This is a genomic window from Streptomyces sp. NPDC001904, from assembly GCF_040297005.1.
In the GTDB taxonomy this organism is placed as follows: Bacteria; Actinomycetota; Actinomycetes; order Streptomycetales; family Streptomycetaceae; genus Streptomyces.
The window spans coordinates 1-57,216 of sequence record NZ_JBEOYI010000011.1; the positions used below are offsets into that span (position 1 = coordinate 1).

A 57,216-nucleotide genomic window follows, 5' to 3' on the forward strand; every position below is an offset into this window, starting at 1 on the left:
GGCGCGGCGGCGCTCCGTGGTGGCCTCCCGCGTGGGGGGGGGGGGCGCCCCCCCCCCGGGGGGGGGGCCGCCGCCCCCCACGGCCACATCCCGGGCGATGGCCAGTCCGAGACCCGCCCCGCCGCCGTCCCGGGAGCGCGCGTCGTCGAGCCGTACGAACCGCTCGAAGATCCGTTCACGCTCCTCCGCCGGCACCCCGGCCCCGTCGTCGGCGACGGTGAGGACCGCCTCGCCCCCTTCGACGCCCACGGCGACCACCACTCCGGTGCGCGCGTGCCGCTGCGCGTTGTCCACGAGATTGCCCAGCACCCGGGCCAACTGCCCGCGCGAGCCGGTGACCCGGGCGGACTCCGCCGACTCCACCGTGACGGGCAGCCGGTCGCCCGTGCGCTGCGACAGCTCTTCGCGCGCCAGGGCCGCCAGATCCACCGCGCCGTCGCCGGGCCGCTCCCCCGCGTCGAGCCGGGCGAGCAGCAGCAGGTCCGCGGCCAGTTCCTGGAGCCGCACCGTGTCCTCGACGGCGCCCGGCACGTCGAGCAGCTCCGGATGAGCGGCCCCGACCTCCAGCTGGGTGCGCAGCGAGGCGATGGGACTGCGCAGTTCGTGCGAGGCGTCGGCGACGAACCGCCGCTGCCGCTCGACCGATTCCTGGAGCGCGGCCAGCGTCTCGTTGGTGGTCGTGGCCAGCCGGGCGACCTCGTCGTGGGTGTCCGGCTGCGGCACCCGGCGGCCGAGGTCCTGCGAGGCGGTGATGGCGGCCATCTCGGCGCGGATGCCCTCGACGGGCCGCAGCGCGCGCCGGGTCACCAGGTACGTGACGGAGCCGACGACCACGAGCAGCAGCGGGAAGCCGATCAGCATGGCGGTCTTCGTCGTCGTCACGGCGCTCCGCTCGGCGGTCAGCGAGGCGCCCGCGTACACGGTCAGATCGCCGTACGCGGTGTCGTCGACCTGCACCTCGGCGAACCGGTAGTCGGCGCTGTCGCCGTCCACGGTGGCACTGCCGTCGGAGTAGTCGGTGGAGCCGGACACCGTGCCGCCGCCGCTGTCGTCGTCACCGCCGCCACCCCTGCCCCCGTGCCGGTCGTCGTCGCCGTCGCCGTCGTCGTCCCGCTGTGCGGCGACAGGCTTGACGGCGTCGGTCCCGGCGCCGGAGATCCGCTCCAGGTCCTCGGTGGCGGCGATCAGCCTGCCGTCGTCGTCGACGACCTGCACCGGATGGTCCTCGTCGTCGAGGTCGAGACCGGCCGGCGCGACCCCGCCGGCGAGAGACGTGGCGACGCGGCGCGCGGCGGAGTCGGCGCCCGCCGCGGCCTGTTCGCCGAGGTTGTCGCGCAGGGCGAGCAGCACGGCGACACCGGCCGCGACCAGGGCGACGGCGACGACGAGGGTGGCGGCGAGGGCGGCCCGCGACCGTACGGAGCCGAGGAGGCGCCGCCTCACCGGGGGATCTCCAGCCGGTAGCCGGCGCCGCGCACGGTCCGGATGAGGGGCGCGCCGAGCTTGCGGCGCAGGGCGCTGACGTAGACCTCGACGATGTTCGGGTCGCCCTCGTAGGCGAAGTCCCACACGTGCTCCAGGATGTCGCCCTTGGACACCACCTCACCGGCCCGCGCGACGAGCTGTTCGAGCACCGCGAACTCCTTCGCGGTGAGCGCCACTTCACCGTTCTCGGTGTGCGTGACGCGGCGCGCGGCGGTGTCGACGGCGTACGGGCCGACGGTGTGCACGGGGTTGGCCCGGCCCGCGGCGCCGCGCCGCCGCAGCAGCGCCTTCACCCGCGCGACGAGCACGACGTACGAGAACGGCTTGGTGAGGTAGTCGTCGGCGCCCGTGTCCAGCCCCTCGGCCTCGTCGTACTCGCCGTCCTTGGCGGTGAGCATCAGGATCGGCACGTCGTTCCCGGCGGCGCGCAGGGCGGCGCAGACCCGGTAGCCGTTCATGCCGGGCAGCATGATGTCCAGGACGATCAGGTCGTACGGCGACTCGCTCGCGCGGTGCAGTCCTTCGAGGCCGTCGTGGACCACGTCGACGGCGTACCCCTCGGCGGTCAGCCCTTTGGCGAGCGACACGGCGAGCCGCTTCTCGTCCTCCACGATCAACAGGCGCATGGGTTCAGGGTCGCAGGTGGTTCCTGAAGTCTTCTTCAGGTTCCTTCAGCGGGTCTTCAGGGTCGTTCGGGCAGCTTGGTGCTCGTCGAACTCCACGAAGGGACGGACTCCATGAAGCGCCGTACGACCGTCATCTCCGCCATCGCCGCCGTCGCGCTGATCGGCGGGGGAACCGCCACGGCGGTCGCCCTCTCCGACGACAGCGGGTCGGGCGCCGCAGCGAAGTCGAGTGTGCAGATCAAGGACGACAACGTCAGTGACGCCCGGGAGAACGCCGACGAGGCCAAGGGCGCCCGGATCACGGCCGAGGAAGCGATCGCCGCCGCCCTGAAGCACACCCCGGGCGTCGCGGCCGAGGCGGACCTCGACTCCGACGACGGCCGGCTCGTGTGGGACGTCGACGTGATCGGCTCCGCCCGGCACCACGTCGAGGTCGACCCCGGCACGGGGAAGGTGCTCGGCTCGCACGTCGAGAAGGATGACGACGACGATCCCGCGCGGGTCGCCGCCGCCCTGAAGAACGCGCCGACCTCGGCCTCGGACGCGGCCCGGGCCGCCGCCGCGAAGGGGACGGTGACCTCGGTGGACGCCGATGACGACGCCCGCTCGGTCACGGCGTGGGAGGTCGAGACGACGTCGGCCGACGGGGTGCAGCACGACTGGCACGTGGACCTCCGGTCGGGGGCCGTGACCGTGGATCACCGGGGTGGCGATGACGACCACGGCGACGACGACTGACCCTTGACGGTCGGCCGACGGCCGGTGGGGGCTGGTCGCGCAGTTCCCCGCGCCCCTGGGTTGACCGCCGGCTGACGGCCGGTGGCCTCTTCTCGCGCAGTTCCCCGCGCCCCTGAAAGGCCTGCGGCCTTCAGGGGAGGCTGCGCACGGCGTGTCAGCCCCGGGTGAGGCCCTCGACGAGTTCGTCGGCGGCCCGGTAGGGATCCAGATCGCCGGAGACGATGCGATCGGCCAGCGCGTCGAGACGCCGGTCGCCGCGAAGGTCACCGATCCGCTCACGAAGGGCGGTCACCGCGATCGTCTCGACCTCCCGGGACGCCCGCGCCACCCGCCGCTCGGAGAGCACCCCGTGCTCCTCCATCCACGCCCGGTGCTTCTCCAGCGCCTCGACGACCTCGTCGATCCCCTCACCCCGCGCGGCGACGGTCTTCACGATGGGCGGCCGCCAGTCACCGGGCGCCCGGGACTCCCCGAGCCCCAGCATGTGGTTCAGCTCGCGGGCGGTGGCGTCGGCGCCGTCCCGGTCGGCCTTGTTGACGACGTACACGTCACCGATCTCCAGGATCCCGGCCTTGGCGGCCTGGATCCCGTCGCCCATCCCGGGCGCGAGCAGCACCACGCTCGTATCGGCCTGCGAGGCGATCTCGACCTCGGACTGGCCCACGCCCACGGTCTCGACGAGCACCACGTCGCACCCGGCGGCGTCGAGCACCCGGATCGCCTGCGGCGCGGCCCAGGCGAGCCCGCCCAGGTGCCCGCGCGTGGCCATCGAGCGGATGTAGACCCCGGGGTCGGAGGCGTGCTCCGACATCCGCACCCGGTCGCCGAGCAGCGCGCCCCCGCTGAACGGCGACGACGGGTCGACGGCCAGCACCCCGACCCGCTTCCCGGCCCTGCGGTAGGCGCTCACCAGCGCCGACGTCGACGTCGACTTGCCGACACCCGGCGATCCGGTGAGCCCGACCACGTACGCGTTCCCCGTCAGCGGGGCGAGGGCGGCCATGACCTCGCGCAGCTGCGGGGACGCCCCCTCCACCAGCGAGATCAGCCGGGCCACGGCCCGTGGCCGGCCCTCTCTCGCCTGGGCGACCAGCGTGGGGACGTCCTGCATCACAGCTCCGTTCCGTCAGACCCGTACCAAGAAACCGGTGAACCGGAGAACCGGTTACGCCTTGGGTACCCGCAGCACGAGCGCGTCACCCTGACCGCCGCCGCCGCACAGTGCGGCCGCGCCGACTCCGCCGCCGCGCCGCTTCAGCTCCAGGGCGAGGTGCAGCACGATGCGCGCACCGGACATCCCGATCGGGTGACCCAGGGCGATGGCACCGCCGTTGACGTTCACCTTTTCCGAGGACACCCCGAGGTCCTTCATTGACTGCACCGCGACCGCCGCGAAGGCCTCGTTGATCTCGATGAGATCGAGGTCCGCCACCCCGAGGCCCTCCTTCTTCAGGGCGTGCTCGATCGCGTTCGAGGGCTGCGACTGGAGCGAGTTGTCCGGCCCCGCCACGTTGCCGTGCGCGCCGATCTCCGCGATCCAGTCCAGGCCCAGCTCCTCGGCCTTGGCGCGGCTCATGACGACCACGGCGGCGGCGCCGTCGGAGATCTGCGAGGACGTGCCGGCCGTGATCGTCCCGTCCTTGGCGAAGGCGGGGCGCAGCTTGCCGAGGGACTCCGCCGTGGTCTCGGCGCGGATGCCCTCGTCCTTGCTGAACAGGACCGGGTCGCCCTTGCGCTGCGGGATCTCGACGGGCGTGATCTCGGCCTCGAACAGGCCGTTCTTCTGCGCGGCGGCGGCCCGCTGGTGCGAGAGGGCGGCCACCTCGTCCTGCTCGGGGCGGGCGATGCCGAGGCGGGTGTTGTGCTTCTCGGTCGAGGCGCCCATGGGGATGTTCTCGAAGGAGTCCGTCAGGCCGTCGTACGCCATCGCGTCGAGCATCTCGACGGCGCCGTACTTGTAGCCCTCGCGGGACTTCGGGAGGAGGTGCGGGGCGTTCGTCATCGACTCCTGGCCGCCCGCGACCACGATGTCGAACTCACCCGCGCGGATCAGCTGGTCCGCGAGAGCGATGGCGTCGAGGCCCGACAGGCAGACCTTGTTGATCGTGAGCGCCGGGACGTTCATCGGGATGCCCGCCTTGACCGCGGCCTGGCGCGCCGGGATCTGCCCCGCCCCGGCCTGGAGCACCTGGCCCATGATCACGTACTGCACCTGGTCGCCACCGATGCCCGCACGGTCGATGGCGGCCTTGATCGCGAAGCCGCCGAGGTCGGCTCCGGAGAAGGACTTCAGGGAACCCAGCAGTCGTCCCATGGGCGTGCGCGCGCCCGCGACGATCACTGAGGTGGTACCGGTCGTTCCAGACATGAGGCACAGCCCCTTGGGAGATGAGGAGTGAACGAGGGTTTACTCGAATGTACTGAGCGGTACGCCGCCCGTCACCGGCCAGTGAATGTGATCGCGCGCACGTTGCGTAACCACGACGACCCGCGCTGCACTTGACCCATGCTGACGCGAATCGACCACATCGGGATCGCCTGCCACGACCTCGACGCGACCGTCGAGTTCTACCGGGCCACGTACGGATTCGAGGTGTTCCACACCGAGGTCAACGAGGAACAGGGCGTGCGCGAGGCCATGCTCAAGATCAACGAGACGGACGACGGCGGAGCGTCCTATCTCCAGCTCCTGGAACCGACCCGTGAGGACTCCGCGGTGGGCAAGTGGCTGGCCAAGAACGGTGAGGGCGTGCACCACATCGCCTTCGGTACGGCCGATGTCGACCAGGACGCCGACGCCATCAGGGGCAAGGGCGTACGCGTCCTGTACGACGAGCCCCGGCGGGGTTCGATGGGGTCGCGCATCACGTTCCTGCACCCCAAGGACTGCCACGGCGTACTGACCGAACTCGTCACCTCGGCCCCCCAGGAGTCGGCCGACCACTGACCTCCGCATACTCGGGCCGGTAGGGTTGGGGAGCGACTGCCGCAACCAGCGGACGGTCGTGGGCCGGGGTCCGGGTATCGGGGGACGAGGGTCGGGGCGAAAGGGCCGGAACACATGGGTCCCGAGCGCCGACTGCACTCTCCTTGTCGATCTGACACCATTCCCCGGGGGCCCCGTTCGGCGTATGGACGGAGCTCGTAAGGAAGAACTTGCGACCAGGGGACGGATGGGACCGCGCAGTGCGGGGCTACGAGAGCCAGGACGGCCGGCGGCCGGCTGAGACCGACCATCTCTCGCGGTTCGAAGCCGAGATGGAGCGGCTGAAGACCGAGCGGGAGAAGGCCGTCCAGCACGCCGAGGACCTGGGCTACCAGGTGGAGGTGTTGCGCGCCAAGCTGCACGAGGCGCGCCGCAGCCTCGCGTCCCGGCCTGCCTACGACGGAGCTGACATCGGCTATCAGGCCGAGCAGCTGCTCCGCAATGCCCAGATCCAGGCCGAGCAGCTGCGCGCCGACGCCGAGCGCGAGCTGCGCGACGCCCGGGCGCAGACCCAGCGGATCCTCCAGGAGCACGCCGAGCAGCAGGCCCGGCTCCAGTCCGAGCTGCACACCGAGGCGGTCAACCGCAGGCAGCAGCTCGACCAGGAGCTGGCCGAGCGCCGGCGCACGGTCGAGACCCACGTCAACGAGAACGTGCAGTGGGCCGAGCAGCTGCGCGCCCGCACCGAGCAGCAGGCCCGCCGGCTGCTCGACGAGTCCCGCGCCGAGGCCGACCAGTCGCTGTCCACCGCCCGCGCCGAGGCCGAGCGGGTCGCCGCCGAGGCCAGCCGCCGGCTGACCGGCGAGGCGGAGAGCGCCCGCGCCGAGGCCCAGGCGATCCTGGCCCGCGCCCGCCAGGACGCCGAGCGCCTGCTCAATGCCGCGTCGACGCAGGCCCAGGAGGCCACCGACCACGCCGAGCAGCTGCGCTCCAGCACGACCGCCGAGTCGGACGCCGCGCGCCGCCAGGCCGGTGAGCTGAGCCGCGCCGCCGAGCAGAAGATCGCCGAGGCGGACACCGCGCTGCGCGAGGCCCGCGCCGAGGCCGACAAGGTCCTCACGGAGGCCAAGGACGCCGCCACCAAGCAGCTCGCGAGCGCCGAGTCGGCCAACGAGCAGCGCACGCGGACCGCGAAGGAGCAGGTCGCCCGCCTCGTCCAGGAGGCCACCAAGGAGGCCGAGACCACCAAGTCGGAGGCCGAGCAGGTCGTCGCCGACGCCAAGGCCGAGGCCGAGCAGCTGATCGCGCAGGCCAAGGAGAAGGCCCGTACGGTCACCGCGGAGGAGACCGCGGGCGAGCTGGCGAAGGCGGCGCGCACCGCCGAGGACGTGCTCAACAAGGCCTCCGACGAGGCCAAGTCGACGACGAGGGCCGCCGCCGAGGAGGCCGAGCGGATCCGCACCGAGGCCGAGGCCGAGGCGGACCGGCTGCGCGCCGAGGCGCACGACATCTCCGAGCAGCTCAAGGGCGCGGCCAAGGACGACACCAAGGAGTACCGGGCCAAGACGGTCGAGCTCCAGGAGGAGGCGCGCCGGCTGCGCGGCGAGGCCGAGCAGCTGCGGGCCGAGGCCGTCGAGGAGGGCGAGCGGATCCGGGCCGAGGCCCGCCGCGAGGCCGTCCAGCAGATCGAGGAGGCGGCCAGGACCGCCGAGCAGCTGCTCGCCAAGGCGAAGGCCGACGCGGACGAGCTGCGCAGCGGTGCCACCACCGAGGCCGAGCGGGTCCGCACCGAGGCCATCGAGCGCGCCACCGGTCTGCGCAAGCAGGCCGAGGAGACGCTGGAGCGCACCCGCGCCGAGGCCGACCGGCACCGGGCGGAGGCCGACGAGCAGGCCGAGGCGACCCGCGCCGAGGCGGAGCGCGCCGCGCAGGCCCTCAAGGACGAGACCGAAGAGGCCATAAGGAACCGGCAGGACGAGGCGGCCCGCGAGCTGACCCGGCTGCACACCGAGGCCGAGGAGCGCCTGACGGCGTCGGAGACGACGCTGACGGACGCCCGGGCGGAGGCCGAGCGGCTGCGCCGGGAGGCGGCCGACGAGGGCGACCGGCTGCGCGGCGAGGCCGCCGAGCGCGTACGGACGTTGCAGGCGCAGGCCGAGACGGAGGCCGAGCGGCTGCGCACCGAGGCCGCCGCCGACGCCTCGACGACCCGCTCCGAGGCCGAGAACATCGCGGTGCGGCTGCGGTCCGAGGCCGCCACCGAGGCCGAGCGGCTCAAGACCGAGGCGCAGGAGTCCGCCGACCGGCTGCGCGCCGAGGCCCAGACCGCCGCCGAGCGGATCGCCGCCGAGGCCGCCGAGACGCTCACCGCCGCGACCGACGAGGCCGCCCGCAGGCGCCGCGAGGCCGAGGAGACGCTCGGCAGCGCCCGCCAGGAGGCCGACCAGGAGCGCGAGCGGGCCCGCGAGCGGAGCGAGGAGCTGCTGGCGGTCGCCCGCGCCCGGGTCGAGGAGGCGCAGACCGAGGCCACCCGGCTGGTCGAGGAGGCGGACCAGCGGGCCACCGAGCTGGTCTCCGCCGCCGAGCAGACCGCGCAGCAGGTGCGCGACTCCGTGTCCGGGCTGCAGGAGCAGGCCCAGGAGGAGATCGCGGGGCTGCGGTCGGCCGCCGAGCACGCGGCGGACCGCATCAAGCACGAGGCGCAGGAGGAGGCCGACCGGGTCCGCTCCGACGCGTACGCGGAGCGCGAGCGCGCCGCCGAGGACGCGAACCGGCTGCGGTCCGAGGCCACCACCGAGGCGGAGGCCGCGAAGTCGCTGGCGGAGCACACCGTCTCGGAGGCGATCGCCGAGTCCGAGCGGCTGCGGAGCGAGGCCGCCGAGCACGCCCAGCGGGTCCGCACCGAGGTCTCGGACCTGCGGTCGGGCGCCGACCAGGACGCCTCGCGCACCCGCGCCGAGGCCCGCGAGGACGCCAACCGCATCCGGTCGGACGCCGCCACCCAGGCCGACACCCTGATCGGCGAGGCGCGCACCGAGGCCGAGCGGCTGACGGACGAGACGAACACCGAGGCGGAGCGGGTCCGCGCGGAGTCCACCGCGGCGGCCGAGAAGCGCGTCGCCGACGCCACGGCCGAGGCCGAGCGGCTGACGGCCGAGACGAACACCGAGGCCGAGCGCGTGCGCACCGAGTCGGTCGCCAAGGCGGAGAAGCTGATCGCGGACGCGTCGGGCGACGCCGAGCGGCTGCGGGCCGAGGCCGCCGAGACGGTCGGCTCGGCGCAGCAGCACGCGGAGCGGATCCGCAGCGAGTCCGAGCGCGTGAAGGCCGAGGCCGCCCAGGAGGCGGAGCGGGTCACGGCCGCCGCGCGGGACGAGGCGGAGCGCACCCTGGACGAGGCCCGCAAGGACGCGAACAAGCGCCGTACGGAGGCCGCCGAGCAGGTCGACACGCTCATCACGGAGTCCGCCGCCGAGGCCGACAAGCTGACGCGCGAGGCGCAGGAGACGGCGCAGAAGACGACCGCCGACGCCGAGGCGCAGGCCGACACGATGGTCGGCGCGGCCCGCACGGAGGCCGACCGGCTGATCTCCGAGGCGACGGTCGAGGGCAATACGACGGTGGAGAAGGCCCGCACCGACGCGGACGAACTCCTCGTCGGGGCCCGCCGGGACGCGACGCAGATAAGGGAGCGGGCCGAGGAGCTGCGCGACCGCATCACGGGCGAGATCGAGGAGCTGCACGAGCGGGCGCGCCGCGAGTCGTCGGAAGCGATGAAGAACGCGGGCGAGCGCTGCGACGCCCTGGTCAAGGCCGCCGAGGAGCAGCTGGCCGAGGCCACCGCCAAGTCCAAGGACATCCTCAACGACGCCAACTCCGAGGCCGGCAAGGTCCGGATCGCCGCCGTGAAGAAGGCCGAGGGGCTGCTCAAGGAGGCCGAGCAGAAGAAGGCCGAGCTGACGCGCGAGGCGGAGAAGATCAGGGCCGACGCCGAGGAGGAGTCCACCGCCATGATCGAGAAGGGTCAGCGCGATCTGGACGTGCTGGTCAGACGCCGCGAGGACATCAACGCCGAAATCTCCCGTGTCCAGGACGTGTTGGAAGCGTTGGAATCTTTTGAGGCTCCCGGCTCGGGCAAGGACGGTGGCGTCAAGGCCGGCGCCGCCGCAGGGGCTACTCGATCGGGTGGCAAGGGGTCAGAGGGCTAGCCAGGAGACCAAGTAACGTGCTTGAAGAGGTCGTTCGGCCCTACTCCTGGCAAGTGCTCAGCCGCTACGCCACTCAAAAGGGGTGTCATTCTCCAGATCAAACCGGCATCTGCTCGATGACACGCCGCTTTGGCCCCTAGGATTCCCCTTATCACCTCACCGGTCTCATTCGACAGGAACCCCATGAGCGACACTTCCCCCTACGGCTTCGAGCTTGTGCGGCGTGGGTACGACCGCGCTCAGGTGGACGAACGAATCTCCAAGCTCGTCTCCGACCGTGACAGCGCTCTCGCTCGCATCACTGCTCTGGAAAAGCGCATCGAGGAACTCCACCTCGAGACGCAGAACGCCCAGGCCCAGGTGAACGACGCGGAGCCGTCGTACGCCGGCCTCGGCGCGCGCGTCGAGAAGATCCTCCGCCTCGCCGAGGAGGAGGCCAAGGACCTGCGCGAGGAGGCCCGCCGGGCCGCCGAGCAGCACCGCGAGCTCGCCGAGTCGGCGGCCCAGCAGGTGCGCAACGACGCGGAGTCGTTCGCCGCCGAGCGCAAGTCCAAGGCCGAGGACGAGGGCGTCCGGATCGTCGAGAAGGCCAAGGGCGAGGCGTCCACGCTGCGCTCCGAGGCGCAGAAGGACGCGCAGTCCAAGCGCGAGGAGGCGGACGCCCTCTTCGAGGAGACCCGCGCCAAGGCCGCCCAGGCCGCCGCGGACTTCGAGACGAACCTGGCCAAGCGGCGCGAGCAGTCCGAGCGCGACCTGGCCTCGCGTCAGGCCAAGGCCGAGAAGCGCCTCGCGGAGATCGAGCACCGCGCGGAGCAGCTCCGCCTGGAGGCCGAGAAGCTGCGCACGGACGCCGAGCGCCGCGCCCGTCAGACGGTGGAGACGGCCCAGCGCCAGGCCGAGGACATCGTGGCCGACGCGAACGCCAAGGCCGACCGCATCCGCTCGGAATCCGAGCGCGAGCTGGCGGCGCTCACCAACCGCCGCGACTCGATCAACGCCCAGCTGACGAACGTGCGCGAGATGCTGGCCACCCTCACCGGTGCGGCCGTCGCCGCCGCCGGTGCGCCGGTCGAGGACGAGCCCATCTCCCGTGGGGTTCCGGCGCAGCAGTCCCGCTGATCGCCTCAGGTGTCACGCTGTAAGCCCCCTGCCCCGAACAAGTGGCAGGGGGCTTACACGCGCTCTAGCGTGGCCCCATGATTGAGCTCGAGGGGCTGACGAAGCGCTACGGCGACAAGACTGCCGTCGACAACCTCACCTTCCGCGTGCGGCCGGGCATCGTCACGGGCTTCCTCGGTCCGAACGGCGCGGGCAAGTCGACGACCATGCGCATGATGCTCGGCCTGGACAACCCCACCGCGGGCACCGTCCGGATCGACGGCAGCCAGTACGCGCGGCTCAAGGACCCCCTCAAGTTCATCGGCGCGCTCCTCGACGCGAAGGCGATGCACGGCGGCCGCAGCGCGTACAACCACCTGCTCTGCCTCGCCCAGTCCAACGGGATCCCCAGGAGCCGGGTGGACGAGGTCCTGGACACGGTCGGTCTGACCGGGGTGGCCAAGAAGAAGTCGAAGGGCTTCTCGCTCGGCATGGGCCAGCGACTCGGCATCGCGGGCGCGCTCCTCGGCGACCCGCAGATCCTGATGTTCGACGAGCCGGTGAACGGTCTCGACCCCGAGGGCATCCACTGGATCCGCAATCTGATGAAGTCCCTCGCGGCCGCGGGCCGTACGGTCTTCGTCTCCTCGCACCTCATGAGCGAGATGGCGCTCACCGCGGACCACCTGGTGGTCATCGGGCAGGGCCGGCTCCTCGCCGACACCTCCATGGCGGACTTCATCCGGGAGAACTCGCGGTCGTTCGTGCGGCTGCGCTCACCGCAGCGCGAGCGCCTGCTCGACGTCCTGCACGAGAACGGCATCACGGTCGTGGAGTCCGGCAACGGCACCCTCGAGGTCGACGGCGGCTCCCCCGAGCAGCTGGGCGAGCTGGCCGCGAGCCACCAGCTGGTGCTGCACGAGCTGAGCCCGCAGCAGGCGTCCCTCGAAGAGGCCTTCATGCAGCTGACCGCCGGGTCGGTCGAGTACCACGCGCACTCGGACACGACGGCGCCGCCGCCACCGCAGCAAGAGGGCTGGGGCGCGTCCTGGAACCGTGACACGAACCAAGGGAAGGGAGCCTGAGATGGCCGCGGCCCAGGTCCTCCGGTCCGAGTGGACCAAGATCAAGTCGGTCAATTCGACGGCCCTCACCCTCAGCCTCGCCGTCGTCGTCTCGGCCGGGCTCGGCATGCTCGTCAGCGCCCTGTCCAACAACGACTTCGACAACATGTCCCGCGAGAGCAAGCTGACGTTCGACCCGACCTTCATCTCCTTCTCCGGCCTCTCCCTCGGGCAGCTGGCGATGGTGGTCTTCGGGGTCCTCGTCGTGGCCAGCGAGTACAGCACGGGCATGATCCGCACCTCGCTCGCGGCGGTCCCGCAGCGCGGCACGTTCCTGTTCGGCAAGATCACGGTGGCCTCGCTGCTCGTCCTGGCCGTCGCGCTGGTCACCAGCTTCGCGTCGTTCTTCCTCGGCCAGCTCATGCTCGGCGACCACAGCACGGACCTCGGTGCCCCGAACGTGCTGCGCGCGGTGATCGGCGCCGCCGTCTACATGACGCTGGTGGCGATGTTCTCGATGGGCATCGCCTCGATGCTCCGCTCCCCGATGCTCTCGCTCGGCATCCTCATGCCGTTCTTCTTCCTGATCTCCCCGATCCTCGGCAGCGTCTCGGCGACGAAGAAGGTCGCCCAGTACTTCCCGGACCAGGCGGGCCAGCGCATCATGCAGGTCGTCACGCCTCCCGACGACGATGTGGCGTACGGCCCGTGGGGCGGCCTGGCGATCCTGCTGGTGTGGGTGGCGGCGGCTCTGCTGATCGGCTACGCCCTGCTGAAGAAGCGGGACGCGTAGCGGCGCGCTTCCGGGTCGTCCTTCGTCCGCGGCCCACCAGGGGCGCGAGGAACTGCGCGAGAAGCCCCACCGGAGCCGCGCGGACCCTCTAACCTGCGCCCCTATGGCGCCAAAAGACCCAGCCCGCACCCTCGATGCCCTCGGCTACGGCACAGCCCCGGCCCTCGCCCCGCTCACCTACCCGGGCCGCCCGGTCACGACCCCGGCACTCCTCCTCGGCGACGAACTCCACGCCCTCCCGGCGGACGGCCCCCTGGACGACGTACTGAAGGACCGCACCCCGGTCCTCGCCGTAGGCTCCAACGCCTCCCCCGCCCAGATCGCCCACAAGCTGACCAGCCTGAGCCTCCCGGTGCGGGTCCCCATGATCCCGGTGCGGACGCGCGGCATCGGCATCGGCTGCTCCGCCCACATCGGCCGCAACGGCTACGTGGCGGCGGCCCCCTACCCCGACCCCGGCGCCGCGCTCACCCTCGTCGTCACCTGGCTCGACGACGTCCAGCTCAAGGCCGTGGACGCGACCGAGCTGCCGAACTACCGCAGGGTGGCGGTGCCGGACGCCCCGGTCCCGGGGCTCCAGCTCTACGTCAGCGAGTACGGAGTGCTGACCGACCCGGAGAACGGCGGCGCCCCGCGCCCCGGCGGCGGGGACCAGGCGACCCTGCTCACCGCCCTGCTGCGCCACTCCCCCGCGCTGCTGTCCCTCCTCGGTCCGACGCCCGGCGACTGGGTGCGCCGGGCCGCCGCGTCCCCCGCCGCGCGCGAGGAGGGCACCCGGCTGCTCCGGGAGACCGGATACCAGACGTCCCCCTGGCCCCTCTGATGCCTTTGCTCACTCTTGGCAGGAACCGTCAGCGCTCGGATACGCTCCTAACCCTTACGGGGGCGTCCGCCCCGACGTCCTGAACCGTTCATAACCGTTCAGACCATCCGATGGGTGCGGAGAATGATCGAGGCAGTCGGCCTGACGAAGCGCTACGGCGCCAAGACGGCCGTGTACAACCTTTCCTTCCGGGTCCGGCCGGGAACCGTGACCGGATTCCTGGGGCCGAACGGCTCGGGCAAGTCGACGACGATGCGGATGATCCTCGGTCTCGACAAGCCGTCCCAGGGCCGGGTGACGATCGGCGGTCACCCGTACAACGAGCTGCCGAACGCCCCGCGCCAGGTCGGCGCGCTCCTCGACGCGAAGGCGGTGCACGGCGGCCGGACCGCCCGCAGCCATCTGCTGAGCCTGGCCCAGCTCTCCGGCATCCCGGCCCGCCGGGTCGACGAGGTGCTCGGCGTCGTCGGCCTCCAGGAGGTCGCGAAGCGGCGTTCGAACGGGTTCTCGCTCGGCATGGGCCAGCGGCTCGGCATCGCGGCGGCACTGCTCGGCGACCCCCAGGTGCTGCTCTTCGACGAGCCCGTCAACGGCCTGGACCCGGAGGGCATCCTCTGGGTCAGGAACCTGATGAAGTCGCTGGCCGCCGAGGGGCGCACGGTCTTCGTCTCCTCGCACCTGATGAGCGAGATGGCGCTGACCGCCGAGCACCTGATCGTGATCGGGCGCGGGCAGCTGCTCGCCGACATGAGCGTCCGCGACTTCATCGCCCACAACTCGGCCGGTTTCGCGCGCGTACGCACCCCGGACACCGAGCCCGCCCAGCGCGAGAAGCTGAGCACGGCGCTCACCGAGGCGGGCGGCCAGGTCCTGCCCGAGCCGGACGGCGGGCTGCGTGTGACGGGCCTGCCGCTTCCCCGGATCAGCGACCTCGCGCACGAGGCGGACGTCCGGCTGTGGGAGCTGTCCCCGCACCAGGCCTCGCTGGAGGAGGCGTACATGCGGATGACGCAGGGCGCCGTCGACTACCGCTCCACGGTCGACCAGCGGGCGGGCCTCCAGCAGCCGCTCGCGCCCGGCATGATGCCGCCGCAGGCGCCGATGCCGGTGCCGGGCCAGGACCAGCCGGGCTGGTACGCCCCGCCGCCGCCCCAGGGCCGGCCGCAGCCGCCCCAGGTCCCGGCCGAGAACCCGTACGCCGCCCCGCAGCCCCCGGCACCCGCAGCGCCGCCGGCTCCCCCGGTCGCACCCGCCCCGGCGAACACCCCGGCCACGACGGCCACGACGGCCACGACGGACGAGACGCAGAAGGACGACGCCCGATGAGCACGCCGCCCCCGCCCTACGCCCCGCCCGGCGCCTCGTACCACTCCCCCATCCCCGTGCGCCGCGCCCACCTCGGCGACGCGCTCGCCTCGGAGTGGACCAAGATCAGATCGGTGCGCTCCACGATGTGGACGCTCGGCGTGATGATCGTGCTCATGGTCGGCATCGGACTCGCGTCGGCCACCGTCGTCGCCTCCGCGGACACCTCTTCGATGGACGGCAACGAGACGCTGGGCCTCGGCTTCTTCGGCGTGCTGCTCGGCATCATCTGCGTGATCACGCTGGGCGTCCTCACCATCGCGTCCGAGTACGGCACCGGCATGATCCGTACGACGATGACGGCCTGCTCCAGCCGCAGCCGGGTGCTGGCCGCCAAGGCGATCGTCTTCTTCACGCTGGTCTTCACGCTGACCACGGTCGTCGCCGCGCTGGTCGGCGTGGTCCAGGTCGCCATCGTGGGCGCCGATGACTCACCGACCGGCACCATGTGGTTCAAGTCGACCGTCGGCGTCGGCCTGTTCGTGGCGCTGCTCGGCCTGCTCGGCCTCGCGCTCGGCACGCTCGTCCGGCACTCGGCGGGCGCGATCACCATCATGATCGGCCTGGTGCTGCTGCCGCTGGTCCTCGCGCTGTTCATGTTCGCGGAGTCGCTCAAGGACCTCCAGCAGGCCCTGCTCGAGTACTCGATCCCGAGCCAGCTCGCCGTGCTCTACGACAATTCGGTGGCCGGCGGCTCCGGCCCGTCCGGCTGGGACCCGCTCTGGATCATGATCGCCCTCAGCGGCGTCGCCCTGGCCGCCGCGTTCGCGAGCCTCAACAGCCGCGACGTCTAGGGCCTGTCCGGCGCACCGGCGCCGGGGCAAGCCCTCAGTAGCGCGGCGCGTTCCGGGACCGCTGCACCTTCGTGGTGCGGCGGTCCTTCGCGTTCCAGCACGCCTTGTGCCAGTGGCGCCGGTCGTCCACACCCCCGTACTGCGGCCAGGCCACGACATGAGCGACCCCGGAGGCGATCTCCTGGTCGCATCCGGGGCAGCGGTAGGTCTTGCCGACCGCGCTCGCGCCCGCGACATGGCGCACGCTCCACTCCTCGCCCTGCCAGTGCTCGGTGGACTGGAACCCGCCGTAGCGCCGCCCCTCGTCCTCGCTGCTGCCGGACGATCCGCCGGTGTTCGGGCGGTTGCGACGCGGGGACACGGATCACCTCACGGGGTGCTGGTACGGAAAGGGGGGCCTGGAACCAGCGTACGCCGACGGAGCCCACGCCCCCGGCCCTCACCACGGCCTCAGCGGCCCGCCACAGCCCCACGGACACCGGCGCTCCGCAGAAAATCTGTCAATCTTCATGCCAGGCCGTGTCTTTGGCACTTGCCAGCCGTTAATGCCTGCATGGGGAGTGCCCGCGTCGGCGCCAAGGAGGCAAAAACGCGATGCGCGTAGGAACGTTTGTACTGGCGGCTCAGTTTCCGGGCCAGGGGCAGGGGGAGGCTCTGCACCGTGCGGTGCGGTCGGCCGAGGTCGCCGAAGAGGCGGGCCTCGACACGGCCTGGCTCGCCGAGCATCATTTCGTGCCATACGGGACCTGCCCGTCGGCCGTCACACTGGCCGCGCTGCTGCTCGGCCGCACCCGCACCCTGCGGGTCGGCACGGCCGTGAGCGTGCTGCCGACGGCGCACCCGGTGGCCCTGGGCGAGCAGGCGGCGCTGCTGCACCTGACCTCGGGCGGTCGCTTCTCGCTGGGCGTGGGGCGCGGTGGGCCGTGGGTGGACCTGGAGGTCTTCGGCGCGGGTCTGGAGGCGTACGAGTCGGGGTTCCCGGACGCGCTCGACCTGCTGCTGCGCTGGCTGCGCGAGTCCCATGTGGCAGGCGGGAGCGAGCGGTTCGACTTCCGCGAGGTGGCCGTGGTGCCCCGCCCCGCCGAGGCGATAGGCGGCACGGATCCGGCCGGGCCCGAGGTCGTCGTGGCCTGTACGTCACCGAAGAGCGTGCGCACCGCCGCCGAGCGCGGCCTGCCGATGCTGCTCGGGATGCACTGCGGCGACGAGGACAAGGCGGAGATGGTCGCACTGTGGCGGCGCTGCGCGCGCGAGGCCGGGCGCGCGCCCGACGAGATCCTCTCCGCGCCCCATGTCTCCGCCGGGGTCGCCCAGATCGGCGACAGCGGCGCGGACGCGTCGGAGGCCCTTCTGAAGGCGATGCCAGGCTGGCTGAAACAGGGGCTGGACGCGCATGTGACAGTGGACGGACGCGTACGCAAGATGCGGGATCCGCGCGCCTACACGGAGCTGCTGTGCCGTCTGCACCCGGTCGGCACCCCGCAGTTGTGCGCGGACCGGCTCGCCGCCACATCGGAGCGCACCGGCATCACACGCTTCGCGCTGCTCGTCGAGGGCTCGGGGGATCTTGCGGCGACGGAGGAGAACATCCGCCGGCTGGGAGCCGAGGTCCTTCCGCAGATCGGCTGATCCCGCCCGTCGGTCACTCATGAGGACCGGTGCCTGCCGCCCGTACAGAAGCACCTCCCGCGCACGGGACGGCAGGCAAACCGATCCAAGGCGTAAGCCGTCAGCAGTCACGCAGCTCCGGTGACTGGTTGAGCAGCTGGTTGCGGACCGAGGTGAAGCGGGCCAGCGTCTCGTCCACCTCCGGGGTCAGCGGGAACACCGCGACCCGGTGGCAGTTCTGGAACGCCAGCCGGACACCGAAGTGCCGCTGCAGTGCGCCACGTATCGCGTCACTCGCGAGCGCACGCAGCAGCTGCCCGCGCTCCTGCTCACTCGGCGGCGGCGTCTCGTTGTCGGCGAACTCTCCGCCGTCCACCTTCAGCTGGGCCACCAGTGAGCTGATCATCTCCCACGCGTAAGGCAGGGAGGTCCGGACGCAGTCGACGAAGTCCGCTTCGTCAACCTCGCCTCGCTCGGCCTGTTCCAACAGTGCCGGTGAGACGTCGAGCGACATGGGTTCTCCTCTCGCACCCCCAGCGGGCGGGGGTTGACGGACAGGCCAGGGAGTCCCCGGGGCGCGCCCCCTCGAACACGCAGCGTGCGCGCACCGCGACCTCCTGCTTCTACGGTATGCAACGCTTCCGGAGCGCAACAGGGCGTACCGGCCTCCAGTCGCACACAACCAGCCAATAACGAACGGGGTGCTTCTCAATAAAAGGGGCACTCGAAAGGGCTCGGACAGGGCGGCGCGGGGTGACCGGCGGGCGAAGTGCGGGGAGCGGCGGCAGTCGAGTAGCGTTGCCCACCATGCGTCTCGTCATCGCCCGCTGCTCCGTGGATTACGCGGGTCGGCTCACCGCCCATCTTCCGTCGGCCCCCCGTCTCATCCTCGTGAAGGCGGACGGCAGCGTCTCCATCCACGCGGACGACCGGGCCTACAAGCCCCTCAACTGGATGTCGCCGCCCTGCACCTTGAAGGAGGGCACGGGTGACGACGAAGGCACCTGGACCGTCATCAACAAGGCGGGCGAGAAACTGATCATCACGATGGAGGAGATCCTCCACGACTCCTCGCACGAACTGGGTGTCGACCCGGGTCTCATCAAGGACGGCGTGGAAGCGCACCTCCAGGAGCTCCTCGCGGACCGCATCGACACCCTCGGCGAGGGCTACACGCTGATCCGCCGCGAGTACATGACCGCGATCGGCCCGGTCGACATCCTGTGCCGGGACGCCGAGGGGCAGACCGTCGCCGTCGAGATCAAGCGGCGCGGTGAGATCGACGGCGTGGAGCAGCTGACGCGTTATCTGGAGCTGCTGAACCGCGATCCGCATCTCGCGCCGGTCCGGGGTGTTTTCGCGGCGCAGGAGATCAAGCCGCAGGCCCGGGTGCTCGCGACCGACCGGGGCATCGGGTGCGCGGTGCTCGACTACGACGCGATGCGCGGTATCGAGGACGACAAGTTGCGGCTGTTCTGACCCGGCTCGGCACGAAGCCGCGGTCGCGTCCGCTCGGTTGGTGAGCGGATGCGGCCGCGGCTTCGTCGTGGGTGCTCGCGCAGTTCCCCGCGCCCCTGGCGGGGCGCTTCTACATGACCGTGTCGGAGACGCTCGGGACGACAGGGCTGCTCGCCGTTTCGGTCGTCTCCGTGTCCGTCGGAGTCGGGCTCGACGGGTCCTCGCTCGGCGAGGGGGACGTCGGGTCCTCGCTCGGCGAAGGGGACTTCGTCGGAGGCTTCGTGGGCGACTTCGTCGGGGACTTGGTCGGCTTCTTGGTCGGGGACTTCGTCGGCTTGTCCGGGGACTTGGAGCCGCTCGGGTCGTCCGAGGGCGAGCCGCTGGCGCTCTGGGAGGGCGACGGGTCGTCCGCCGTGCCCGGGACCCCGTCCGCGCCGGGGTCGGCCGACGCCGACGCGGTGCCGGAGCCGTCACCGCTCTTGCCGCTGCCTTCGGCCTTGTCGGCGCCCAGCTCCCCGCCGGTCTCCCCCGCCGTCGCGGACGGGTTGGTGTTGACCTTGTCGGACGGCGGCTCGTCGTTGTCCGAGATGGTGCCGAGGGTGACGATCGTGCCGAGCACCGCCACGAGCAGCGCGCCCGCGCCGGCCGCGACCAGGTTGCGCCGGGTGCCCCGGGCGACGGCCTTGCGCGAGAACGACCCGCCGCCGACCACCGTCGGGGCGGGCCCAGGCGGCCGGCTCACCAACGTCTCGGCCTCGCGCGCCGGTTCGAGCTGCGGGAAGGCGGACGGCACGCCGCCGGACGGCGACTGCGACTCCTCGTACATCGCGTCGGGGACTTCCTCGCCGGCCGCCGTGCGGCCACCGGGCAGCGCACCGCCGGAACGGTCCGCCACGAGCGCGAGGGCGCGCCGGCCGGCGATCGTGCCGCGCTTGTCGGCGAGGGCGCCGCGCAGGGCGATGGAGGCCTCCAGCTCGGCGCGGGCCCGGTCGAGCTGCCCTTCGAGCAGCGCGAGGATCCCCAGCTCGTGGTGGAAGTAGGCCTCTTCGGGAACCAGCCCGGCGATCCGTGCCGCCTCCTGACCGGAGCGCAGCGCACGCTCCCAGGCGCTCCAGGCGAGCCCGGCGGCGAACGCGGGCGCGGCCGCGCGGGCCAGCTCCACGGACGCGGGCGTCGCCTCGTCGTCGGCCGATGCGGACACCGGTACGAGGACGGCGAGCGCGGCGAGCAGGGCGTCGCTCTCGGCGGCGACCCGCTCGGGCCCGACCGACGGGTGCCCGGCCCACCAGGCGTAGTGCAGGGCCGCGGTGCGGGCCCGCTCGACGGTCTCGTCCCCGAACCCGGCGGCCTCCAACTGCACCTGGACACCGGCCGCGAGCCGGTAGCGCGCGCCGACCGCGGTGACGAGCGAGCTGGAGACCAGCTCGGCCAGGGCCGCGTCGGCGTGCTGGTCGCCCACGAGCGCCGGCAGATGCGCCTGGTGCGGGACCTCGCCGCCGAGCGCGACGGCGAACCGCAGGGTGGCGCGGGCCGAGCGGCTCAGCCGGGAGGCGAGCAGCGCGGCGGGCGCGGCCCCCTCGGCGAGCGAGGGCAGCGGCACGTCGTCCGCGTCGCCGTCGGCGGCGTCGAACGGCGCGTCCGCCGGGGCGTCGGAGAGGGAGCCGAACGCGTCGAAGACGCTCGGGTCCGCGCGCTGCTGGTCGCGCTGCCGCAGCAGGGCACCGGCCTGTGCGAAGCGCAGCGGCAGCCCCTCCGACTCGAACCACAGGTCGCCCGCCCACTGGGCCTCGTCGTCGGTCAGCACCCGGCCGACGACGCGCTCCAGGAGTTCCAGGCTGGCGCCGCGGCCCAGGCCGCCGAGGAAGACCTCCTCCACGTGGGAGTCGGCCGACGGCGCGGCGACGTCGGGCGTCGCGGCGAGCAGGTAGGCGCACTCCGGTGTGGCTTCGAGGAGTTCGTCGAGCTGGGCGCCGCCGAACTCCAGGTCGTCCAGGACGACGACGGCGCCGACCTCGTGCACGAGCTCGCGCATCAGGGTGCGGTCGGGGCGGTGCAGCGGCGCGTCGAAGACCGTGCGGAACAGTTCGTGCAGCAGGTCGTCGACCGAGCGGCGGTGCCCGGAGAGCCGGACGACGCCGTCGGGGGCGATGTCGAGGCAGTCCTCGGCGACCTGGTCGAGGAGCGCGGTGCGCCCGGATCCCGAGGGTCCGGTGAGCCGTACGGAGCGCCCGCGCGCGAGGAGCCGTACCAGGCGCTCGCGGTCCTCCTGGCGCTCCAGGAGCGGCTGCCGGGGCAGCGCGGGCCCGGCCGGCAGCGGCGGGCGTGCGGCCCGTGCCCGGTCGGCGCGCGCGGCGGCGTCGAACTTGGCGGGCCTGCCCGGCCGTTCGCCCGGCGGACAGGGTTCGATCTCGCTGCCGTCGACAGGGTTGACGGTGAGGAGATGGTCGCCCGACACGAGCTGCACGGTGCGCGCGAGGGCGGGCACCGGCTGGCCGAAGTCGGGCGGGACCGGCGGCCGCGGGCGGCCGCCGTGCGCCGGCGTGCTGTCGTCGCGCCGGTCCTGGCTGAAGTCTTCAGGTCCCCGGTTCATCGGGTCCATGGTCAAAGCCCCCCAAAAGCGTGGTGTGCCGCTTGCCCCTCCCGGCCTGTGCACACTGCGCTGTCGCTTCTGGTCCGGTGGCCCGCGAGGCGGGTACGTCATACCGCGGGCGACCGAACCCTAGACGTTGGCTCAGTATCTCCGAACAGCCGGGGTGTCGCGCCGCCCGAGACGTCACAGTCTCGCGAGGATTGTGGGCGCTTCCCCCGTGAACGGATGATTCACACCTTCGAGGGGCGAACGTGCCTCACACGCGGGGCAGCGACTCGACTCCGATGCCGCCCTCGATGGCCAGGATCCGGTGCAGCCGGGTCGCGACCAGCAGGCGCTGCATGCGGTCCGGGACCCCGCGCAGCACGAGCCGTCGTCCACAGCGGCCGGCCCGCCGGTGGGCGCCCATGATGACACCGAGTCCGGTCGCGTCCCACGAGTCCAGTTCGGACAGGTCGAGGACCAGGTCTCCGATGCCGTCGTCGACGGCGCTGTGCAGGACCGTACGGGCGTCCGCCGCGCTCCGGACGTCGAGGCGGCCCCCGACGACCAGCTCGGCGTGGTCGCCCCTGATGTGCATATGCGCTCCCCATGCGATCAGTCGTGACGAGAGGTTTCCATGTGATCTGGGTATGTCACTGCAACTGACTGGCTCAAGGCGCCAGAAGTTGCCGTCTGTAAGCGAACCGATACCGAATTCACCCTGAGGGGTGATGTCGCGTCAGGCGGGCCTGGTTCAGTCCCGCCCGCCGGTTCAGCCGTGCTTGTAGAAGCCCTGCCCGCTCTTGCGTCCGATGTCACCGGCGTCCACCATCCGGCGCATCAGCTCCGGCGGCGCGAACTTCTCGTCCTGCGACTCGGTGTAGATGTTGCTGGTGGCGTGCAGCAGGATGTCGACGCCGGTGAGGTCCGCCGTGGCCAGCGGGCCCATCGCGTGGCCGAAGCCCAGCTTGCAGGCGATGTCGATGTCCTCGGCGGTGGCGACGCCCGACTCGTACAGCTTCGCCGCCTCGACGACGAGGGCCGAGATGAGCCGGGTGGTGACGAAGCCCGCCACGTCGCGGTTGACGACGATGCAGGTCTTGCCGACGGACTCGGCGAACTCCCGCGCGGTGGCGAGGGTTTCGTCGCTCGTCTTGTAGCCGCGGACCAGCTCGCACAGCTGCATCATCGGCACCGGCGAGAAGAAGTGCGCACCGACGACGCGCTCCGGACGGTCCGTCACCGCCGCGATCTTGGTGATCGGAATGGCGGACGTGTTCGACGCGAGCACCGTGTCGTCGCGCACGATCTTGTCGAGCGCGCGGAAGATCTCGTGCTTGATCTCCAGCTTCTCGAAGACGGCCTCGACGACGAGGTCGGCGTCGGCGGCCGCGTCCAGATCGGTGGTCGGGGTGATGCGGGCGAGCGCCGCCTCGGCGTCCTCGGCCGTCAGTTTGCCCTTGCTCACGAACTTGTCGTACGACGCCTTGATGCCGTCGGTGCCACGCGTGAGGGCTTCGTCGGTGACGTCGCGCAGGACGACGTCCCAGCCCGCCTGGGCAGAGACCTGGGCGATGCCGGACCCCATGAGACCGGCCCCGATGACGGCGAGCTTCCGTGCCACGTGCGACTCCCCTTTTACCGCGTACCCGCGTACCCGCGTACCGCTTAACCACTGTTTACGTTGCTCTGTGGCGGACGATAGCGCCCGTGAGGGGGCATGTGGCGGTTAAGAGATGCGCGTCACGTCTCGAATGACGGACATCACACTGCCAGCGGCCATCAGGCCTGGCGCACGGCGTAGTTGAGCACCCTGGGACTCAGGAGCTCCTCGGTCTCGCCGCCGTGACGGTCTGGTGGACCCGGCCGATCTGACCGGTGGTCAGCCCGGGCAGCGGGTCGCCCGCGGCGGTGGCGGACACACCCGGGGCGCACCCGCGCACCCCGCGCCCGCCGTGACGGTCGGCACACGGAGCCTCCGCCGGGCCCCGGCATAACTACGCTGGTCGCATGGTCAATCTGACGCGCATCTACACCCGTACCGGAGACAAGGGCAGCACCGCCCTCGGCGACATGAGCCGCACCGCCAAGACCGATCTGCGGATCTCGGCGTACGCGGACGCCAACGAGGCCAACGCCGTCATCGGCACGGCGATCGCCCTCGGCGGCCTGGACGAGGAGGTCGTCACGGTCCTCACCCGCGTCCAGAACGACCTGTTCGACGTCGGCGCCGACCTGTCCACGCCCGTCGCCGAGAACCCCGCGTACCCGCCGCTGCGCGTCGAGCAGTTCTACGTCGACAAGCTGGAGGCGGACTGCGACCGGTTCAACGCGGAGCTGGAGAAGCTGCGCTCGTTCATCCTGCCCGGCGGCACCGCGGGCGCCGCCCTGCTGCACCAGGCGTGCACCGTGGTGCGGCGGGCCGAGCGGTCGACGTGGGCGGCCATGGAGGTGCACGGCGAGACGATGAACCCGCTGACGGCGACGTACCTGAACCGCCTCTCGGACCTGCTGTTCATCCTCGCCCGCATCGCCAACAAGGAGGTCGGGGACGTGCTGTGGGTGCCGGGCGGCGAGCGCTAGGCGACTCCTCCACCCCGAGCGGGCTCCTTCTTCGGGAACAGCGTGTAGGTCAGCGCGATGACCACGTTGAGGCCGATGACGAACAGCATCCGCTGCTGCCACTGGATCAGCGACCCGGTGTCCCCGTCGTCGCCCACGTACCAAATCGCGCCCTGCAGCAGCCCGAGCGCGATGACCGAGGCGAGCACCCAGCGCGCGGCGAGCTTCCACTCGTGGACCGCCCGCGCGGTGCCGTACTTGGGCGTCGACGGCGGCGGGCCGCCCGCGAAGCGGTGGGCGACGCGGACGTCGACCCACCGGACGGTGTAGTGGCCGAGCGCCACCGAGTAGCCGATGTAGACGGCGGCCAGACCGTGCTTCCAGTCCGGTTCGGCGCCGTTCTTCAGGTCGACCGCGGTGACGACCAGCAGGACCACTTCGAGCAGCGGCTCGCACAGCAGGACGGCGAGCCCCGCGCGCGGCATCCCGGCCCAGTAGCGCAGCGCGAGTCCGGCGGCGAGGAGCACCCAGAAGGCGACCTCGCAGACGACGATGAGCGTGACGATCACGACGGGCTCCTCTCGTTCCCCGCTTCCAGCCTGGCCGCCGGGAAGGGCGGGATCGTCGTCGTACGTGACGAGACAGGACTGCATCCTTCGATGTACCGGCGGCCCGCGCGATGTCGTCCCCCGGCACCGTGCCCGGCGGCCCCGGCCCGTGTTGGATGGGGGCATGCACCTGCCGCTCCCCCGCCCGCCGCACCGTGACGACGTCCGGATCGCCGTGGCGGGCCTGCTGGGCGGGCTGCTGCTGTGGGGCATCGGCCTCGGCATGAACACGGGCCGCCCGCTCGGCGGCGCGTGGCTCCTGCTGCCGCTCGTCGCGATGGCGGGCCTGGAGCTGGTGCGCCGGACGCTGCCGTGGTGCGCGGTCGCGGCGGGCACCCTCGTGCTGATCGCCGACCAGTGCACCCGGGGGAGCCTCGCGACCGTCCTGATGTACACGGACCTGGTCTACGCGGCCGTCCTGTACGGCAGCCCGGCAGCGGCCCGGCGCATCCCGGTGACCGGCGGCCTGCTCACGGTCGCGGCGACGCTGGGCGCCCTGGCCGTGTGGCGGCGGCCCGAGGCGCTGCTGATCGGGGTCGCCGTGGGCCTGGTGACGTTCACCCCGGCCGCCACCGGGGTCCTGGTCCGCAACCACCGCGAGACGGCGGCCGCCGAACGGCTGCGGGCCGAACAGACCGCGCTCCTCGCCGAGATCGACCGCGTGCAGGCGGTGACGGCGGAGCGCGCCCGGATGGCCCGCGAGCTGCACGACATGGTGGCGAACCATCTCTCGGCGATCGCGATCCACTCCACGGCCGCGCTGTCCCTCGACGACGCGGCGACCACCCGTACGGCGCTGCAGACCATCCGGGAGAACAGCGTCGACGGGCTGGCCGAGATGCGCCGTCTGATCGGCCTGCTGCGCGCCGAGGGCGCCTCCGACGAACCGGCCGCGGCGCCGACGCTGGAGGGCCTGGGCGCGCTGGTCGAGCAGGCCCGCGCCAACGGGCTGGACGCGGAGCTGACCGTCACGGGTGCCACCGCCGGCCTGCCCGCCCCGGTCGGCCTCGCCGCCTACCGCATCGTCCAGGAGTCGCTGACCAACGCCCTCAAGCACGCCTCCCCCGGCCGCGTCACGATCGACGTCGCCCGCTCGGCGGACCGGATCGAGGTGCGGGTCACCAGCCCGTACGGGGACCGGGACGGACCGCGCGCCCCCGGCTCCGGCGCCGGGCTCGTCGGCATGCGCGAGCGCACCGAACTGCTCTCCGGGACGTTCGCGGCGGGCCCGCGGCCCGGCCCCGGGCACACCGTCTGGCGGGTGTGCGCGACCCTGCCCCTGCACACCCCGGCCCCCGAAGGAGAACCCGCGTGATCCGCGTACTCGTCGCCGAGGACCAGTCCGCCGTACGGGCCGGTCTCGTCCTCATCCTGAACAGCGCGCCGGACATCGAGGTGGCCGGTGAGGCGGAGGACGGCGAGCAGGCGGTGGCGATGGCCCGCGAACTGCGGCCCGATCTGGTCCTGATGGACGTGCAGATGCCGCGTCTCGACGGAGTTTCGGCCACATCCGCGATCGTCGCCGAGGCCCTCGCGGACGTTCTGGTGCTGACCACCTTCGACCTCGACGCGTACGTCTTCGGGGCGCTGCGGGCGGGCGCGGCCGGGTTCCTGCTCAAGACCGTCGACGCCCGGGAGCTGATCGACGGCGTGCGGACGGTCGCGCGCGGGGAGGGGACGATCGCCCCTGCCGTGACCCGCCGGCTGATCGCCGAGTTCGCGTCTGGACCCCAACGCGCCCCGGAACCAACGGAGTTGGCGACGCTCACCCGACGCGAGCGGGAAGTCCTGCGCTGTCTGGGCGAGGGGCTCTCCAACGCGGGGATCGCGGACCGCCTCGACATGGCGGAGGCCACGGTGAAGACCCACGTCAGCCGCCTCCTCGGCAAGCTGGGACTGCGCAGCCGCGTACAAGCCGCGGTGCTGGCGCAGGAGTTGGACCGGTAGGGCGTCGCACAGGTTGGCCGAAACCCGTAATTGGTTTAGACCTTGACCGATGGTCCAGACCTTTCTATTCTCACCGCACTGCGGTGAGCACATCCCCCACTTCCGGTGCTCATGGGCGTCGCAGGGATCCACCCCCTTCACGGACCCCGGAACCCCGAGGAGCACCCCATGCGCTCGACCGACGTACCCAGAAAGCGACTGCGGCACAGATTCACCGCCGTCCTCGCCACACTCGTCCTCCCCGCCGCCGGTCTCACCGCCGTCACGGCGCTCGCGACCCCCTCGCAGGCGGCCGCCACGGCCAGCGCCGTCACCGCGACCTACGCCAAGACCCAGGACTGGGGCACCGGCTTCGAGGGCAAGTGGACGATCAAGAACGGCGGCGCCACGGCCATCAGCTCGTGGGCCGTCGAATGGGACTTCCCCACCGGTACGAAGGTGACCTCCGCCTGGGACGCCACCGTCACCAACTCCGCCAACCACTGGACCGGCAAGAACCTCTCCTGGAACGGGTCGCTCGCCCCCGGCGCCTCGATCTCCTTCGGGTTCAACGGCTCCGGCGCCGGCGCCCCCACCGGCTGCAAGATCAACGGCGCCTCCTGTGACGGCGGCGACGTGCCCGGCGACGCGGCCCCCTCCGCGCCCGGCACCCCGACCGCCTCCGCCATCACCGACACCTCGGCGAAGCTCTCCTGGTCGGCGGCGACCGACGACAAGGGCATCAAGAACTACGACGTCCTGCGCGACGGCGCCAAGGTCGCGACGGTGACGGGGACGACGTACTCCGACAGCGGCCTGACCGCGGGCACCGACTACTCGTACACCGTCCAGGCCCGCGACACCGCCGACCAGACGGGCCCCGCCTCCGGCGCGGTCAAGGTCCACACCACTGGCGGCGGCGGCACGGACCCGGGCAACCCGGGCACCGGCGGCAAGGTCAACCTGGGGTACTTCACCGACTGGGGGGTCTACGGCCGCCAGTACTACCCCAAGAACCTGGAGACCTCCGGCTCGGCCGCGAAGATCACCCACATCAACTACGCGTTCGGCAACGTGCAGAACGGCCAGTGCACGATGGGTGACAGCTACGCCGACACGGACATGGCCTACACCGCGGCCAACTCCGTCTCCGGTGTCGCCGACACCTGGGACCAGCCGCTGCGCGGCGCCTTCAACCAGCTGCGCCAGCTCAAGGCCAAGCACCCGAACCTGAAGATCCTGTGGTCCTTCGGCGGCTGGACCTGGTCCGGCGGCTTCGGCCAGGCCGCGCAGAACCCGGCCGCGTTCGCCGACTCCTGCTACAAGCTGGTCGAGGACCCGCGCTGGGCCGATGTCTTCGACGGCATCGACATCGACTGGGAGTACCCCAACGCCTGCGGCCTGTCCTGTGACACCTCGGGCCAGGACGCCCTGAAGAAGCTGGCCACGGCGCTGCGCGCCAAGTTCGGCTCCAACAACCTGGTCACCGCCGCGATCACCGCGGACGGCTCGGCCGGCGGCAAGATCGAGAAGAACGACTACGCGGGCGCTTCCCAGTCCTTCGACTGGTACAACGTCATGACCTACGACTTCTTCGGCGCGTTCAACGCCAAGGGCCCGACGGCTCCGCACTCCCCGCTCACCTCGTACGCCGGCATCCCGCAGCAGGGCTTCACCTCGGCGGACGCCATCGCGAAGCTCAAGGCGCAGGGCGTCCCGGCCGCCAAGCTGCTGCTCGGCATCGGCTTCTACGGCCGCGGCTGGACGGGCGTCACGCAGAAGGAGCCGGGCGGCACGGCCACGGGTCCGGCGGCCGGCACCTACGAGCAGGGCATCGAGGACTACAAGGTCCTGAAGACCAAGTGCCCGTCGAACGGCACCGTGGCCGGCACCGCGTACGCCTACTGCGGTTCCGACTGGTGGTCCTACGACACCCCGGCGACGATCGCCTCCAAGCTGACCTGGGCCAAGTCGCAGGGTCTGGGCGGCGCGTTCTTCTGGGAGTTCTCGGGAGACACGTCCAACGGTGAGCTGGTCACCGCGGTCGCCAACGGCCTGAAGTAACCACCCACGAACGAAGCCGGGCCCACGGGAACGCCCCCCGTGCGCCCGGCTTCTCCATGCCGTCAGTCGCGGATCACGCCACGTTCACCCGCTGCCCGGGCGGCGCCGCCTCCAGCCACGCCAGGAAACCGGTCAGGGCGTCCTCGCTCATGGCCAGTTCCAGCCGGGTACCGCGATGCGTACAGGCCAGCACGATCGCGTCGGAGAGGAGCGCCAGTTCTTCTTCGCCCTCGGGTGCCCGGCGCCCGGTCACCTCGATGGCGGCCCGCTCAAGGATCCGCCGGGGCCGCGGCGCGTACGAGAACACCCGGAACCACTCAATGCGGTCACCGTTGTAGCGCGCGATGCCGTACCCCCAGCCCTTGCCGGAGGTGTCCACGTCGTCCGGCGCGGGAGCGTCCCACCGCAGCGAGCAGTCGAAGGTGCCGCCCGAGCGCTGGATCAGCCGGCGCCGCAGGCCGAAGACGAACAATCCCAGCAGTACGAGTACGACGACCGCGACTACGCACAGCACGAGAACGAGGACCATCTGCACCGACCTCCTCGTCTCTCAAGGAACTTCTCGACCGATCAAACGCCTGATAACGGAACAGCAAAAACGGGTGGAGATCGCCTCAGCCGCGACCCGGTCCGGAGGTCATCTCCGGCCTGGGCCGCGGCTGAGGTACGTCATAGGGCTCGCTGGGGTCAGCGTGCCGCCACCGCACGCAGTCGGACGTCGGCGCGACGCTCGGCGGACGCGTCGGCGTCCGACTTCGCGCGCTCCAGCGCCCGCTCCGCCCGCTGGACGTCGATCTCGTCCGACAGCTCGACGATCTCGGCCAGCAGCGACAGCTTGTTGTCCGCGAACGAGACGAAGCCGCCGTGGACAGCCGCCACGACCGTCCCGCCGTCGCTCGTGCGGATCGTCACCGGGCCCGACTCCAGCACACCGAGCAGCGGCTGGTGACCGGGCATGACGCCGATGTCGCCGGACGTGGTACGCGCGACGACCAGGGTGGCCTCGCCGGACCAGACACTGCGGTCCGCGGCGACGAGCTCGACGTGCAGCTCAGCAGCCAAGGTGGGCTCCTCGGGTCACCACCCGACGGCATTCGCTGCCGGGTGTTGGGTCAAAGTCTAGTGGGCGTTGCGGGAGGGCCGGGACACACCCCGGCCCTCCCATGAGCTACGAGGCTCAGGAGACGCCGAGCTCCTTGGCGTTGGCCTTGAGGTCCTCAATGCCACCGCAGAGGAAGAACGCCTGCTCCGGGAAGTGGTCGTACTCGCCGTCGATGATCGCGTTGAAGGCCGTGATCGACTCGTCCAGCGGGACGTCCGACCCGTCGACGCCGGTGAACTGCTTGGCGACGTGGGTGTTCTGGGACAGGAAGCGCTCCACACGACGGGCGCGGTGGACAGTGAGCTTGTCCTCCTCGCCGAGCTCGTCGATACCGAGGATCGCGATGATGTCCTGGAGGTCCTTGTACTTCTGCAGCACCGTCTTGACGCGCATGGCGGTGTTGTAGTGGTCCGCCGCGATGTAACGCGGGTCCAGGATGCGGGACGTGGAGTCCAGCGGGTCCACGGCCGGGTAGATGCCCTTCTCCGAGATCGGACGGGAGAGCACCGTCGTCGCGTCGAGGTGGGCGAACGTGGTGGCCGGGGCCGGGTCGGTCAGGTCGTCCGCGGGGACGTAGATCGCCTGCATCGAGGTGATCGAGTGACCACGGGTCGACGTGATGCGCTCCTGGAGGAGACCCATCTCGTCGGCCAGGTTCGGCTGGTAACCCACGGCGGACGGCATGCGGCCGAGCAGCGTGGAGACCTCGGAACCGGCCTGCGTGAAGCGGAAGATGTTGTCGATGAAGAACAGCACGTCCTGCTTCTGCACATCGCGGAAGTACTCCGCCATGGTCAGACCCGCGAGGGCCACGCGCAGACGGGTGCCCGGCGGCTCGTCCATCTGACCGAAGACCAGCGCGGTCTTGTCGATGACGCCCGAGTCGGCCATTTCCTCGATGAGGTCGTTGCCCTCACGGGTGCGCTCACCGACACCGGCGAACACGGAGACACCGTCGTGGTTGTTGGCGACGCGGTAGATCATCTCCTGGATGAGCACCGTCTTGCCGACGCCGGCACCACCGAACAGGCCGATCTTTCCACCCTTGACGTACGGGGTGAGAAGGTCGACGACCTTGATGCCGGTCTCGAACATCTCGGTCTTCGACTCGAGCTCGTCGAAGTTCGGAGCCTTGCGGTGGATGCCCCAGCGCTCGCCCGTGTACTGCTCGTCCGTGTTCAGCACCTCGCCGAGGGTGTTGAACACCTTGCCCTTGGTGAAGTCACCGACGGGAACGGTGATGGAGGCACCGGTGTCGGTCACCGGGGCCTGGCGGACCAGACCGTCGGTGGGCTGCATGGAGATCGCGCGGACCAGGCCGTCACCGAGGTGCTGGGCGACCTCGAGCGTCAGGGTCTTCTGCTCGCCGTCCTTGGCCGGGTCGGCCACCTGGACGTGCAGGGCGTTGTAGATGTCCGGCATCGCGTCGACGGGGAACTCCACGTCGACGACCGGGCCGATGACCCGGGCGACGCGGCCCGTGGCAGCGGCCGTCTCAACAGTGGTCGTCATTACTTGTCACTCCCCGCGGTCGCGTCGGCCAGGGCGCTGGCGCCACCGACGATCTCGCTGATTTCCTGGGTGATTTCGGCCTGGCGGGCCGCGTTGGCAAGACGGGAGAGCGTGTTGATCAGCTCGCCCGCGTTGTCGGTCGCCGACTTCATCGCGCGGCGCGTGGCGGCGTGCTTGGAAGCAGCCGACTGGAGCATCGCGTTGTAGATACGGCTCTCGACGTAGCGCGGCAGCAGGGCGTCGAGGACGTCCTCCGCCGACGGCTCGAAGTCGTACAGCGGAAGGATCTCGTCCTTGGACGCCGACTCCTCCGCCACCTCTTCGAGGCTGAGCGGCAGCAGACGGCTGTCGACCGCCGACTGCGTCATCATCGAGACGAACTCGGTGTAGACGATGTGGAGTTCATCCACGCCGCCCTCCGCCGTCTCCTTCTCGATGGCCTCGATCAGCGGGCCCGCGACCTTCTTGGCGTCCGCGTACGTGGGCTCGTCGGTGAAGCCCGACCACGACTCCACGACCTTGCGCTCGCGGAAGTTGTAGTGGGCCAGACCGCGGCGGCCGACGATGTACGTGTCGACCTCCTTGCCCTCGGCCACGAGCCGCTCGGTGAGCTGCTCCGCGGCCTTGATCGCGTTCGAGTTGAAGGCGCCGGCCAGACCGCGGTCGCTCGTGAGGAGCAGAACCGCGACCCGGGTCGCCGGCTCGGCCTCGGTCGTCAGCGGGTGCTTGGTGTTCGACCCGGTCCCCACCGCCGTGACCGCGCGCGTGAGCTCGGTCGCGTACGGCGTGGAGGCCGCCACCTTGCGCTGCGCCTTGACGACGCGCGAGGCGGCGATCATCTCCATCGCCTTGGTGATCTTCTTGGTCGCGGTGACGGACCGGATGCGACGCTTGTAGACCCGGAGCTGGGCTCCCATGAGTCAGGTCCCTTCCGTCGTCACTTACCGGCGGCGGCCGGAGCGTCCTCGCCGAGAAGCTTCCCGTCCGAGGTCTCGAACTGCTTCTTGAACTCGACGATGGCGTCGGCAACAGCGGTGAGGGTGTCGTCCGACATCTTGCCGCCCTCCTTGATGGAGGTCATGAGGCCCTGCTCCTTGCGGTGCAGGTGCTCCAGGAGCTCCTTCTCGAAGCGGCGGATGTCGGCCACGGGCACGTCGTCCATCTTGCCGGTGGTGCCGGCCCAGACGGAGACGACCTGGTCCTCGGTCGACATCGGCTGGTACTGAGCCTGCTTGAGCAGCTCGACCAGACGCTGACCGCGCTCCAGCTGCGACTTCGACGCGGCGTCCAGGTCGGAACCGAAGGCGGCGAACGCCTCCAGCTCGCGGTACTGGGCCAGGTCGAGGCGCAGACGGCCGGAGACCTGCTTCATCGCCTTGTGCTGCGCGGAACCACCGACTCGGGAGACGGAGATACCGACGTTCAGCGCGGGGCGCTGACCGGCGTTGAAGAGGTCCGACTCCAGGAAGCACTGGCCGTCGGTGATGGAGATGACGTTGGTCGGGATGAACGCCGAGACGTCGTTGGCCTTCGTCTCGACGATCGGCAGACCCGTCATCGAACCGGCACCGAGGTCGTCCGAGAGCTTCGCGCAGCGCTCGAGCAGACGCGAGTGCAGGTAGAAGACGTCACCCGGGTAGGCCTCGCGCCCCGGCGGGCGGCGCAGCAGCAGGGACACGGCGCGGTAGGCGTCGGCCTGCTTCGAGAGGTCGTCGAAGATGATGAGGACGTGCTTGCCCTCGTACATCCACTGCTGGCCGATGGCCGAACCGGTGTACGGCGCCAGGTACTTGAAGCCGGCCGGGTCGGACGCCGGGGCGGCGACGATGGTCGTGTACTCCAGCGCGCCGGCCTCTTCCAGGGCACCACGCACGGAGGCGATGGTGGAACCCTTCTGACCGATGGCGACGTAGACGCAGCGGACCTGCTTCGACGGGTCGCCGGTGCGCCAGTTGTCGCGCTGGTTGATGATCGTGTCGACGGCCAGGGCGGTCTTGCCGGTCTGACGGTCACCGATGATCAGCTGACGCTGGCCACGGCCGATCGGGGTCATCGCGTCGACGGCCTTGTAGCCGGTCTCCATCGGCTCGTGCACCGACTTGCGCTGCATGACCGTGGGGGCCTGCAGCTCAAGGGCGCGGCGGCCGGACGTCTCGATGTCGCCGAGGCCGTCGATCGGGTTGCCGAGCGGGTCGACGACGCGACCCAGGTAGCCCTCGCCGACACCGACGGACAGGACCTCACCGGTACGCGTGACCGGCTGACCCTCCTCGATGCCGCTGAACTCACCGAGGACGATGGCGCCGATCTCGCGCTCTTCCAGGTTGAGCGCGAGGCCGAGGGTGCCGTCCTCGAACTTCAGCAGTTCGTTGGCCATGGCCGAGGGGAGACCCTCGACCTTCGCGATGCCGTCGCCGGCAAGGGTGACCGTACCGACCTCCTCGCGCGAGGCCGCGTCCGGCTTGTACGCCTGGACAAAGTTCTCCAGCGCGTCCCGGATCTCCTCCGGCCGGATCGTGAGCTCCGCCATCTGGGTTCCCTGCTCTCCTTGTTGGGCCCGAAGTGTTCTTGGGGTCTGGGGTCAGCCCCCAGGAATCCTCTGCACGGCCCAACTAGGGCCGTAGTTGTACGTGTGAGGTGTCAGCCGGCCATGCGGCGGCTGGCGTCCTCGATGCGGTCCGCGATGGAGCCGTTGATGACCTCGTCGCCGACCTGCACCTTGATCCCGCCGAGGACCTCGGGGTCCACGTCCAGGTTCAGGTGCATCTGACGCCCGTAGAGCTTCGCGAGGGCGGCACCCAGGCGCTGCTTCTGCTGGTCGGTCAGCGGCACCGCCGTCGTGACGACGGCCACCATGCGCTCCCGGCGCTCGGCGGCGAGCTTGGAGAGGGACTCGAGTCCCCCTTCAAGGCTACGTCCACGCGGAGCGGTCACCAGACGCGCGACGAGGCGCTCGGTGGTGGGCTTGGCCCGCCCGCCGAGCAGCTGCCGGACGAGGTCGCCGCGCAGCTTGCCCGAGGCGCCCTTGTCGGTCAGGGCGGCACGGAGCTCCGTGTTGGAGGAGACGATCCGGTCGAACCGGAACAGCTCGTCCTCGACGTCGTCGAGCTCACCGCTCTTCTGCGCCGCGGTCAGGTCCGCGGTGTTGGCCAGCTCCTCCAGGGAGTCGACCAGGTCGCGCGAGGCCGACCACCGGGAGCGGACCAGACCGGACACCAGGTCGACGGCCTCGCCGCTGACCTGGCCGCCGAGCAGCCGGCCCGCGAGCTCGGCCTTGGCGTCACCGGCCTGCGCCGGGTCGGTGAGGACCCGACGCAGCGAGACCTCGCGGTCCAGCAGCGCGGTCACCGCGGCCAGGTCGCCGGCGAGCGCCTCGGCGTCGACCGACGTGGAGTCGGTCAGCGCGTCCAGGCGCTCACGCGCGGCGGCGAGGGCCTCGCGGCTCGCTCCGTGGGCGGTCATCGAGCAGCCTCTGCCTTCTCTTCCAGCTCACCGAGGAAGCGGTCGATCGTGCGCGACTGCCGGGCGTAGTCGTCGAGCGACTCGCCGACCAGCTTGCCGGCCAGGTCGGTGGCCAGCTGGCCGACGTCCTGACGCAGCGACTGAGCGGCGGCCTTGCGGTCGGCCTCGATCTGGGCGTGACCCGCGGCGATGATCTCCTCACGCTGCCGCTGGCCTTCCGCACGCATCTCGGCGATGAGAGCGGCGCCCTGCTCCTGCGCCTCCTGGCGCAGCCGCGCGGCCTCGTGCCGGGCCTCGGCGAGCTGAGCCTTGTACTGCTCAAGAACGCTCTGGGCTTCGGTCTGAGCGGCCTCGGCCTTCTCGATACCGCCCTCGATCAGCGCGTGGCGCTCTTCCAGCGTCTTGTTGATACGCGGGAGGAGCTTCTTCGCGAAGAAGAAGAAGACGATGGCGAAGGCAAGGGTGCCGACGAGCAGCTCGGGGCCGGGCGGGATGAGCGGGTTCTGCTCCTCCTCGGCCGCGAGTGCAACCAGGTTGGCGATCACATCAGTGCCTTTCGTCGAAAAGTGTCAGTAAGGGGTGATCACTTACCGAACACGAACGGCATAACGATGCCGATGAGGGCGAGCGCCTCACAGAAGGCGAAGCCCAGGATCTGGTTGGCGCGGATCAGACCAGCGGCTTCGGGCTGACGGGCGAGCGCCTCGGTGCCCTTACCGAAGACGATGCCGACGCCGATGCCGGGGCCGATGGCGGCAAGGCCGTAACCGATCGAACCAGTGGAGCCGTGGAGGCCTTCGGCGGCGAGGGTCTGGAGAGCGGACATGCCGGTTCTTCCTTCTCTTTCAAGGGCCGGTGGGGGTTGGCCACCGGACGAATCGGGGGTACTGCGGAGCGGGTGGGCTCAGTGGTGCTCGGCGAGCGCGCCCTGGATGTACGAGCAGGCGAGGAGCACGAAGACGTACGCCTGGACCGCCTGCACGAAAAGCTCGAAGAGGATCATGACGATCGTCATGACGAAGGAGACGCCCGCGGCCGGGATCATCCAGCCGTTCAGCAGGTACCAGGAGGCGACCGTGAACATCACGAGCATGAGGTGGCCGGCGAACATGTTGGCGAACAGTCGCACCGCGTGGGTGAACGGACGGACCAGCAGGTTCGAGAAGAACTCGATGAACGAGACGAGCCACTTGATCGGGCCGAGCGAGGCGTCGTAGCCGACGATGTTCTTCCAACCGCCCACGAAGCCATGCCGCTTGAAGGTCAGCGAGACCCACAGGACGTAGACGATCAGGGCCAGGACGGCCGGGTACGCGATGACCGAGGCGACCGGGAACTGCGCCAGCGGGATCACGGACCAGACGTTCATGATCCAGACGAAGAAGAACAGCGAGACCATGAGCGGGACGTACTTCTCGCCCTCGCGCTTGCCGAGCGTCTCGTAGACGATGCTGCGGCGCACGAAGTCGTAGCCGGCCTCGGCGATCATCTGGGTCTTGCCCGGGACCACCTTGGCTCGGCCGAACGCGGCGTAGAAGAAGCTCACGACCACAAGAGAGGTCAGCAGGGCGAGGAGCATCACCTTGTTGAACTCGAACCCGCCGACGGTGAACATCGGCTGGAACAGGAAGGAGTGCAGGCCCGGCGCCGGGAAGCCACACCCGTTGTCGGACATGATCCGACAGCTCCAGTCAAACGCGAGCTGGGTCGTGTCAGCACTCACCGCGGGCTCCTTCGGCGTGACGCATAAGTACGGCAACCTCGTTGTGTCGGTGCGGCGCGCAGCCGCGGGTCGGCACCGGTCTGGTGTTTCGGGTGTGGGGGCGGCGGGCAGGCTTTGAGCCTCGCGATCGTGCAGGCGTCAGCTCAGATGCCCGCGCCCGCGATGCCGCAGTTGGCACCGGACGATAGCAGTAACTCGAGCGGCCCTTTATCGCGCCCCTACCCTTCACGACGAAGACCCGGTCTTCTCAGGGTTCTCGCTCTTGTCAGAGCCGTTCGTCGTATCGGGATCGACGTAGAAGACCTTCGCCTTGAGGTGGGCACGGGCCTGGAAGCCCATCCACACGACGGTCACGGCCACGAGAGTGGCGGCGAAGGCCCGGGGGTTGAACAGCGTGGTGTTCTTGAAGACAGCCACGAAGATCAGAAGCAGCAGGAGCTGGGCGAAGTAGAGCATCATGCCCATCGCCTGGAACAGCTGCGGAAGCGATTTTGCCGTCCGATACAGGACGATTTGCCCGATCCCCATGAACGCGATGACGAGCAGCGTGCCGACCACCGCACCGATGACACCCTTGCCGCCCGCAAGCACACCACTGATCACCGCGGCAATCACGCCGGCGATGGCGGTGGGTACGAGGGCCTGCAAAAGGGTCCGTGCGTCGTTGGACGGCATGGCGGCAGCTCCGCTTATTGATGGGGGCAGGGTGTCGTCATGGACGAGCGTAGTCCGGGGCCGAGAGGGAATTTCGGGCCAAGGGACCGTCGCACTCCGGTCTTTCGGCTCTATCCCCGGGTTTCGTGAACGGTATCACAAACTATTTGATGCGGTCTTTACCTAGATGGTGTGCTCGCTGTCACACATGAGAGTGACAGTGCGCGTCTGCGCGCCCACAGCATCAACTTGTCTGGTATTGGGGTCTTTTGGAACGCCGCGTCAGCGCGACGAACCAGCCTTCCGCCGATCGGAGAAGCGCGAACGGGCGCCAATTGCCGTCGCTCCGTTGACTCCTGCGGGAATCGGCGTGCGGCCGCCTTCGCCGCTTTCGCCTTCTTCGCCCTTTTCTTCGCTCATGTCCGCGGTGGAGGCGTCCTCCGCGGATGTGGCCAACGCCTCCTCGGCGGTGGCCCGGCGACGCCGGTAGCGCGGCGGCACCAGGCGCTCCGCCCAGCGCGGGATGTGCGGCGTGAAGCGCGGCAACAGCAGCAGCACCAGACCGACGAAGCTGAGGGCGACGACGCTGAGCATGACCCACATCCCGGACGCCGAGTGCACCGAGTAGGCGACCGCGCCGAAGGCGATGAGCGCCGACCAGAAGTACATGATCAGCACCGCGCGGGAGTGCGAGTGCCCGATCTCCAGGAGCCGGTGGTGCAGATGCCCCCGGTCGGCGGCGAACGGCGACTGCCCGTTCCAGGTGCGGCGCACGATCGCGAGGACCAGGTCCGCGAACGGGATCGCGATGATCGTCAGCGGCATCACCAGCGGGATGAAGACCGGGAGCATCGCGTGCGTGGCGTCACGGGTGGAGCCGCCGAGGTTGAGCTTCAGGGCGTCCGGGTCGACCTGGCCGGTGATGGAGATGGCGCCCGCGGCGAGCACGAGCCCGATCAGCATCGACCCCGAGTCGCCCATGAAGATGCGCGCCGGATGCATGTTGTGCGGCAGGAAGCCCAGGCACATGCCCATCAGGATCGCCGCGAAGAGGGTGGCGGGCGCCGCCGACTCGATGCCGTAGCCGTACCAGATCCGGTACGCGTACAGGAAGAACGCCGCCGCCGCGATGCACACCATGCCGGCCGCGAGACCGTCGAGGCCGTCGACGAAGTTCACGGCGTTGATCGTGATGACCACGAGCGCGACGGTGAGCAGGGTGCCCTGCCACTGGGTCAGGGAGACCGTGCCGACGCCGGGGATCGGCAGCCACAGGATCGTCAGACCCTGCATGACCATGACGCCCGCGGCGATCATCTGGCCGCCCAGCTTGATCAGGGCGTCGATCTCGAACTTGTCGTCCAGGACGCCGATCAGCCAGATCAGCGCGGCCCCCGACAGCAGGGCTCTCGGCTCGTTCGACGACTCGAAGACCTGGTCCAGGTTGGTCAGGTGGTCGGCGACCAGCAGCCCCGCGCACAGTCCGAAGAACATGGCGATACCGCCGAGCCGCGGTGTGGGCTCCCGGTGCACGTCTCGTGCCCGGATCTCCGGCATCGCGCCGGCCACGATCGCGAACTTCCGCACCGGGCCTGTGAGCAGATATGTCACCGCGGCCGTGATGCAGAGCGTCAGCAGGTATTCACGCACGGGCTTCCCCACAGGTATCGCTGGCCATCTCAGCCCCACACCCTAGCTTCGTGTGCTTGGGGTCGGGGACTTACGGGTAGCGACGATGGTTGCACGAGTGACGGTTCCGGCCCGCACTGCCGCTGCTCCGCCCGTGCGTCTACCCCTCATCCGCCCGGATACGGGGGAAATCTCCGGACCAGTTCGCGGACCTCCTCGCGCACGGCGCGTCCGTCGAAGGCGTCGCGCACGACACCCGAGAGGAGCACCGCGATCCGGGCCATCTCCGTCTCGCCCATCCCCTGGGTGGTCACGGCCGCGGTGCCGAGGCGCAGACCGCGGCCCTCGCCGTACGGCAGGGCGCAGGTGTCCAGGACGATGCCCGCCGAGGCCAGCCGGCCGCGCGCCGTGCGTCCGTCGACGCCGATGCCGTCGCCGGGCGGAGCGGGGTCGACGGTGACCAGATGGGTGTCGGTGCCGCCCGTGGTGACGGCGAAGCCCTCCGCCTCCAGGGCCGCGGCCAGCACCCGGGCATTGGCGACGACCTGGTGCGCGTACCCCGTGAAGGCGGGTGTCGCCGCCTCCCCGAACGCGACGGCCTTGGCCGCGATCGTGTGCATCTGGGCGCCGCCCTGCGTGAACGGGAAGACCGCCCGGTCCACCCGGTCCGCCAGCTCGGCGCCGCACAGCAGCATGCCGCCGCGCGGGCCGCGCAGCACCTTGTGCGTGGTGGCGCAGACGATGTCGGCGTACGGGACCGGGTTCGGGGCCGCTCCCCCGGCGACGAGCCCGATGGGGTGCGCGGCGTCCGCGATGAGGTGGGCGCCCACGTCGTCGGCGATGTCCCGGAAGGCCGCGTAGTCGAGGTGCCGCGGATAGGAGATCGAGCCGCAGACGATCGCCTTGGGGCGGTGGGCGCGGGCCAGCGCGCGGACCTCGTCGAGGTCGACGAGCCCGGTCGCCGGATCGACGCCGTAGGGCACGAAGTCGAACCATCGGCCCGAGAAGTTGACCGGTGAGCCGTGGGTGAGGTGACCGCCGGAGGGCAGGCCCATCGCCAGGACGGTGTCCCCGGGGCGCAGCAGGGCCGCGTAGGCGGCCAGCACGGCCGAGGAGCCGGAATGTGCCTGCACGTTGACGTGCGCGGCCCCGAAGAGGGCCTTGGCGCGCTCCACGGCCATCCGCTCGGCCACGTCGACGATCTCGCAGCCGCCGTGGTGGCGGGCGCCGGGATAGCCCTCCGCGTACTTGTTGGCGAGGGGTGAACCGAGCGCGGCCAGGACGGCGGGCGAGGTGAAGTTCTCGGCGGCGATCAGCTGCAGCCCGTCCGCCTGCCGCTCGGCCTCACCGAGGATGACCTCGGCGAGCTCGGGGTCCTGGCGGCGCAGGGCGTCGAGCGCGGCGGTTTCGCTGATCACCGGCATGTTCGGCTCCGTGCCTCGCGGAGGGCTGTGTGTCTAACAGCCTAGATCCGAGCCCCGAAAGGGGCGCGGGGAAGCGTCGATGTGCGGCTCCGCCGCGTGGGCGCGACCAGCCACCTCCGTGGGACAGCCGCGACTCGACCCCGCGGAGCAGCTACTTGGGCACACCCGTCAGGGCCGACACCACCGGATCCAGCGCCTCGCTGATCTCCGAGCCGACCGACTGGAAGAAGGGCAGCGGCGCCCCGTACGGGTCGTACACCTCGTCGGCCTCGACGCTCGGCGCGAGAAGCCACCCGCGTAGAGCGGCCGCGGCCCGCACCAGGGACCGTGCGCGCTCGACGACACCGGCCTCGACCGGATCGGGCAGGGTCGCCGGGTCTATGGCCCGTACGAGCCGTGTGAACTCCTTCAGCGTGAAGGTGCGCAGGCCCGCGCTGTGCCCCATGGAGATGACCTGTGCGCGGTGATCGCGGGTCGCGGTCAGCACCAGGTCGGCCCTTATGACGTGGTCGTCGAGGAGCTCGCGCCCGACGAAGCCGGAGGCGTCGGCGCCGAAGTCCGCCAGGACCGCCTCGGCGTTGGCCTCCATGGGGGCACCCTCGTGGCCCCAGGTTCCCGCGCTCTCCACGATGAGCCCGCCGGCCACCCGCTCGCCGAGCCGGGCCGCGAGGGCATGCCGGGTCAGCCGCTCGGTGATCGGCGAGCGGCAGACGTTGCCGGTGCTGACGTGGAGGATGCGGAAGGAGTCGCCGGGGAGCACCAGAGGCTCCCCGTACGGGATGGACTCGGTGCCTATGCCACGCCCCGTCTCAGGGGCTGTCAATTCGCCACCTCGAGGTCGGGTACCACCTTGCGCAGCTCGTCGGCGCTGAGCGCGCCCGCACGCAGCAGGACCGGCACGGGACCGGTCACGTCGACGATGGAGGACGGGATGTTGCCGGGGGTCGGGCCGCCGTCGAGGTAGACGGAGACGGAGTCGCCGAGCATGTCCTGCGCGGCGTCGCAGGTCTCGGGCGAGGGGTGTCCGGTCAGGTTCGCCGAGGACAGGGCCAGCGGGCCGACCTCGGTGAGCAGCTCGATGGCGACCGGGTGCAGCGGCATGCGCACCGCGACGGTGCCCCGGGTCTCGCCGAGGTCCCACTGGAGCGACGGCTGGTGCTTGGCGACGAGGGTGAGCCCGCCCGGCCAGAAGGCGTCGACCAGCTCCCAGGCCAGCTCGGAGAAGTCCGTGACGAGGCCGTGCAGCGTGTTCGGGGACGGGATGACCACCGGGGTCGGCATGTTGCGGCCGCGGCCCTTGGCCTCCAGCAGGTCACCGACCGAATCGGGCGAGAACGCGTCGGCGCCGATGCCGTAGACGGTGTCGGTGGGGAGGACGACCAGCTCGCCGCGGCGAACGGCGGACGCGGCTTCGCGCAGACCGGTGATGCGGTCGGTCGCGTCGTTGGTGTCGTAACGCCGTGCCATTTAGCGGGCCTCCAGCTCTGCGTACTGCTCGTCTGCGTAAAGGTGATCGGTCACGGCATCGCCTTGCGGGCGGTCGCGAACCGCGGCCGGTTGTTGAGGTCCGGGTGGTCCGCGGCATCCGCCCAGCCCCGCTCCTCGGTGAAGATCCACGGCACCTGGCCGCCCTGGGTGTCGGCGTGCTCGATGACGACGACGCCGCCGGGGCGCAGCAGCCGGTGCGCGGTGCGCTCGATGCCGCGGATCAGCGTGAGGCCGTCCTCGCCGGAGAACAGCGCGAGGTCGGGGTCGTAGTCACGGGCCTCGGGCGCCACGTACTCCCACTCGGTGAGCGGGATGTAGGGCGGGTTGGAGACGACGAGGTCGACCTGGCCGTCGAGGTCCGGGAAGGCCGTCAGAGCGTCTCCCTGACGCAGGTCGACCCTGGACCCCTCGACGTTCTTCCGCGTCCATGTGAGGGCGTCCTCGGACAGCTCCACGGCGTGCACGCGCGAGCGCGGCACCTCCTGGGCGAGCGCCAGGGCGATGGCGCCGGAGCCGGTGCACAGATCGACGATCAGCGGCTCGACGACGTCCATCGCGCGCACGGCGTCTATGGCCCACCCGACGACCGACTCCGTCTCGGGGCGCGGCACGAAGACGCCGGGCCCGACCTGGAGCTCCAGGTAGCGGAAGTAGGCGAGCCCGGTGATGTGCTGGAGCGGTTCGCGCGCCTCGCGGCGGGCGGTGACCTCCCAGTACCGGGCGTCGAAGTCGCTGTCCTTGACGGTGTGCAGCTCACCCCGCTTGACGCCGTGCACGAACGCGGCGAGCTCCTCCGCGTCGTTGCGCGGCGAGGGCACGCCGGCGTCGGCCAGCCGCCGAGTGGCCTGGGCCACTTCCGCGAGCAGCAGGTTCACGCTGGTCCTCCGGGGCTGAGCTGTGGACGTACGGGAGTTACGCGGCGGCGAGCTTGGCGGCCGAGTCCGCATCGACGCACGCCTGGATGACGGCGTCGAGGTCACCGTCGAGCACCTGGTCCAGGTTGTAGGCCTTGAAGCCCACGCGGTGGTCCGAGATGCGGTTCTCCGGGAAGTTGTACGTACGGATCTTCTCGGAGCGGTCGACGGTGCGGACCTGGCTGCGGCGGGCGTCGGCGGCTTCCTTCTCCGCTTCCTCCTGCGCCGCTGCGAGGAGCCTGGAGCGCAGGATACGCATCGCCTGCTCCTTGTTCTGCAGCTGGCTCTTCTCGTTCTGGCAGGAGGCGACGACGCCGGTGGGGATGTGCGTGATGCGGACGGCGGAGTCCGTCGTGTTGACGGACTGGCCGCCGGGGCCCGACGAGCGGTACACGTCGATGCGCAGATCGTTCGCGTGGATCTCGACGTCGACCTCCTCGGCCTCGGGCGTGACGAGCACGCCGGCGGCGGAGGTGTGGATGCGGCCCTGCGACTCGGTCGACGGCACGCGCTGCACGCGGTGCACACCGCCCTCGTACTTCAGGCGGGCCCAGACGCCCTGGCCGGGCTCGGTCGCGCCGTTGCCGCCCTTGGTCTTCACGGCGACCTGGACGTCCTTGTAGCCGCCCAGCTCGGACTCGGTGGCGTCGATGATCTCGGTCTTCCAGCCGACGCGCTCCGCGTACCGCAGGTACATGCGCAGCAGGTCGCCGGCGAACAGCGCCGACTCGTCGCCGCCCGCGCCCGCCTTGACCTCGAGGATGACGTCCTTGTCGTCGGAGGGGTCGCGGGGCACCAGCAGAAGCCGCAGCTTCTCGGTGATCTCCTCGCGCGACTTCTCCAGCTCCTTGACCTCGGCCGCGAAGTCCGGGTCGTCGGCGGCGAACTCCCGGGCCGTCTCGATGTCGTCCCCGGTCTGCTTCCAGGAGCGGTACGTCGCGACGATCGGGGTGAGCTCGGCGTAGCGCTTGTTCAGCTTGCGCGCGTTGGCCTGGTCGGCGTGGACCGACGGGTCCGCGAGCTTCTTCTCCAGATCGGCGTGCTCACCGATCAGGTCCTCGACGGCCTCGAACATCTCCGGCTCCTGCTGGTACGGGGTGCTGTGTTTTTCCGAATGAAAGGGGGGCTGCACCGCAAAGCGCCGGTCCCGGTGCCCCCGCGGAATACCGGGGCACCGGAGACCGGCGCTGGAGCCTCGCTACTTGTTGGCAGCGGCAGCCTTGCCGAAGCGGGCCTCGAAGCGGGCCACACGGCCACCGGTGTCGAGGATCTTCTGCTTGCCCGTGTAGAACGGGTGGCACTCGGAGCAGACCTCGGCACGGATGGTGCCGGAGTCGATGGTGCTCCGCGTGGTGAACGACGCGCCACAGGTGCAGCTGACCTGCGTCTCGACGTACTCGGGGTGGATGTCGCGCTTCAAGGTGTCTCCTAGGTTCGGGAGGGCGCCGGGTCGCAGCCGCGGATTGCGGGAGCGTGAACCGGAGCCGACGTACCAGTCTGCCAGCACTGGCCGCATCCCCCAAAACCGGGGTGGGGCCGGAAGTATTCCCGGGCGCCCCGGCGGGGTCGTGCGGCCGCTCGCGGACTACTTCACGACGCCGTCGGCCTGGCCGGTGGCGGTGCCCTCGCGGGCGGACTTCGGGATGGCGCGGTCGGCCTTGAGCGCCTTCCAGACCTGGTCGGCCTTGGCCGTGTCGACGAGGACGCGGTTGGCGTCGTTGGTGTCGTACTGGACCGGCAGCGTGACCATGTTCATGTCGTTCGAGCCGATGCCCTTGAGCCCGTTCGCGAACGAGGCCAGGTCCTTCACCGAGGCCAGGTCCGAGTCCGTGGTCACGGACTTGGTGGCGGTGTCGGCGAGGTCGTACAGCTTCTTGGGGCTGGTGAAGACGCCGACGCTCTTCATCTGGTCCATCAGGGCCTTCATGAACGCCTGCTGGAGCTGGATGCGGCCCAGGTCGCTGCCGTCGCCGACGCCGTGCCGGGTGCGGACGAGGCCGAGGGCCTGCTTGCCGTCGAGGGTGTGGGTGCCCGCGTCGAGCGTGAGGTGGCTGTCGGGGTCGTCGATCGCCTTGGTGGTGGTGACCTCGACACCGCCCAGGTCGTCGATGAGCTGCTCGAAGCCGCTGAAGTCGACCTCGACGTAGTGGTCCATGCGGATTCCGGTCACCGACTCGGCGGTCTTGACGGCGCAGGCCGCGCCGCCGGTCGAGTAGGCGGAGTTGAACATGACCTGCGAGGCGGCCTGGTGCACCGTGCCGTTGCCGTCGGTGCACTCGGGCCGGTCGATGAGCGTGTCCCTGGGTATGGAGACCACGCTGGCCTTCTTGTGGCCCTTGTAGATGTGGACGATCATCGCGGTGTCGGAGCGGGCCGAGCCGTCGTCCTGACCGCCGCCTGCCTTCTTGTTGGCCCCGGCGCGGCTGTCGGAGCCGAGGACGAGGATGTCCTGCGAGCCGTTGTCCACGTTCTGCGGGCGGTCGGTGCCGAGCGCCGCGTTGATGTCGACGCTCTTGATGTTGCCGTCGAGCTTGAAGTAGACGTACCCGAGACCGGTGCCGCCGAGCACGACGACGCCCGCGGCGCTCCACGCCGCGATGCGCAGCGCCTTGCTGCGGGCGCCGCGCGGCTTTCGGCGGCGGCCCTTGGCGCGTCGGCGCCCGGGCTTGCTGTCACGGTCCGGCATGTGTTCCTCGCTGGGTCTGTCAGCTCCACTGTGGCCCTCACCTGGTGTGACGGCGAATCGCCAAGAAGGGTTGCACAGCGAAGTGTGTTCACAGCGGGTACCCATCTGTACGGAGCGTAACGGGACTAAGGTCCCTAACCCCTCCCACCTGCGCTTTTGTCGATGCTCACTACATGCTTCACAAAGGGCACGAATTCTTATGCATGTGGTGAAGGTCTCCGGCGACGGGCACCCGCACCGACGGCGCGTACGCGAAAAGAGCTGAGCCCCGCCGCGGTGTGCGGCGGGGCTCAGCCCTGATGATCCAGCTCGGCGGAGCGTCAGTCGTTGCCGTTGCCCGGCGTCGGCGTCGTCTTCTGGATCTGGAGCAGGAACTCCGCGTTGGACTTCGTCTGCTTCATCTTGTCGAGGAGCAGCTCGATCGCCTGCTGCTGGTCGAGCGCGTGCAGCACGCGGCGCAGCTTCCAGGTGATGGCGAGCTCGTCGCTGCCGAGCAGGATCTCTTCCTTACGGGTACCGGACGCGTCGACGTCCACCGCCGGGAAGATGCGCTTGTCGGCGAGCTTGCGGTCGAGCTTGAGCTCGGCGTTGCCCGTGCCCTTGAACTCCTCGAAGATCACCTCGTCCATGCGGGATCCGGTGTCGACGAGCGCGGTGGCGAGGATGGTCAGCGAGCCGCCGTCCTCGATGTTGCGCGCGGCGCCGAAGAAGCGCTTCGGGGGGTACAGGGCCGTCGAGTCGACACCACCGGACAGGATGCGGCCGGAGGCCGGGGCGGCGAGGTTGTACGCGCGGCCCAGACGGGTGATCGAGTCGAGCAGCACGACGACGTCGTGACCCAGCTCCACGAGACGCTTGGCGCGCTCGATGGCCAGCTCGGCGACGGTCGTGTGGTCCTCGGCCGGACGGTCGAAGGTCGAGGAGATGACCTCGCCCTTGACCGACCGCTGCATGTCGGTGACCTCTTCCGGACGCTCGTCGACCAGGACGACCATCAGGTGGCACTCGGGGTTGTTGTGCGTGATCGCGTTGGCGATCGCCTGCATGATCATGGTCTTGCCGGTCTTCGGCGGGGCCACGATCAGACCGCGCTGGCCCTTGCCGATCGGCGCGACGAGGTCGATGATCCGGGTCGTCAGCACGCCCGGGTCGGTCTCCAGGCGGAGCCGGTCCTGCGGGTACAGCGGCGTCAGCTTGTTGAACTCCGGGCGCCCGCGGCCGGATTCGGCCCCCATGCCGTTCGCCGAGTCGAGGCGGACCAGCGCGTTGAACTTCTCGCGGCGCTCGCCCTCCTTGGGCTGGCGCACGGCACCGGTGACGTGGTCACCCTTGCGCAGGCCGTTCTTGCGGACCTGGGCCAGCGAGACGTAGACGTCGTTGGGACCGGGGAGGTAGCCCGACGTACGGATGAAGGCGTAGTTGTCGAGGATGTCGAGGATGCCGGCGACGGGGATCAGCACGTCGTCGTCGGACACCTGCGGCTCGTTGCCGAAGCCCTCGTCGCGGCCGCGACGGCCACGGCGGTCGCGGTAACGCCCGCGGCGGCCACGACGGCCGCCCGCCTCGTCGTCGAAGTCGTCCTGCGGACCGTTGTTGCGGTCCTGGCGGCCGCCCTGCTGCTGACGGTTGCCGCCGCCCTGGCCCTGGTCCTTGCTGCCGCCGCCGTCCTGGCCGCCGTCGCCCTTGCCGCCACGGCGGTCACGGTCGCGGCCACCGCGGTCCCGACGGTCGCGGCGCTCGCGCCGGCCCTCGTTGCCGCCGTTGTCCTGGCCGTTGTCGCCACCCTGGCCGCCGTCCTGCTTGGACTCGGCCTTGGCCTCGGCGGTGACGGTCTCCGGGCTGCCCGCCTCGGCGGTCGCGCGGCGACGCCGGCGCTCACCGGCGGGCTGCTCGTCCCCGGCGCCCTGGCCCGGGATGTCGATCTGCTGCTGGGCGACGGCCTTCTTCGCCTTGACAGCGCCCGACTCGGCCTTCTCGGCCTTGGCGGCGCCGGAGTCGGCCTTGTCCGCCTTGGCGTCGACCGCGGACTCGTCGCCGGTACGGGCCTTCGAGGTGGCCCGGCGCTTCGGCTTGGCCTCGGCGGTGTCGGCGCTCTTCGCCGGGGCACCGCCGCCGGCCTGAGCCTCCTTGATGACCTCGATCAGCTGGCTCTTGCGCATCCGCGCAGTCCCCCTGATACCGAGGCCCGATGCGACCTGCTGCAGCTCGGCCAGCACCATGCCGTCGAGGCCGGTACCGCGGCGCCGCCGGGCAGGCGTAGCAGAGGTGTCCCCTGCAGACGCTGCGGGCGCGGCAGCAGAGCTGTCGGCAGTCACGCCCATCAGATCGGTGGTGTCGCTCACGAAGGGTCCTTCCCTGGAGCGGACGTCGGCCTGTCTGGCTCGGCGACCGGTTGTGCTGTCCGGCGGTGGTCCTCTCGGTACGGACCGTGCCGGGGCGGTTGTCCGCCGATGAGGCGGAAGAATTCATTGGTGGCGGCGATTCCGGATTCCGCGGGTGCACTGAATTTCCGTGTCACGCGGCTCGGTCACGCCGGTTCCGGAGCAAGCTCGGCAACGTTCAGCGCGAGCTGTCGACAGGCGACGGCATCGCGATGAATTGCTGGGGAGGCTCCCGGAAGAATGGTTGTCCCGGACGGGGACACACAGCACCTCGCCATGGTGGGGTCGGGTGCAGGTTTGAGGTTAACACTACCGGATCCAACAAACATTCCCCCTCTCTCATCCGGCAACCGTGTGTCAGGAGCCAAGCGGCAGCACGCTCGCTCCGTCGACGTCGAGGGCCAGGCGATTGGCCGCCCATCCCTCTCCGGCCAGCCGGGCGACCTTGTCGGCCGCGCCGTCCTCCACGAGGGCGAGGACCGTCGGCCCCGCCCCGGAGATCACTGCGGGGACACCGTCGGCCCGCAGCCGCTCCACGAGGGCGGCGCTCTCCGGCATGGCCGGAGCGCGATACTCCTGGTGAAGGCGGTCTTCAGTGGCCGGCAGCAGCAGCTCGGGGCGCCGGGTGAGGGCCTCGACGAGCAGGGCCGCCCGGCCCGCGTTGGCCGCGGCGTCCACATGGGGGACGCTGCGCGGCAGGAGTCCCCGCGCCATCTCGGTGAGGACGGGCTTTCCGGGGACGAAAACCACCGGAACGATGGAATCCGCGGCGGCCAGGCGGATCGCCCGGCCCGCGCCGCTCTCCATCCACGCGATGGTGAAGCCGCCGAGGAGGCAGGGCGCCACATTGTCCGGGTGGCCCTCGATCTCGGTGGCGAGTTCGAGCAGCGCGGCGTCGTCGAGCCGGGCGTCGCCGCCTATCGTCACGGCGCGCGCGGCGACGACGGCCGCGACGATGGCGGCGGAGGACGAGCCGAGGCCGCGGCCGTGCGGGATGCGGTTCGCGCAGACGATCTCCAGGCCGCGCGGCTGTCCGCCGAGCGCGTCGAAGGCGGTGCGCAGGGCCCGTACGAGCAGATGGGACTCGTCGCGCGGCAGGTTCTCGGAGCCCTCACCGGCAATGTCGATGTTCAGCCCGGAGTCGGCGACCCTGACGACCACGTCGTCGTAGAGCCCCAGCGACAGGCCGAGGCTGTCGAAGCCCGGACCGAGATTGGCGCTGGTGGCGGGGACGCGCACCCTGACGGCGGCGGCGCGGAACGCGGGACCGGCCATCGCTCGATGACTCTCCTTGAGCTGCGGGATGTTTCGAGAACTGCCGAACACAGTCGAACGGTCGAGGTTTCGAGAACTTCCGAGACTTCCGATGTTTGTGATGCGTACGTCGATACCCGGGCCGCGATCGACGGAATCACCAGAGAAAACGACGGAACGGCGGCGGCACCGCTGCATATGCGGTGGGCGGGTTCGGTACAGCCTATCGAAGGAAGGTTCTGTGGCGACATAGGGCGCACAGGAGGCGCACGATGCGTGTCGTAAGCCCCCTGTGCACCCCGTATGCGGATAAGTCCAGTTGACGAGGTGTCAGCGTCGCATAAGGACTCAGGCGAGGCCGAGACGCTCGGCCGCGGCGGCCGCGTCGACCGGGACGGTCACGGGCTGCGGAGCACCGGCGACGGCCCAGTCCGGGTCCTTCAGGCCGTTGCCCGTCACGGTGCAGACGATCCTCTGGCCCTTGTCGACCTTGCCCTGCTCGGCGGCCTTCAGCAGACCGGCGACGGACGCGGCGGACGCCGGCTCGACGAAGACACCCTCCTGGGACGCCAACAGCTTGTAGGCGCGCAGGATCTCACGGTCCGTCACCTCGTCGATGAAGCCTCCGGACTCGTCGCGCGCGGCCTCGGCCTGCTGCCACGAGGCGGGGTTCCCGATGCGAATCGCGGTCGCAATGGTGGACGGGTCCTTGACGACCTCGCCGCGCACGATCGGCGCGGAGCCGGAGGCCTGGAAGCCCCACATGCGCGGGGTGCGCGACGACACGCTGTCGGCGGCGTACTCCTTGTAGCCCTTCCAGTAGGCCGTGATGTTGCCCGCGTTGCCGACCGGGAGGACGTGGATGTCGGGCGCGTCGCCGAGCGCGTCCACGATCTCGAACGAGGCCGTCTTCTGGCCCTCGATGCGGAACGGGTTGACGGAGTTGACCAGCGCCACCGGGTAGTTCTCGGAGAGGCTGCGGGCCAGGTTCAGGCAGTCGTCGAAGTTGCCGTCGACCTGGAGGATCTTCGAGCCGTAGACCAGCGCCTGGCCCATCTTGCCGAGCGCGATCTTGCCGCGGGGCACCAGGACGGCGCAGACCATTCCGGCGCGCACGGCGTAGGCCGCGGCGGACGCCGACGTGTTGCCGGTGGAGGCGCAGATGACGGCCTGCGCGCCCTCCTCCTTGGCCTTGGTGATGGCCATGGTCATGCCGCGGTCCTTGAAGGAGCCGGTGGGGTTGGCGCCCTCGACCTTCAGGTGGACCTCGCAGCCGAGGCGCTCGGAGAGGACCTGCGCGGGCACGAGCGGCGTGCCGCCCTCGCGCAGCGTCACGACCGGCGTGGTGTCGGTCACCGGGAGCCGGTCCCGGTACTCCTCGATGATGCCGCGCCACTGGTGGGTCATTCCGGTCATCCCTGCTACTCCCCTTCAACACGCATGATGCTGGCGACACCGCGCACGGTGTCGAGCTGACGCAGCGCGTCCACGACCCCGGTGAGGGCCGCGTCCGCCGCGCGATGGGTGACGACGACGAGGGAGGCCTCGCCGTCCTTCCCCGACTGGCGCACGGTGTCGATGGAGACGCCGTGCTCGGCGAAGACCGTCGCCACCTGCGCGAGAACGCCGGGCTTGTCGGCCACGTCGAGGCTGATGTGGTACCGCGTCACGACGTCGCCCATCGGGGAGACGGGCAGCTGCGTGTACGCGGAGTCGCCGGGTCCGGTCGCGCCGCCCAGCCGGTTGCGGCAGACGGCGACGAGGTCGCCCAGGACGGCGGACGCGGTCGGCGAGCCGCCGGCGCCGGGCCCGTAGAACATCAGCTGGCCCGCGGCGTCGGCCTCGACGAACACGGCGTTGTACGCACCGCGCACGGAGGCCAGCGGGTGGGTCAGCGGGATCATCGCCGGGTGCACGCGGGCGGTGACGGACTGGCCGTCGGCGGCCCGCTCGCAGATGGCGAGCAGCTTGATGGTGCAGCCCATTTCCTTCGCGGACGCGAAGTCGGCGGCGGTGACCTCGGTCATGCCCTCCCGGTACACGTCGTCGAGACGTACGCGCGTGTGGAAGGCGATCCCGGCGAGGATGGCGGCCTTGGCGGCGGCGTCGAAGCCCTCGACGTCGGCGGTCGGGTCGGCCTCCGCGTACCCGAGGGCGGTGGCCTCGTCGAGCGCCTCCTGGTACCCGGCGCCGGTCGAGTCCATCTTGTCGAGGATGAAGTTGGTGGTGCCGTTGACGATCCCCAGGACGCGATTGACCTTGTCCCCCGCGAGGGACTCGCGCAGCGGCCGGATCAGCGGGATGGCGCCCGCGACGGCGGCTTCGTAGTACAGGTCGCGCCCGTGCTCGGCGGCGGCCGCGTGCAGGGCCTCGCCGTCCTGGGCGAGCAGCGCCTTGTTGGCGGAGACGACGGAGGCGCCGTGCTCGAAGGCGGTGGTGATGAGGGTGCGGGCGGGCTCGATCCCTCCGATGACTTCGACGACCACGTCGATGTCGCCGCGTTTGACGAGCGCGGTGGCGTCCGTGGTCACGAGGGCGGGGTCGATCCCCTCGCGCACCTTGGAGGGACGGCGGACGGCGACACCGGCGAGCTCGACCGGGGCGCCGATGCGGGCGGCGAGGTCGTCGGCGTGCGTCGTCATGATGCGCGCCACCTCTGAGCCGACGACCCCACAGCCCAGCAGCGCCACCTTCAGCGGACGCGTACGCATCATCCGACCTCGTTTCCTCTCCTACTGCGACATGGCACTACGCACCACATCCCTACGGTGGGTCCAGTCTCACTTACCGGACCGGGGATTCTGCCCCCGGTCCGGATGATGAGACAGATATTTCATTTATCCGACGTCGAGACGCAGGAGATCTTCCTCCGTCTCGCGCCGCACGATCACCCGGGCCTCACCGTCGCGCACGGCGACGACGGGCGGGCGGAGCGCGTGGTTGTAGTTGCTGGCCATGGAGCGGCAGTACGCGCCCGTGGCGGGCACCGCGATGAGGTCGCCGGGCGCGATGTCGGCCGGCAGGAAGGCGTCCTTCACCACGATGTCGCCGCTCTCGCAGTGCTTGCCGACGACGCGCACGAGCAGGGGCTCGGCGTCGGAGCGGCGGGAGACGAGGGCGACGGTGTACTCGGCGTCGTAGAGCGCGGTACGGATGTTGTCGGACATCCCGCCGTCGACGGACACGTACGTCCGCAGTCCGTCGAGCGGCTTGACGGTGCCGACGGTGTAGAGCGTGAACGCGGTCGGCCCGACGATGGCGCGGCCCGGCTCGACGGAGATCCGGGGCGTCCGCAGGGAGGCGGCCTCGCACTCCCGCGTCACGATCTCGTTGAGCGCCTTGGCGATCTCGTGCGGCTCGCGGGGGTCGTCGTCGCTGGTGTACGCGATGCCGAGGCCGCCGCCGAGGTCGATCTCGGGCAGCTCGACGCCGTGCTCGTCGCGTACCTCGGCGAGCAGTCCGACGACACGGCGCGCGGCGACCTCGAAGCCGGCCATGTCGAAGATCTGCGACCCGATGTGGCTGTGGATGCCGATGAGCTCGAGCCCGTCGAGCTTCAGCGCCCGCCGCACGGCCTCCGCGGCCTGTCCCCCGGCCAGCGCGATGCCGAACTTCTGGTCCTCGTGCGCGGTGGCGATGAACTCGTGAGTGTGCGCCTCCACGCCCACGGTCACCCGGATCTGCACGCGCTGCCGCTTGCCGAGCCCGTCGGCGATGTGGGCGACGCGGACGATCTCCTGGAAGGAGTCGAGGACGATGCGCCCGACCCCGGCGGTGACGGCGCGCTCGATCTCCTCTTCCGTCTTGTTGTTGCCGTGGAAGGCGATGCGCTCGGCGGGCATGCCCGCGGCGAGCGCGGTGGCGAGTTCCCCGCCGGAACAGACGTCGAGGTTGAGCCCCTCCTCGTGCAGCCACCGCACGACGGCCCGGCTCAGGAACGCCTTCCCGGCGTAGAACACGTCGGCGTCCGGCCCGAAGGCGTCGCGCCAGGCGGCGCAGCGGGCGCGGAAGTCGGTCTCGTCGAGGAAGTAGGCGGGCGTGCCGAACTCCTCGGCGAGCCGGGCGACCTCGATGCCGCCGACGGTGGTGCCGCCGTCGGCGGTGCGGGCCACGGTCTGCGACCAGACCTTGGGGTCGAGGACGTTGAGGTCGGTGGGCGGGGCCGCGTAGTGCCCTTCGGGCAGGACGTCGGCGTGCCGGGGACCTGCGGGGTGTGCGGAACGGCTCATGGCTGCGGTTGCGCTCTCTTCGGGGTGCTCATACGTGGGCGGGGGCGTCGATGCCGAGCAGGGTCAGGCCGCCGGCCAGCACCGTCCCGGCGGCTTCGGCGAGCGCGAGCCGGGCGCGGTGGGCGGCCGAGGGTTTCTCTCCGCCCAGGGGCAGCACGTCCCCGAGGGCGGGCAGCAGCGTGTCGGCGACGACGACGAGGTGCCGGGCGATGCGGTCGGGGGCGTGCTGGCGGGCGGCGGAGAGCAGGATCCGGGGGTACTCGGCGAGGGCGCCGACGAGCTCGTCGTGGCCCGGGGTGCTTCCGGGGGCGCTGTCGAACCCGAGGTCGGCGGCGTTGCGCGTCAGGCCCCGGGTGCGGGCGTGCGCGTACCGGACGCGGAAGAGCGGGTTCGTCTCGCGCTGCGCGAGGAGGGCGGCGCGGTCCTCGGCGGTGGCGGTGCGGGGGTGGTCGTGCGCGGCCGGGTGGAGCAGGGCCCAGCGAGCGGCGTCGGGGCCGAGGCGCCGGAAGAGCTCGTCGGGGTCGGGTACAGGGACCGGGCGTACGGCGACGGCTTCCAGCCCAGACAGGGAGGTGGCGTCTCCCCGATGCACCTCGGCGCCCTGGCTGCGGGCCGTGCGCGTGAGGGCGTCGGCGACGACCTCGGCGCGCAGCTCGCGCGGGACGCTCAGATCGAGCCGGACGCCGCGCAGGGCGATCCCGTGCCCGTAGTCCGACCCCTGCCGAAGAATGTCGGCGACGAGCTCCCGGCCCGGCTCGGCGGCGGCGAGCGTGAGATTGAGGAACCCCGGCCCGGTGATGTCGACGGCCGCGATCCCCGGACTGCCGCTCAGCCGCCGGGACAGCACCTCGGCGATCTGGCGCGGGGGCCGGCCGGTGGGCTTGGCGATCTGCAACGCGGCGTTCGTGGCGTAGTCCCCGTGCCCGCCGGGCCGCGGCCGCTCGACGACGACCCGCGCGACGGCCTCGTCGACGGCCCTGTCGGCAACCACACCGAACTCACCGTCGTCGACCGCGCGACGAACGGCGCGCAGAACGGTGCGGGAGAGGTCGGCGGGCGTCACAGGGCAAGCGTAGGGGAGGAGGGGGGTGGGTAGGCGAGTCGGTTGTGCGGATGGTCCGCGATGCGGACGGGATGGGTGGGCACAGAGGACCGCTCTCACCGCATCGGGCATTCAGTCACCTAGGTGACCCAGGTGACCTCAGGCGTCGGCAGTGCGGGTGGCGCGCCCCGCCGAACCGTCACCGCTCTCCTTGGGCGGCTCGGACTCGTCCCCCGCCTCGACACCACTCTCGCCGGCCCGCCCGGGGGTGCCGCGCTCCCTCTCCTGCCCTCTCCCCCGCTCACTCAACTGGCCCACCACACGGACCAGTTCACCGGGCTCGAAGGGCTTGGCGAGGAAGGCGTCGACGCCGACGTCCAGCCCGTTCTCCACCTCGTACTGGGTGCAGGCGCTCACGATGACGATGGGCAGATCGCTAGTCCGGTCGTCGGCGCGGAGCCGGGCGGCGGTACGCAGGCCGTCGAGGCGCGGCATGACCACGTCGAGGGTGACGATGTCCGGCTGCACCTGATGCACGACTTCCAGACATTCGGCACCATCAGCCGCGGTCACGACCTCGAAGCCCTCCAGCTCGAGATTGACCCTGATCAACTGCCGGATCACCTTGTTGTCGTCCACGACAAGGACCCGGCCGGACGCGCCTGGCACAACTCGAGAGTAGGTCCGCACCGGCCACCGCGTCCGGGTTTTCCCCACTTCCGCCCCGTACAGGGGACACGGGCCCCCTCCCGCACCGTTCCGCCACCTCGGAAAACCTGTTCATGAGGACCCCGGGCAAGCTGGTACTGTTCTACCCGTCGCCACGCACTGCGAGGCGCACGCCCCCGTAGCTCAGGGGATAGAGCAACGGCCTCCGGAGCCGTGTGCGCAGGTTCGAATCCTGCCGGGGGCACCTTGAACTAGGTGCCTAAAGACCCCGTCACCAGCAGAGATGCTGACGGCGGGGTCTTCTTGCGTTTGCAGGCGTGTGCAGCCGTAGGCCGCCCTGAGCGGCCCTATGTCAGAGTCTGTGGACTATTCGTGGACAGGATCTTGGAGCATCGCCCCAGGTCAGCCCTCACAAATCCGAGACCACGACGAAACGACGAAGGCCCCCGGACAGGTCCAGGGGCCCAGCGTAGCGACGCTCGATCACGTCACTCGTACTCACTCAGAAGATCCTCGATGCGCCGGTTGGCCACTTCCTGACGGCCGTCGAGGCACTTCGCGTAGCGGCCCAGGAGGACCTCAACACTGTTGCCAGCACGCTCGGCAACCTCGGTCGGGTCTACCCCGGCGTTGAGCCACGTCGACAGCGCGGAGTGCCGCAGATCGTACGGCCGCCGTGCCAGTGGAGAGGCGACCGCGGCCGGTGGGAGAGCGAGCTCCCTTGCCTCCTGCCAGGCCCGCGAGTACGTCGAGGAGGCCACCACTCCCCCGCCTTCGCTGTAGAAGAGGCGACCGTCCGCAGCCGTGCCGAAGGTGTCGAGGTGTTCGCACAGAACGGCCACCAGCTGAGGCGGGATCGGGACGCGGCGTACGTCCTCGGCGGGACGGTTCTTGAGTCCCCGATCGTCGTGGCTCTCACCGGAATCGGTCCACTGTCTGCCCACGCTCGGACGGGTACGATGCAGGGTGATCGTGCCCCAACCGAATTCGGGGAGAACGAGATCAGGTTCAGCGAGCCCAACCGCCTCGGCGGGACGCAGGCCGGCGAAGTACATGCAGGCGAAGAGCCCGACGAGTCTCCGGCCGCGGGACCGCTTGTAGCCTCCGACGTACGACACCGCGGAGAGGAGCGCCCGAGCCTGCTGAGGATTGGCCACCACCCGCGGATCCACCTCGCGGGACACCTTGGGCTTCTGCCAGCGGACCGCGGCCAGGGGATTCTCCTTGAACTCCCCCAGGTCAACGGCGTAGTGCAAGGCGTTCACGAACGTGCGTCGCTTACGCCGTACGGTCTCCGCGGCAGCGGCCTTGCCGTCGAGGCGCAGTTTGAACGAATCGAGCACCGCGCGAGCCCTCACCGGGTCTCCCAGGTGGTTCAGCGGTTGCGAGGCCTTCGACACCCAGTGCAGCGTGTTCGCAACGTCCTTCGGGAGCTCCCGGTCATCAGGCCCGGGCAGCACGAACGCCCAGTTCCTCAGAGTCTTTCGGAGCAGAGCCTCAGTCGGGCGCCCTGGGCGCTCTTCCAGCATCGCTAACGTCACCGAAGTCAGCGACTCATTGATTCCGTCACGGGTGTTGGGCGCGGCGTGCGGCCACTTCAGCGCGAGATATCGGAGAGCGAAGGCGTACCACGTCACGGTTGGCCGACTGTCCGCCATCGACTGCGGCAGCCCCGTGACGTCGTCGAACTCCTCGCCGCCGCGCGTCGCACGCAGCAGCTTGGCGCGGTAGTGATCAGCCAGTGCCTTCGTCCGGAACGACTCGGACATGACGTTGCCGGCCACGGACCAGCGCACGTCGTAGGCCGGGCGCTTGGTGGGGCGCTTTCGGACGCCCCAGATCTTCACGTCGAGAGATTTCACGCAGCCTTCTCCAGACCACGCAGCCAGGCGTCAAAGTCACTACGCCACACCCTGAGCTCGCCGTTAGGGAGCTTGAATGCTTCCGGTGCCTGGCCAAGCTCCCGCCAGCGGTAGAAGGTACGTCGAGAAATCCCACCGAGATCGGCAAGGATCTGCGGCACCGTCATCAGCTCGTCCTTCATCTCAAGCTCCCTCTTGTGCAAGCAGCTCTTCGCGGGCGGTTTCGCGGTTCTGCGCGATGTCGCGGCGGATGTTGGCGGCGAGCCAGGACTCCCCTGGTGTGTGACCGTGGCCGGCGTAGGTCCAGTGGGCGAGCGTGAGCATGGTCTCTTCGGGGATGTCGTCGGGGTCGGGCAGGCCGAGGGAGGCGCGGTGTTGGGTGGCGCGGTAGTCGGCGCGGACCTGGCGGAGGGCACCGAGGGTGGTGGAGTAGGCGCGGGATTTGGTGGAGAAGTGGCCGCGGAAGC

At 70.7% G+C, this 57,216-nt stretch carries 53 protein-coding genes and 1 tRNA gene (1 of these 54 only partly in view); 16 read left to right on the top strand and 38 right to left on the bottom strand.

Annotated elements, in window-relative coordinates; all coding sequences use genetic code 11:
- Both ABT127_RS19320 and ABT127_RS19325 read right to left on the bottom strand, forming a co-directional pair.
- Positions 1-1,443: ATP-binding protein (locus tag ABT127_RS19320; RefSeq protein WP_351451238.1), on the bottom strand; the 1,443-nt coding region annotated here is incomplete at its 3' end.
- Positions 1,440-2,111 (bottom strand): response regulator transcription factor, encoded by a 672-nt coding sequence (locus ABT127_RS19325; protein WP_351451241.1) that lies wholly within the window; start codon positions 2,109-2,111, stop codon positions 1,440-1,442. The genes ABT127_RS19325 and ABT127_RS19320, both read right to left, overlap by 4 nt.
- A 111-nt stretch (positions 2,112-2,222) precedes the next feature.
- On the opposite strand from ABT127_RS19325, the gene ABT127_RS19330 reads away from it, so the two are divergent.
- Positions 2,223-2,849, top strand: coding sequence for a PepSY domain-containing protein (locus ABT127_RS19330; RefSeq protein WP_351451243.1), 627 nt, complete (start codon positions 2,223-2,225; stop codon positions 2,847-2,849).
- Between the two features lie 154 nt (positions 2,850-3,003).
- Here the strand turns inward: ABT127_RS19330 and meaB are convergent, their stop codons facing one another.
- A complete protein-coding gene (gene meaB, locus ABT127_RS19335; RefSeq protein WP_351451245.1) occupies positions 3,004-3,960 on the bottom strand; it encodes a methylmalonyl Co-A mutase-associated GTPase MeaB in 957 nt (318 codons plus the stop codon).
- A gap of 54 nt (positions 3,961-4,014) precedes the next feature.
- Complete coding sequence (locus tag ABT127_RS19340; RefSeq protein ID WP_351451248.1) at positions 4,015-5,217, bottom strand: acetyl-CoA C-acetyltransferase; 1,203 nt, start codon at positions 5,215-5,217, stop codon at positions 4,015-4,017.
- 138 nt (positions 5,218-5,355) lie between these two features.
- On the opposite strand from ABT127_RS19340, the gene mce reads away from it, so the two are divergent.
- The 8 genes from mce to ABT127_RS19380 all read left to right on the top strand — a co-directional run bounded on the left by mce (position 5,356) and on the right by ABT127_RS19380 (position 15,920).
- The gene (gene mce, locus ABT127_RS19345) at positions 5,356-5,796 is read left to right on the top strand and encodes a methylmalonyl-CoA epimerase (protein ID WP_351451250.1); all 441 of its coding nucleotides are present in this window, start codon (positions 5,356-5,358) and stop codon (positions 5,794-5,796) included.
- 239 nt (positions 5,797-6,035) lie between these two features.
- On the top strand, positions 6,036-9,983 hold the full coding sequence (scy, locus tag ABT127_RS19350) for a polarized growth protein Scy (protein ID WP_351451252.1): 3,948 nt from the start codon (positions 6,036-6,038) through the stop codon (positions 9,981-9,983).
- 183 nt (positions 9,984-10,166) lie between these two features.
- Entirely contained in the window at positions 10,167-11,102 is a 936-nt protein-coding gene (locus ABT127_RS19355; RefSeq protein WP_351451254.1) for a coiled-coil domain-containing protein, read from the top strand.
- 77 nt (positions 11,103-11,179) lie between these two features.
- Positions 11,180-12,166 (top strand): ABC transporter ATP-binding protein, encoded by a 987-nt coding sequence (locus ABT127_RS19360; RefSeq protein ID WP_351451257.1) that lies wholly within the window; start codon positions 11,180-11,182, stop codon positions 12,164-12,166.
- Position 12,167: 1 nt separating this feature from the next.
- On the top strand, positions 12,168-12,938 hold the full coding sequence (locus tag ABT127_RS19365) for an ABC transporter permease (RefSeq protein WP_351451259.1): 771 nt from the start codon (positions 12,168-12,170) through the stop codon (positions 12,936-12,938).
- Between the two features lie 103 nt (positions 12,939-13,041).
- Complete coding sequence (locus tag ABT127_RS19370) at positions 13,042-13,761, top strand: hypothetical protein (RefSeq protein WP_351451261.1); 720 nt, start codon at positions 13,042-13,044, stop codon at positions 13,759-13,761.
- Between the two features lie 123 nt (positions 13,762-13,884).
- Entirely contained in the window at positions 13,885-15,087 is a 1,203-nt protein-coding gene (locus tag ABT127_RS19375) for an ABC transporter ATP-binding protein (protein WP_351451263.1), read from the top strand.
- A complete protein-coding gene (locus tag ABT127_RS19380) occupies positions 15,084-15,920 on the top strand; it encodes an ABC transporter permease (protein WP_351451265.1) in 837 nt (278 codons plus the stop codon). Before ABT127_RS19375 ends, ABT127_RS19380 begins: the two co-directional genes overlap by 4 nt.
- Positions 15,921-15,954: 34 nt before the next feature.
- Here the strand turns inward: ABT127_RS19380 and ABT127_RS19385 are convergent, their stop codons facing one another.
- Complete coding sequence (locus ABT127_RS19385; RefSeq protein WP_351451267.1) at positions 15,955-16,281, bottom strand: Rv1322 family protein; 327 nt, start codon at positions 16,279-16,281, stop codon at positions 15,955-15,957.
- 233 nt (positions 16,282-16,514) lie between these two features.
- On the opposite strand from ABT127_RS19385, the gene ABT127_RS19390 reads away from it, so the two are divergent.
- A complete protein-coding gene (locus ABT127_RS19390) occupies positions 16,515-17,549 on the top strand; it encodes an LLM class flavin-dependent oxidoreductase (protein ID WP_351451269.1) in 1,035 nt (344 codons plus the stop codon).
- Positions 17,550-17,649: 100 nt separating this feature from the next.
- Here ABT127_RS19390 and ABT127_RS19395 read toward each other — a convergent pair whose 3' ends face one another.
- A complete protein-coding gene (locus ABT127_RS19395; protein ID WP_351451272.1) occupies positions 17,650-18,042 on the bottom strand; it encodes an SCO5389 family protein in 393 nt (130 codons plus the stop codon).
- A 293-nt stretch (positions 18,043-18,335) separates the two neighbouring features.
- Between ABT127_RS19395 and nucS the strand changes: the two genes are divergently transcribed.
- Positions 18,336-19,007 (top strand): endonuclease NucS, encoded by a 672-nt coding sequence (gene nucS / locus ABT127_RS19400; protein WP_351451274.1) that lies wholly within the window; start codon positions 18,336-18,338, stop codon positions 19,005-19,007.
- A gap of 109 nt (positions 19,008-19,116) precedes the next feature.
- Here nucS and ABT127_RS19405 read toward each other — a convergent pair whose 3' ends face one another.
- From ABT127_RS19405 to ABT127_RS19415, 3 genes are all read right to left on the bottom strand, one after another.
- Positions 19,117-21,585 carry an ATP-binding protein gene (locus tag ABT127_RS19405; RefSeq protein WP_351451276.1) on the bottom strand — a complete coding sequence of 823 codons (2,469 nt, stop codon included), beginning with the start codon at positions 21,583-21,585 and terminating at the stop codon, positions 19,117-19,119.
- 247 nt (positions 21,586-21,832) lie between these two features.
- Complete coding sequence (locus ABT127_RS19410) at positions 21,833-22,156, bottom strand: STAS domain-containing protein (RefSeq protein WP_351451279.1); 324 nt, start codon at positions 22,154-22,156, stop codon at positions 21,833-21,835.
- 174 nt (positions 22,157-22,330) lie between these two features.
- Positions 22,331-23,182 (bottom strand): 3-hydroxyacyl-CoA dehydrogenase family protein, encoded by an 852-nt coding sequence (locus ABT127_RS19415; RefSeq protein WP_351451281.1) that lies wholly within the window; start codon positions 23,180-23,182, stop codon positions 22,331-22,333.
- Positions 23,183-23,568: 386 nt separating this feature from the next.
- Between ABT127_RS19415 and ABT127_RS19420 the strand changes: the two genes are divergently transcribed.
- Complete coding sequence (locus tag ABT127_RS19420) at positions 23,569-24,141, top strand: cob(I)yrinic acid a,c-diamide adenosyltransferase (protein ID WP_351451283.1); 573 nt, start codon at positions 23,569-23,571, stop codon at positions 24,139-24,141.
- Here the strand turns inward: ABT127_RS19420 and ABT127_RS19425 are convergent.
- Complete coding sequence (locus ABT127_RS19425) at positions 24,138-24,689, bottom strand: hypothetical protein (RefSeq protein ID WP_351451287.1); 552 nt, start codon at positions 24,687-24,689, stop codon at positions 24,138-24,140. The two genes, ABT127_RS19420 and ABT127_RS19425, sit on opposite strands and share 4 nt — an antisense overlap.
- Positions 24,690-24,852: 163 nt before the next feature.
- On the opposite strand from ABT127_RS19425, the gene ABT127_RS19430 reads away from it, so the two are divergent.
- The 3 genes from ABT127_RS19430 to ABT127_RS19440 all read left to right on the top strand — a co-directional run bounded on the left by ABT127_RS19430 (position 24,853) and on the right by ABT127_RS19440 (position 28,718).
- Positions 24,853-26,043 (top strand): sensor histidine kinase, encoded by a 1,191-nt coding sequence (locus ABT127_RS19430; RefSeq protein ID WP_351451290.1) that lies wholly within the window; start codon positions 24,853-24,855, stop codon positions 26,041-26,043.
- Positions 26,040-26,675, top strand: coding sequence for a response regulator (locus tag ABT127_RS19435; RefSeq protein WP_351451292.1), 636 nt, complete (start codon positions 26,040-26,042; stop codon positions 26,673-26,675). Before ABT127_RS19430 ends, ABT127_RS19435 begins: the two co-directional genes overlap by 4 nt.
- Before the next feature lie 168 nt (positions 26,676-26,843).
- Positions 26,844-28,718, top strand: a complete 1,875-nt coding sequence (locus ABT127_RS19440; RefSeq protein WP_351451295.1) for a glycoside hydrolase family 18 chitinase — start codon at positions 26,844-26,846, stop codon at positions 28,716-28,718.
- A 73-nt stretch (positions 28,719-28,791) separates the two neighbouring features.
- Here ABT127_RS19440 and ABT127_RS19445 read toward each other — a convergent pair whose 3' ends face one another.
- The 25 genes from ABT127_RS19445 to ABT127_RS19565 all read right to left on the bottom strand — a co-directional run bounded on the left by ABT127_RS19445 (position 28,792) and on the right by ABT127_RS19565 (position 54,887).
- Positions 28,792-29,247, bottom strand: a complete 456-nt coding sequence (locus ABT127_RS19445) for a DUF2550 domain-containing protein (RefSeq protein WP_351451297.1) — start codon at positions 29,245-29,247, stop codon at positions 28,792-28,794.
- Positions 29,248-29,405: 158 nt separating this feature from the next.
- Complete coding sequence (locus tag ABT127_RS19450) at positions 29,406-29,780, bottom strand: F0F1 ATP synthase subunit epsilon (RefSeq protein WP_351451300.1); 375 nt, start codon at positions 29,778-29,780, stop codon at positions 29,406-29,408.
- Between the two features lie 115 nt (positions 29,781-29,895).
- Entirely contained in the window at positions 29,896-31,332 is a 1,437-nt protein-coding gene (gene atpD, locus ABT127_RS19455) for a F0F1 ATP synthase subunit beta (RefSeq protein ID WP_351451303.1), read from the bottom strand.
- Positions 31,332-32,249, bottom strand: a complete 918-nt coding sequence (locus ABT127_RS19460) for a F0F1 ATP synthase subunit gamma (RefSeq protein ID WP_351451305.1) — start codon at positions 32,247-32,249, stop codon at positions 31,332-31,334. Before ABT127_RS19460 ends, atpD begins: the two co-directional genes overlap by 1 nt.
- A gap of 20 nt (positions 32,250-32,269) precedes the next feature.
- Positions 32,270-33,862, bottom strand: coding sequence for a F0F1 ATP synthase subunit alpha (gene atpA, locus ABT127_RS19465; RefSeq protein ID WP_351451308.1), 1,593 nt, complete (start codon positions 33,860-33,862; stop codon positions 32,270-32,272).
- Positions 33,863-33,972: 110 nt separating this feature from the next.
- Positions 33,973-34,794: a F0F1 ATP synthase subunit delta gene (locus tag ABT127_RS19470; protein WP_351451311.1), complete on the bottom strand. Its 822-nt coding sequence runs from the start codon at positions 34,792-34,794 to the stop codon at positions 33,973-33,975.
- Complete coding sequence (locus ABT127_RS19475; protein WP_351451314.1) at positions 34,791-35,339, bottom strand: F0F1 ATP synthase subunit B; 549 nt, start codon at positions 35,337-35,339, stop codon at positions 34,791-34,793. The genes ABT127_RS19470 and ABT127_RS19475 overlap by 4 nt, the downstream gene beginning before the upstream one ends.
- A 38-nt stretch (positions 35,340-35,377) precedes the next feature.
- Entirely contained in the window at positions 35,378-35,620 is a 243-nt protein-coding gene (gene atpE, locus ABT127_RS19480) for an ATP synthase F0 subunit C (RefSeq protein ID WP_255975775.1), read from the bottom strand.
- Positions 35,621-35,698: 78 nt separating this feature from the next.
- Positions 35,699-36,517 (bottom strand): F0F1 ATP synthase subunit A, encoded by an 819-nt coding sequence (gene atpB / locus ABT127_RS19485; RefSeq protein ID WP_493660850.1) that lies wholly within the window; start codon positions 36,515-36,517, stop codon positions 35,699-35,701.
- Between the two features lie 225 nt (positions 36,518-36,742).
- Positions 36,743-37,192, bottom strand: a complete 450-nt coding sequence (locus tag ABT127_RS19490) for a Cg1360 family ATP-synthase-associated protein (protein WP_351451321.1) — start codon at positions 37,190-37,192, stop codon at positions 36,743-36,745.
- Positions 37,193-37,453: 261 nt separating this feature from the next.
- Positions 37,454-38,821: an MraY family glycosyltransferase gene (locus ABT127_RS19495; RefSeq protein ID WP_351451324.1), complete on the bottom strand. Its 1,368-nt coding sequence runs from the start codon at positions 38,819-38,821 to the stop codon at positions 37,454-37,456.
- Between the two features lie 146 nt (positions 38,822-38,967).
- Positions 38,968-40,224: a serine hydroxymethyltransferase gene (glyA, locus tag ABT127_RS19500; protein ID WP_351451327.1), complete on the bottom strand. Its 1,257-nt coding sequence runs from the start codon at positions 40,222-40,224 to the stop codon at positions 38,968-38,970.
- 151 nt (positions 40,225-40,375) lie between these two features.
- On the bottom strand, positions 40,376-41,047 hold the full coding sequence (locus tag ABT127_RS19505) for an arsenate reductase/protein-tyrosine-phosphatase family protein (RefSeq protein WP_111668293.1): 672 nt from the start codon (positions 41,045-41,047) through the stop codon (positions 40,376-40,378).
- On the bottom strand, positions 41,044-41,691 hold the full coding sequence (locus tag ABT127_RS19510) for an L-threonylcarbamoyladenylate synthase (protein ID WP_351451330.1): 648 nt from the start codon (positions 41,689-41,691) through the stop codon (positions 41,044-41,046). Before ABT127_RS19510 ends, ABT127_RS19505 begins: the two co-directional genes overlap by 4 nt.
- A 50-nt stretch (positions 41,692-41,741) precedes the next feature.
- The gene (gene prmC, locus ABT127_RS19515) at positions 41,742-42,587 is read right to left on the bottom strand and encodes a peptide chain release factor N(5)-glutamine methyltransferase (RefSeq protein WP_351451333.1); all 846 of its coding nucleotides are present in this window, start codon (positions 42,585-42,587) and stop codon (positions 41,742-41,744) included.
- 37 nt (positions 42,588-42,624) lie between these two features.
- Entirely contained in the window at positions 42,625-43,701 is a 1,077-nt protein-coding gene (gene prfA / locus ABT127_RS19520; RefSeq protein ID WP_351451336.1) for a peptide chain release factor 1, read from the bottom strand.
- 123 nt (positions 43,702-43,824) lie between these two features.
- Positions 43,825-44,046, bottom strand: coding sequence for a 50S ribosomal protein L31 (gene rpmE / locus ABT127_RS19525; protein WP_081219441.1), 222 nt, complete (start codon positions 44,044-44,046; stop codon positions 43,825-43,827).
- Positions 44,047-44,211: 165 nt separating this feature from the next.
- Positions 44,212-45,312, bottom strand: a complete 1,101-nt coding sequence (locus ABT127_RS19530) for an LCP family protein (RefSeq protein WP_351451338.1) — start codon at positions 45,310-45,312, stop codon at positions 44,212-44,214.
- Between the two features lie 320 nt (positions 45,313-45,632).
- A complete protein-coding gene (rho, locus tag ABT127_RS19535; RefSeq protein WP_351451341.1) occupies positions 45,633-47,654 on the bottom strand; it encodes a transcription termination factor Rho in 2,022 nt (673 codons plus the stop codon).
- 396 nt (positions 47,655-48,050) lie between these two features.
- Positions 48,051-48,968, bottom strand: coding sequence for a homoserine kinase (gene thrB / locus ABT127_RS19540; protein ID WP_351451344.1), 918 nt, complete (start codon positions 48,966-48,968; stop codon positions 48,051-48,053).
- A 327-nt stretch (positions 48,969-49,295) separates the two neighbouring features.
- Entirely contained in the window at positions 49,296-50,354 is a 1,059-nt protein-coding gene (gene thrC, locus ABT127_RS19545) for a threonine synthase (protein WP_351451744.1), read from the bottom strand.
- 14 nt (positions 50,355-50,368) lie between these two features.
- The gene (locus ABT127_RS19550) at positions 50,369-51,661 is read right to left on the bottom strand and encodes a homoserine dehydrogenase (protein WP_351451346.1); all 1,293 of its coding nucleotides are present in this window, start codon (positions 51,659-51,661) and stop codon (positions 50,369-50,371) included.
- Between the two features lie 123 nt (positions 51,662-51,784).
- Entirely contained in the window at positions 51,785-53,176 is a 1,392-nt protein-coding gene (lysA, locus tag ABT127_RS19555; protein WP_351451349.1) for a diaminopimelate decarboxylase, read from the bottom strand.
- 28 nt (positions 53,177-53,204) lie between these two features.
- Entirely contained in the window at positions 53,205-54,239 is a 1,035-nt protein-coding gene (gene nrtL, locus ABT127_RS19560) for an ArgS-related anticodon-binding protein NrtL (RefSeq protein ID WP_351451351.1), read from the bottom strand.
- A gap of 138 nt (positions 54,240-54,377) precedes the next feature.
- A complete protein-coding gene (locus ABT127_RS19565; RefSeq protein ID WP_351451354.1) occupies positions 54,378-54,887 on the bottom strand; it encodes a response regulator in 510 nt (169 codons plus the stop codon).
- Positions 54,888-55,059: 172 nt separating this feature from the next.
- Here ABT127_RS19565 and ABT127_RS19570 point away from each other — a divergent pair.
- A tRNA-Arg gene (locus ABT127_RS19570) sits at positions 55,060-55,131 on the top strand.
- A 244-nt stretch (positions 55,132-55,375) separates the two neighbouring features.
- Here ABT127_RS19570 and ABT127_RS19575 read toward each other — a convergent pair.
- The 3 genes in view from ABT127_RS19575 to repSA are tightly spaced (at most 1 nt apart) and all read right to left on the bottom strand, a layout consistent with a single transcriptional unit that may run on beyond the window.
- Complete coding sequence (locus tag ABT127_RS19575) at positions 55,376-56,749, bottom strand: tyrosine-type recombinase/integrase (protein WP_351451356.1); 1,374 nt, start codon at positions 56,747-56,749, stop codon at positions 55,376-55,378.
- A complete protein-coding gene (locus ABT127_RS19580; RefSeq protein ID WP_351451358.1) occupies positions 56,746-56,931 on the bottom strand; it encodes a helix-turn-helix transcriptional regulator in 186 nt (61 codons plus the stop codon). The genes ABT127_RS19575 and ABT127_RS19580 overlap by 4 nt, the downstream gene beginning before the upstream one ends.
- A 1-nt stretch (position 56,932) precedes the next feature.
- Positions 56,933-57,216, bottom strand: partial view of a replication initiator protein RepSA gene (gene repSA / locus ABT127_RS19585; protein WP_351451360.1) — the 3' portion only. 1,096 nt of this gene lie beyond the right edge of the window; only the last 284 of its 1,380 coding nucleotides appear in the window; its start codon lies beyond the right edge, outside the window — the gene reads right to left on this strand; its stop codon occupies positions 56,933-56,935.

Bases quoted from the DNA above. Each gene is read 5' to 3' on its own strand.
- meaB (WP_351451245.1), bottom strand. From the start codon at position 3,960: ATGCAGGACGTCCCCACGCTGGTCGCCCAGGCGAGAGAGGGCCGGCCA.
- ABT127_RS19510 (WP_351451330.1), bottom strand. From the start codon at position 41,691: ATGGCACGGCGTTACGACACCAACGACGCGACCGACCGCATCACCGGT.
- ABT127_RS19440 (WP_351451295.1), top strand. From the start codon at position 26,844: ATGCGCTCGACCGACGTACCCAGAAAGCGACTGCGGCACAGATTCACC.
- ABT127_RS19580 (WP_351451358.1), bottom strand. From the start codon at position 56,931: ATGAAGGACGAGCTGATGACGGTGCCGCAGATCCTTGCCGATCTCGGT.
- ABT127_RS19530 (WP_351451338.1), bottom strand. From the start codon at position 45,312: ATGCCGGACCGTGACAGCAAGCCCGGGCGCCGACGCGCCAAGGGCCGC.
- atpE (WP_255975775.1), bottom strand. From the start codon at position 35,620: ATGTCCGCTCTCCAGACCCTCGCCGCCGAAGGCCTCCACGGCTCCACT.
- ABT127_RS19365 (WP_351451259.1), top strand. From the start codon at position 12,168: ATGGCCGCGGCCCAGGTCCTCCGGTCCGAGTGGACCAAGATCAAGTCG.
- ABT127_RS19445 (WP_351451297.1), bottom strand. From the start codon at position 29,247: ATGGTCCTCGTTCTCGTGCTGTGCGTAGTCGCGGTCGTCGTACTCGTA.
- ABT127_RS19390 (WP_351451269.1), top strand. From the start codon at position 16,515: ATGCGCGTAGGAACGTTTGTACTGGCGGCTCAGTTTCCGGGCCAGGGG.
- ABT127_RS19550 (WP_351451346.1), bottom strand. From the start codon at position 51,661: ATGATGCGTACGCGTCCGCTGAAGGTGGCGCTGCTGGGCTGTGGGGTC.
- ABT127_RS19370 (WP_351451261.1), top strand. From the start codon at position 13,042: ATGGCGCCAAAAGACCCAGCCCGCACCCTCGATGCCCTCGGCTACGGC.
- ABT127_RS19330 (WP_351451243.1), top strand. From the start codon at position 2,223: ATGAAGCGCCGTACGACCGTCATCTCCGCCATCGCCGCCGTCGCGCTG.
- ABT127_RS19460 (WP_351451305.1), bottom strand. From the start codon at position 32,249: ATGGGAGCCCAGCTCCGGGTCTACAAGCGTCGCATCCGGTCCGTCACC.
- ABT127_RS19360 (WP_351451257.1), top strand. From the start codon at position 11,180: ATGATTGAGCTCGAGGGGCTGACGAAGCGCTACGGCGACAAGACTGCC.
- ABT127_RS19355 (WP_351451254.1), top strand. From the start codon at position 10,167: ATGAGCGACACTTCCCCCTACGGCTTCGAGCTTGTGCGGCGTGGGTAC.
- ABT127_RS19325 (WP_351451241.1), bottom strand. From the start codon at position 2,111: ATGCGCCTGTTGATCGTGGAGGACGAGAAGCGGCTCGCCGTGTCGCTC.
- lysA (WP_351451349.1), bottom strand. From the start codon at position 53,176: ATGAGCCGTTCCGCACACCCCGCAGGTCCCCGGCACGCCGACGTCCTG.
- mce (WP_351451250.1), top strand. From the start codon at position 5,356: ATGCTGACGCGAATCGACCACATCGGGATCGCCTGCCACGACCTCGAC.
- nucS (WP_351451274.1), top strand. From the start codon at position 18,336: ATGCGTCTCGTCATCGCCCGCTGCTCCGTGGATTACGCGGGTCGGCTC.
- ABT127_RS19490 (WP_351451321.1), bottom strand. From the start codon at position 37,192: ATGCCGTCCAACGACGCACGGACCCTTTTGCAGGCCCTCGTACCCACC.
- thrB (WP_351451344.1), bottom strand. From the start codon at position 48,968: ATGGCCGGTCCCGCGTTCCGCGCCGCCGCCGTCAGGGTGCGCGTCCCC.
- prfA (WP_351451336.1), bottom strand. From the start codon at position 43,701: ATGTTCGAGGCCGTCGAGGACCTGATCGGTGAGCACGCCGATCTGGAG.
- ABT127_RS19410 (WP_351451279.1), bottom strand. From the start codon at position 22,156: ATGCACATCAGGGGCGACCACGCCGAGCTGGTCGTCGGGGGCCGCCTC.
- atpA (WP_351451308.1), bottom strand. From the start codon at position 33,862: ATGGCGGAGCTCACGATCCGGCCGGAGGAGATCCGGGACGCGCTGGAG.
- ABT127_RS19420 (WP_351451283.1), top strand. From the start codon at position 23,569: ATGGTCAATCTGACGCGCATCTACACCCGTACCGGAGACAAGGGCAGC.
- glyA (WP_351451327.1), bottom strand. From the start codon at position 40,224: ATGCCGGTGATCAGCGAAACCGCCGCGCTCGACGCCCTGCGCCGCCAG.
- ABT127_RS19395 (WP_351451272.1), bottom strand. From the start codon at position 18,042: ATGTCGCTCGACGTCTCACCGGCACTGTTGGAACAGGCCGAGCGAGGC.
- ABT127_RS19405 (WP_351451276.1), bottom strand. From the start codon at position 21,585: ATGGACCCGATGAACCGGGGACCTGAAGACTTCAGCCAGGACCGGCGC.
- thrC (WP_351451744.1), bottom strand. From the start codon at position 50,354: ATGACCCACCAGTGGCGCGGCATCATCGAGGAGTACCGGGACCGGCTC.
- ABT127_RS19430 (WP_351451290.1), top strand. From the start codon at position 24,853: ATGCACCTGCCGCTCCCCCGCCCGCCGCACCGTGACGACGTCCGGATC.
- atpD (WP_351451303.1), bottom strand. From the start codon at position 31,332: ATGACGACCACTGTTGAGACGGCCGCTGCCACGGGCCGCGTCGCCCGG.
- ABT127_RS19470 (WP_351451311.1), bottom strand. From the start codon at position 34,794: ATGACCGCCCACGGAGCGAGCCGCGAGGCCCTCGCCGCCGCGCGTGAG.
- ABT127_RS19340 (WP_351451248.1), bottom strand. From the start codon at position 5,217: ATGTCTGGAACGACCGGTACCACCTCAGTGATCGTCGCGGGCGCGCGC.
- ABT127_RS19375 (WP_351451263.1), top strand. From the start codon at position 13,885: ATGATCGAGGCAGTCGGCCTGACGAAGCGCTACGGCGCCAAGACGGCC.
- ABT127_RS19380 (WP_351451265.1), top strand. From the start codon at position 15,084: ATGAGCACGCCGCCCCCGCCCTACGCCCCGCCCGGCGCCTCGTACCAC.